This is a genomic window from Undibacterium sp. Di24W (assembly GCF_049340325.1).
Taxonomy (GTDB): domain Bacteria; phylum Pseudomonadota; class Gammaproteobacteria; order Burkholderiales; family Burkholderiaceae_D; genus Undibacterium.
On record NZ_JBMPOP010000006.1, the window covers coordinates 288,358 to 344,374 of the forward strand.

Below are 56,017 nucleotides of genomic sequence, written 5' to 3' on the forward strand. Positions count from 1 at the left end.
AATTGGATTTCGTGGTCGATAAACTCAATGAACTTGGTATCAGTCAAATTACAACGGCGAATAGCGGGAGAGCCGCCTTAGAATGCTTGGACAAAATGTCGCGCAAACCGGATTTGTTGATCTGTGATTTACAAATGCCTGACATGGATGGTTTTGAGGTTATGGCCGCATTGGAGTCGCGCAAATTTTCTGGTGGGGTGATTTTGATGTCGGGTCAGGGCTCTCGTGTCTTGCATTCAGCTTCTCTGGTGGCGCAATTGGCGAGACAAGAGTTTCTAGGAACGATAGAGAAACCAATCACCAAAGAGGGATTGTACGCATACATAAAAAAAATGTGTGATCGATCTTAACAATAAAAAAAGCAATGTTCTATCCAATGTATTGGAGCAAAATCATGAAGGTGTTTATTCGTATTTATTGGGAGTATCTTGTTGCAGCAGCTATCGTGATCGCTGACGTGGTATTTTTAATCTCGCAACCAGCGGTATCCCCAAAGGCCTACTTCTGGGCCGGCCTGATTCCCTTAGTCGGCTTGATAAGCTATCTAGGTTTCGCGCTATTTCGAAGTCGTGCTGAGCTCGAAATATTGAAACAGGAAGTTGCCATAGTGAGAAACGACACTGAAGTCATCGACAAGGTGACCGATTTGCTAGGTGCTGTGCTGCCAGTTTGGAATTCGCATGTGAATTCAGTGAAATCCACTAGTGAAGATGCGGTAGGGCAATTGATCCAGAGTTTTGCGTCGATGGTCAACGAATTTGATCTGGCTGGATTTGGTGGTGTTGGTAATGTAGACCAATCCAAGTCTTCGGATGCGACCATCACGCTTTTACAGTTGTGCAAAAAAGAATTGGCGCCGGTGATTACTTCTTTATCCAAGATGATCGATAGTAAAGATGAGCTATTGGTTTGCATACGCGATATGGCGAAATCAACGGCAGACATGCATACGATGGCCAACGAAGTTCGTCAAATCGCAGCGCAAACAAATCTAGTTGCGCTCAATGCAGCGATTGAAGCAGCGCGGGTTGGAGACGCGGGGCGTGGATTCGCCGTTGTCGCGGAAGAGGTCAGACGTTTGTCGAAATCTTCAGCAGAGACTGGAAAAAATATCACGGAGAGGGTCGCACAAATTAGAGAAGTGGTTAAGCAAGCCTTGTCTGCTGCTGATCGTGCTACGATCAATGACAAGAAGGTTTTGGAAATTTCTGGTGCGGTAGTTGGCGATGTGTTATCCCATGTAGAAACCATGGGTGATGCTGCAACTAAGATGCGAGAACACGGAAATGTAATTCGTAATGATGTTGAGAATTTGCTAGTCAGTCTGCAATTCCAGGATAGGATTAGTCAAGTGCTTCAAGTGGTTAGTGCCGACATCCAAAGGATGCAAGAAACCATAAATCAAATTAGTGGTGGTGCTTTGCCAGACACTGCGTTGTGGATGAGTGAGCTGCAATCTACCTACACCATGACGGATGAATTACGTAGTCATGGAGATCCAAACCTCGCAATCGAGAAAGATAATACAGAAATAACATTCTTCTAATTTTTTATTGTTGGCATGATTAATGTATGTGTAAGCAGTTTCTCGGCATGCTGAATAGTTTTTTTGTAGTCGTTGCGATGACAGGGTCTGATTTTAATTCGACTTAGTCTATTTACTTTGAAAGTACAGTAATGACACCAAAGTCTACACATTACATCACTTCACGCAACCTAAGATTGTCGATGATCTTTATCGCTATTCTGGTGATTTCCTACGGCGTTGTGTTCTCCGTGAACTCATGGAATGAGGAGAAGCACCATCGCATGAGTGAACTGCGGACGATAGTAGAATTAGGTGAAAAGTCGATCGACTCCTTTTTTTTGCAACTAGAGTCCGATCTTCGATTGCTGGGGCGTGATTGGGAGGCTGGTGATGTGAATGTCTCTCCTGCGCAGCATTCAGAGCGGATACAACGATTAAGATACTTTAAACAGCTCCACCCCGAGTTGACCAATGTCGCGATCATCAGTGTCGATGGAAAATTTTTGGACGTCGTAGTTGCGCCAAAAGATAAGCCACTTCCCAGCTTGGCTGGAACTGAGACTTGGAATCTGTTTTTGGAAGAAGTGCGTCCGCAAGCGCAAACCATATTAGGTCGTCCTACGCTTAGCCCGATTACGGGAGAGTGGATACTGCCGATGCGACATATGGTTTATGGTAAGAGGCAGGAGCCCGTTGTGGTCGTGGCAGCGACTTTTAACGTTGAGATGTTACACAAGTTTTGGAAAGGTGCACCGGTCGTTGAAGTGGCAAGCATAGGCTTGCTGCGTGATGACGGTTATTTATATAGCCGTTTTCCTAATCCTAAAACGGTCACCATCGCTGATGTGTACGGAAAACCAAGATCGGGAGCACTGATCAATCATTTGAAAGAAAATGCTTTTCCCAAAGAGGGTGAGCTTGCGGGGGAAAGTAGCTTGAACGGCCCCAGACAATTTATTTCATTTCGTCGACTTAGTCATTTTCCTGTGACGCTATTTGTCAACCTACCTCAAGCCCTCGTGTGGAGTGACTGGTGGAATAGAACAAAATTTTCATTGTTAATTACCCTTCTCTTCTTTTTTATTGGCACCTTGACGTATGTGGTGTCCCAAAAAAGACAGATTCTGTGGCAAGCCGAGCGAGAGCGTTTAGATCGATTGAAATCAGAATTTATTTCGATGGTTAGTCATGAGTTAAGAACGCCGGTGACATCAATACGTGGATCGCTCGGCTTGCTCGATGCTGGCGTGTTAGGTGAATTTCCGCCTCCTGCTGCCAAGCTTGTCAGTGTCGCGCATCGCAATAGTCAACGCTTGGGTATATTGATTAACGATATTCTCGATATGGAAAAATTGATGCTTGGGAATGTGACGCTGAACATTGAATCCCTAGATTTTTCTACGTGTGTACAATCCGCAATCGAGGCGAATATCGGTTATGCCAATAGCTTTTCGGTCAGTTTTGAATTCACACCACCAGACGAAGAAATTCGTGTGCTTGCCGATCCAAACCGGCTAATGCAAGTGCTATCGAACTTGTTGTCGAATGCAGCGAAGTTTTCTCCAGCTGGCGCCAAGGTGGACATTCGTTTGCGCGCTTTACCGCATTTTCCAAGAAGATATAGATTAGAGATTCAAGATGTGGGTAAAGGTATTTCTGAGAGTTTCCGCGAACGAATTTTCTCACCTTTTGCTCAGGAAAATGCTGGCGATACTCGCAGTCAAGGGGGAACAGGTTTGGGTTTGAATATCAGTAAAACCCTGATCGAGAAAATGCAGGGCGAAATTGGCTTTGAAAGTGAAGAGGGACATGGTTCGACTTTTTGGATTGTTTTGAATAAGGCCTAGATGACAAATTGCGATGGCGTGTCAACTGAGAGATGATGCTTTTTTTGATTCACTACGACAAATTTTTCGCTTGAATTTTTTAAAGTAGGGCGGATGAAATGCAGCAATACGGCAAAATCGAAATTGCTTCTTCCTGAAAAAAAGTCGGCGAGATCCAATTTAGAAGCGTGTGCTTAAATCAACTAGCCAGTTCGGCATATGACTTGTCATAAGAGTTTCCAACGATTTGTCAAAACCTGTGATGACTAAAGCGCCTACGAAAATCAAACCCATGCCCATCACTTGCTTGCCGCGATGCCCCATTATTGCCATCGATTTGCGTTTGTTGCCGATTGCTGCACGCGAGCCATAGGCCAGTACGCTCATAGGCAAGGCGGCACCAAGTCCAAACATGAACATAATCATTACGGCATGACCGATATGCTTGCCATTCGCCGCCATCGTGATCGCTACGCCTAAGGTGGGGCCCACGCAAGGTGTCCACACTATGCCCAACATCATGCCAAGTAGGCCCTGCGTTAAAGTGCTGTCCGCTTTGAAATCAGCGAGTTTGTTATTCGCAACGTCGGACAGCGGCGTTATTAATTTCACGAATGCCTGTTGCAGTCCGGGTAGTAAAAACATCGCACCGAAAATGATCATGAGTACCGCACTACCAATTCTCACATACTGGGTATGCTCTATGCTATTGCCAAATATCGCCAGTGCACTGCCGATTACCGTGTAAGACAGTACCACGCCAGAAAGTAGAGCTAGCGGCGCCCAACGCGTTGTTTGTAAGGCGCTGGACATCACGATAGGAACAATCGGCAGTACGCAAGGCGACAAGGTCGATAAGGCGCCAGCCAACATAGCGAATAGCAAAGAGATCATAAGTATTGGTGTCGTTGCGTTGTGATTACAAGGATTTGCGGATGAGTTGGCGGATCTGATCTCTATCGGTGATGCCTGCCGTACGATCAATTTCTAGCGCGCCTTTGGAAGCTATCAGCGTTGATTGATGCTTTACCCCTAGTTGCTCAACGAGGCCTTTGTCGGTATCAAAGTCAATTTTGAAAACGATCACGTTCTTAAATTCCGGTTCTTTCATCAACTCTTCAATCACCACATTTTGTTTAGCGCACACTGGACACCAGCTGGCGTGTACGTGCATGATGATAGGTTTTTTTGCGGTCGCAGCTTGTTTGTAAGCGTCCATATTGGCTGGAATGATTTCACCTGCACTGGCTGTGCCTGCTGTCAGCCCAGCGACTAATAGCGATGCGGATAACAATAAGGTAGTGAAAGTACGACGACGGCTTGAAGCGTGATTGGATTTGAACATGGTGAGTAACTTTCTAAAGAGTTGAAAAATTCCGCCTGACGGTAGAGACAATGAGCGGGTTTGAGATTGACTGTGTACCAGTTGGTGAAAAGTGCACTCTCAACATACAAGAGTCATCAAAACCACAAAAGGGTTCAGCAAGTCGCGCGATTTTTGGAAAATTTTTTGCGTAGTGGTGATTGGCGTTAAGTGACTTGATGGCAATTTGCTTGATGGTCAGCCAATTTTTATCTGCTTATATTTTAAGCCCGCGTTTTCCATTGGCTTTTTAGGTCATGGATGCACTTTTCGAGGCAGTTTTGGCTTGAATGGGGAACTCATGGCAAGCATGTGCGACGAAGAGGGTCAAGGATCAAAGCAAGGTGACTCTTGATGTACTTCTGACGATTGTGGACTGTGACGTCAGCGTTACTACCTGGCGTGGATTAGCTATTGGCAACCGATGTTATTGTGAGCAGAATTTCTTCTACACCTTGTTGTAATGAAGGATTCAGTCAAGGTACCGTTACTTGATGAAGTTTCGCTAAAAGATCTAGCTTTCCCGTACTTTTTAATTGTTCAAAAGTTCCGTCATGGCGTTCACGGAGTTGATCGCAGATGGGCGACTTACAATAGGCCAGATAGCCGTCGATGACAGTAATTTCGGGATTTATGACCTTGATATCCTTGGTAATTCCCAAAGTTTTTGCGAGTGCATCCGTGTTACGGACGTTGCTTGCAAGGTAGTCGACCCGATTGGCTATGAGCATATTTAAGCCATTTGTCAGCGAGTTGGCTAATTCTAATTTGAGTTTGGGACGCATATTCTCGAATTCTGTTCCATAGACCCAACCATTAATGGTGCCGACTTTGGCCTCAAGTAAGCCTGTTAAGTTGCCATTCCAGGTGAAAATAGAATTAGCCCTGACATAAAACGTCATCACATCGCGGTAAAAAGCGCGTTTGGCAAAAGAGAATCGCAATTCACGTTCAGGCGTTTTGTAAGGCCCAATCAAGATGTGAGCCTGACCGTTTTCAACCATCCATTGCGCCCGACTCCATGGATATATTTCGAACTTAACGGTATCGCCATTTTGTTTGGCGAGTTCTTGAATAATGCTGACACCTAGCCCTGAGAAGTTCCCCGTTGCAGAGCGCTCAAATATATTGGCAAACTCAGCTCCAACCACTAGGATTTCGCCAGCGCGGACAATTGAAGGTGTAGCAGTGAAAAGACAAAAAAATAGAGGACAAAGTAAGCCAAGTAACTTCATAAAATTTCCAGTTCAAACCTGTTGAAATCTGTCAATAGAATATGCGTCAATTGAGCCATTATAGAACCATAAAATATTCGAAGGTAGACAAAATTAGTAGATGTTTGCAGTCTCTTAAGCCGTGTAGCCTCGATACGATCGATGTGGCGTTTACTAGCCAAGTGCGCCTTAGCGATGTCGTGTACCCTTTCGGTGGCAAAAGATTGACCTTACCAACACCTCTACCGGATGGCATCCAACTAAGCAGATCCAAATTTCACCGTGATCCTTCGTTGCGAGAAGAATTTTGAATATGTAGAGCTAGCTGTAAGTCGCTTCATAGCGGAGCGATGAAAGTCTTAATGAATTTTGCAAGCGGCTAAGGTGGAAATAACAAATAAAGTTAGACCTACTTTTGAAACTCGTTTAAATTGGGACGACCTTAACAAGCCAAATAGGCCCATTGCGAGGTGAAGTGAGGACAGGTTCTCGGAGTCAAAAACAAACGCAAGCGTAAATGGAAGCTTTGTTGCTAGTTGTTTCTTCTAAACTGAGTACGCTTATTGTCAAAGCAATCGTAGAAATTTATAGCGACAAAATGCAGACAGAACAGACTTTTCGCGACATCAAAATCATCGTTGGGGACATGGATTGTCGCATAGTCAAACACGTGCGCCAAATCGTTTGGCGAGTCCACTCTTGATTGGTGCTTTTGCCTGCGATGCGCTTTGCTTGATTGCACTGGCTGTAAGAGAATGTGGCTACCGTGTAGAATTCGACAGTAAAAAAAGCAGTGCATGCGTTATCACTTAAATCGCTGGCACGTTGGTGGTACGAAGAGAAATTATTAGTTGTTTTTTTTCAGCGACAGATTGATAGGGCACATATTTTATTGCGATCAATGGCGTTAGTTGTTTAAATATGAGGTGAAACTCAGATGCTGACCCTTTTGCTTGGTTTGCTTGGTTTGCTTGGTTTGCTTGTATCGTTGGCTCTACTGTGCCATATTGAGCAAGCTATCCGTCCGGCGCCCTCCTAAGAAAGAACTTAAGGGGCAGCTCATAACAAACAATCTGTTCACCAATGATCGCAGTACCGACTTCCTTCCGCTCCACTTGAGTATGCAATATCACATCTTTCCACCGCACCCCCAGCTGAACAAGTTAATCATGCATTTGATCGCTGTGGAACTATCCGAGTCTGCACCCCGTGCATCCTATTTTCCGGCCAGTCTCTGTCCTTCACTCATGCTATTTCTACGTGGTAGTGCACAGGTAGAGCAGCCTGATGGCAGTTTTTTAACCTTGCCAAGAGTGGTCTTAAACGGCCCCTTTATTCGCCCCACGCATTGGATTTCATCCCCTGATGCTTACTCGATTTCTGTACAGTTTCGGCCTGGCATGTTGCATCAAGCAATAGGGGTGTATCCTGAAACGTTATTGTCTAGCTCGGTTTCTCTCTACGATGTCGTTGATTCCGCACGCATTGACGCTCTGCTCGCTGCCATCGATGCGCAAAGAGATCAGCCTGGTGCGGCTGCAGGTACGGTAAGCGAATATACGGCAATGCTCCAGAACTTTTTGTTGGACATTCTCGATCACAAAAAGAAACAAGGCATGGGCGCTGCTTTTTTGGCTGCCCACCAACAAATGTTTATGCCACTCATCGATTTATCGCTTCACTTTGGTGTCGGTGAACGCCAGCTAGAACGCAGGGTGCGAGAATCTTTCGGCGTCAATTTACGGGACACGCGCAGAATTGTCCGGTTTGGCTGGTCGCTACTGCGTATCATAGGTTCGCCGGTTACCTGGGGTGACTTAACCCAGATCGCGCACGACTCGGATTATTATGATCAGGCGCATATGCATAAAGAGTATCTCGAGTTTACCGGATTTTCTCCCACCAGCTTGCTGCAAAAAATCGCCAGCAATGATCCCGCCTTCTGGATCTATCGTCTTAGCCAAAGCGATACCAAGAAACTGTTTTTGCCAGTGTGATGTCGGATCAGTACAAATTTGACAGATAGGTACAAGTATCGCGTTCTGAAGTGTTTTAGAATCGCTGCCAATTTAACCGATATCAGAGAGATAAACATGAAAAAGCATTGGATAGGTAGTTGGATAATTGGCGTTTCGATTTTGCATACCGCGTTCGCCCTCTTCGTTTTTCGTTCTACCCTTGCCGCTATTTTGCAGCGTGGCGTCTTCAATGTAGTCGGAACCGACCCTATGACGGCCGCCGTGGTTTGGTTCACACTTTTTGGTGCGGCCTTGTTTATCTGCGGCCTGGTGATTCAACAGCTGGAAAAAGCCACCTCAGGTAAGCTTGCTAAATCTATCGGTTGGAGCTTGCTGTTCATGTCTGTGATTGGTGTTATTTTAATGCCGGATTCGGGATTTTGGCTTATTTTTCCACCTGCCATTGTAGTACTAGTGAGGAAGCACTAAGGGCTCATTTCAAATTTTTGTTTTCTGAAACCACGAACAGTGTTGGCATTTCAGAACGCAAAGGCTATAGAAAAAAACCGTTCTAACCATGTCCACTATCATCATTCGCAGCTTAGGCATAGAAGACTCGGGGCCATTATTTAAATTTGAACTCGACAATAAAGTCTGGTTCGAAAGTCACGTGGCGCCGCGCCCACCAGATTTTTACTCCGTTCAGGGAGTCAACGGTCATATTGAGCAACTCTTGTCACGATATGAGGTCGGCACCTTCCATCCCAGCATCATTTTGAATCAAGCTGGAGAGGTACTAGGTCGTGCCAACTTGAAAGACATTGACCAACATCTTGGCGTCGCGGAAATTGGCTACCGTATTACACAACAAAGCATAGGCCAGGGTCTGGCTACCAAAGCTGTGCGCTACCTCATCGAGATCGCCTGCCAACGATGGCAGTTAAAGATGCTCAATGCGGTGGTAGCAGAAAACAATAAAGCTTCAATGCGCGTACTTGAAAAATGCGGGTTTGTCCGAAGTCAGCATGTTCCACAAATTGCCTCGGTGGGTGACCAGGTACTCGATGGCTATACTTTTCAATTGCGTCTCGATGACTTGAGATAAATCCTTAAGATAAATCCATACCGAGTGATAGCCAATACAAACCAGCCTTTGGATCTAAATTGTCGCAACAAAAGAGCACATTTCCGACTCATTCGCATGCCAAAATAGTATGTCAGTAAACCCTAGTAAAAGCGGTCATCGTTTGGCTACTGTTGATCCTTGTTCTGTCTGACGCGAAGGCACAGCTCGCCGATCGTAAAGCGATAAAAATGGCGCTTGAATTTGGAAGCGACACGTTTCAATCAGTCTAGCGTTACCCAAATCACTGTAGGGACTGAGATTCATTTTTAAGCCCTACCGAACACATTTCTTCGAGCAGCCATTGGTGCATATGAAGAAATGTGCAAGTCTTATTCTCGAAAGGATCCGGTGAGTTGCGGACCTATCGAAAAATCCACGACGCATAATCGAGTTCAGTACCGCAATCCGAATAAAAATTCTGCGCTCAAATGTCGGCTCAGTACCAATTTGACAGATGAGTACAATTGCTTCGTCTGCGAAAACTTTAGAATCTGAAGTATTAGTCGATCTCGGTAAAACCTGAGTTTAGTGAGGCACTTTCATGAACAGCTGAAATGTCAAAAATAAACTAAGCACTAGGGGCCAAGCGACACGATTTCTAAAGTCTGGAGAGCATTATGTATCCCGTTGTAATTAAGGGCGGCGGAAAAACCTATCATCTTGATACGGTCACCGTCCCTGCCTTGATCAATATCAATCTCACTATTCGCGCCAACTGTTTCACCGTCATCTCTGGCCCTTCCGGCAGCGGCAAGACCACCTTACTCAATATGATAGGCTGTATCGATAGGCCCGATCAGGGACAAGTCATCGTTGCTGGGCAGGATATCGCCACCATGTCGGATGATGCCTTATCAGATTTTCGCGCCCGGCATCTTGGTTTCATTTTCCAAAATTTTAATCTGCTACCAGTGTTGACGGCCTACGAGAATGTCGAATATCCACTACTGATGACGAAGATACCTGCCGCCCAACGGCGCGAGCGTGTAACCAGCTTACTTGATGCAGTGGGGCTGTCAGATCGTGCCCATAACCGGCCGGGTCAATTGTCTGGCGGCCAACGCCAACGTGTCGCCATCGCGCGGGCTCTTGCTACCTCGCCCAAGATCGTGCTGGCCGATGAACCAACCGCCAACCTCGATAGTCAGACCGGTGCAGCAATCATCAGCTTGATGCGCAAGATGCAGCGCGAACATCAAGTGTCGTTTGTGTTCTCTTCCCATGATCCGCAAGTACAGGCAGCGGCCGACGATACGATTTTTATTTGCGATGGACGTATCACCCACACAAAGACAAATGTGCCTGCAAATGCGCTGCCTGCGCAATCGCAAAACGCCTTCTCAACAAAACACGAAAACACGATGCAAGAGGTGACAGCATGAAAACTCTTTCAATGGCACTACGCAATTTGCTACGCAATCGCCGCCGCTCGCTCACCACACTGCTTGCCATGATCATCGGTCTGATCACCATACTGGTCTTCGGCGGTTATCGCGGCAACACTTTGTACTCCATGCAAACAGGCTATGTACAGTTGCACGGGCACCTACAGATCCAGCATGAAGACTACTTCCTCTACGGTAGTGGCAATCCTGCCGCGTATGGTATTTCTGATTATCAAACGATCATAGACGCCATCAAAAACGACGCCGAGTTAGCCGCCATGGTAACGGTGGTAACGCCAAAATTACAGCTAGGTGGAATTGCCGGCAATTTCGCCGCTGGCGTCTCTCACAATGTGTTTGGTAGCGGCATCGTGGTTGAGGAACAAAATCAAATGCGCTCATGGGACGATTATGACAGCGCAGCTTATAACCCCAAATTTGATCTGGCAGGCACGCCGCAGAACTCTGTGCTGATAGGTAATGGCGTGGCACGCATGTTACAGTTGTGTGCGCCGCTCAAAGTCCGTGATTGTCCGCAACCAAAGATAACAACACACGCTTCTAGTGTATCTAACTCCACCAGCAACGAGCACGACGCACCAAGCGACATTAACGCACTGTCCGATCTGGAACGGCATGCCGAGACCAAGAAAGCTACTACCAGCATAGAAATGCTAGCGGCAAGTTTGCACGGTGCGCCAAATGTCGCCGGTCTCAATGTCGTTAAAGCAGTCAACTGGGGCTTCAAGGAATACGACGACACCGTCGTGGTAATGCACCTCGCGCAGGCGCAAAAGCTCTTATTCGCTGGCGAGAAACCACAAGTGACCGCGATACAGATACAGCTAAAACACACGGCACAAATGCCGGCAGCGACAAAGCGCCTCGCCCACCTGCTCAACACCACATTCAAGGCAAGACCACTACGTGTCATCACATTTCAAGAACTAGCACCAGCCTATCAGCAAACCATAGAATTTTTCGATTCTATGTTTAGTTTCATTGCCACCTTAGTCGGTGTGATCGTGCTGTTCACGGTCGGTAATACTATGAGCATGGCGGTCGTGGAACGCACCACTGAAATCGGTACCTTGCGCGCCATCGGCCAGCGTCGTGGCGGTGTGCGCCAGCTATTTGTCATCGAGGGTGCGCTACTCGGCTTCACCGGCGCATTTCTCGGCGTATTGTGTGCCGTGCTGGTGTCATATCTGGTCAATCATTCTGGTCTGTCCTGGACACCGCCGAACTATGTCTACCCCTATCCCGTTAAGGTGCGCATCTGGGGTGACTTCCCCTTAATTATCTGCAGCGTGATTGGCATTATGTTAGTCGCGATTCTGTCTGCTTGGTGGCCTGCGCGCCGTGCTTCAAAAATGCTGATCGTCGACGCTTTGCGTCACGTCTAACACAGGAGAAAATGATGAACAATTTAGGTTTAACACTTAGATCACTCGGCACAGCGATCATGCTATTTGCTGCGACCGCGCTAGCACAAGCAGTAACACCCGATGCGCAAAGCATACTGGCAGCGAGCGATGCAGTACGCAATCCCGATTTTCCTTTCGGAGCGACCACCACGTTAATTGAATACCGCAATGGCAAACAGACAGACAGCAGCACGTTGGCGATCTATTCTAAGGTGGACGATAAGGGCGGACAATTCCGCAATTTAATCCGCTTTATGGCACCGGCGCGTGATGCCAATAAACTGATGTTAAAAAGCGGCAATGATCTATGGTTTTATGACCCGAGTAACAAGGCAAGCATGCGACTATCTCCCCAACAACGTCTGTTGGGGCAAGCGGCTAACGGCGATGTGGTCACGGTCAATTTTGCGAAAGACTATCAAGCCACATTGGCGGCTGAAGAAGACGTGCAAGATGGCGAACGCCAGATGCGACGCTGTTACAAGCTGAGTTTGGCCGCCATTTCGCCGGACGTAACTTATCACCACATTGAGCTTTGGATAGATACCGGCAATAATCGCCCGATCAAGGCGCGCTACTACACGGAAAGCGCGCGCTTACTCAAAACCGCGTATTTCCGTCACTACCAGAAACAGCTAGGCCAAGATCGCCCGACGGAGACAGTGATTATCGACGGCTTAGATCCAAGTTGGGTGACGGTGCTGCGCATGAGTGATTACGTCAAACGCGACGTACCGGAAGCCTGGCTGCAACGGGACTATTTACCGCGATTTAAGCCGGAGTAAGGTGATGTTTAAAACGGTAAAATCGGCTGTTCTTGTTTGCGCACTGACCGGCATCAATGCGCCTGTATTGGCCCAGCAGCTTGACGATTTGGATGCACTAGCCTTAGCGGATAAAGCACAGCAAAAAGCCGAAAAGGCCAGTGACATCCATTGGTTTGCGGAAGCGGCGGCGGGTCTTTCCTCGCTACGAGGTACTGAAACAAGCTCGCTTGTACAAAGACTGTCTTTCGACTTACATATAGACAAAGTATTCGCACCAGGTTGGCGGGCCGTGTTCGCCGACCGGCTCGATCTGAATCGTCAAAGGCAGCCTGATCAGCCGAACCCGCAGATAGTGCGGCATAATGTCAACACGCTTAGAGAAGCGTATTTGAGCTGGCAGCTAAACGACCATCAACTGATCGATCTGGGTCGTATCAACGCAGCTACTGGCGTCGCCAGCGGCTATAATCCCACCGATTTTTTCCGTGCGGATTCGGTGCGCTCGCTGGTGTCGGTAGATCCCGGCAGTTTGAAAAAGAACCGGCTCGGCAGCGTGATGCTGCGTGCACAACATCTATGGAGTAACGGCTCTGTCATCGCACAATATTCGCCGAAACTGGAGATGAAGGCGACCAGCGCCTCTTCGGCTTCCGACTTTAGTCCCGATTTCGGTGCGACCAATCATCAGGGGCGTTACCTCATCGCGGTGAGCCAGCAGCTCGCAGACGGCATTACGCCACAATGGCTAATTTATGGGCAAGAGCGGCAAGCGCCACAGTTGGGGTGTAATCTGACTACGCTCATCAATGATGCGACCGTGGCTTACTTTGAATGGTCAGGCGGTCGTAGCAGTTCACTGGCATCACAGGCAACAAAGGCAACACAAACAGCACAAACGGCACAGGGATTAAATAGCGGCGAGCACAGGCAATTTCGCAATCACCTCGCGAGCGGCGTCACTTATACCACCACTAACAAACTCAGCTTGAGCTTGGAATACGAGTACAGCGGTACCGGCATGGATGCGGCTAGCTGGACACTTTTCAGACAGGGTTCTGGCACTGCTTCTGCTATTGCGCCTGGTGCCGCATATAGCCGTTATCGGGCATTTCAACAAAGCACTCAGGAATTGGCGACCAAAGAAGAGCTATTCTTTTACGCGAACTGGCAAGATGCGATAGTTAATAACCTTGATTTAAGCGGCATGCGAAAAATCGATCTAGCTGACCATAGCAAGCTGACCTGGTTAGAAGCGCGTTACCGCATGAATAAAGCCGATGTCGCCCTGCAATGGCAGCGCAACAGTGGCGATGCGACTAGCGTCTATGGGGCGTCTTTACAAAAAATGGCTTGGCAGGCATCGTTTCGTTATTACTTTTAGCTCGGTATTTTAGCGACTGCGCTCGCTGCTGGTCGACTTCGATTATGGCTTACTGTTTAGCGCCTTATAAAAAAGCGCAAAACCCGTCGACGTGCCTACCTGAGGCTATCCAACTAAGCAAATCCAATGCAAAGCTAAATCGTTGTTGGCTCGCGGTGGTTTTCCCCTGGCTCTGCCTCCCTGGCGTTACGAATACAGCTTGCCGTCCTTGATCTCGATACAGCGTGCGACATCATTTTTTTTGCGCAGACACCCAATTTATATCTGGCTACACGGCCTACGTCAGCAGTAACACGCTGATAGAAAGATCTGAGATAGAGCAAAGCGGGCCTCTAAAAATCCAAATTTCGCCGTGATGCATCGTTGCGAGAAGAATTTTGAATATTGAGAGCTAGCTGTCAGTCGCTTAATACCGTAGCGATGAGAGTCTTAATGAACTGTGCAAGCGGCTAGGGCGCCAATGACAAATATTGATAGACCAAGTTTTGAAAGTCGTTTTAATTGGGACGACCTTAATAAGCCAAATAGACCGATGAATATCAACACCATGGAAATCAACTCGGCTTGGGTAAAATTCCATCCCAAGAAATGATACGTGCTGTTGATGCGTATTTTTTCTATTAACAAACGCCCAAACCCACTGAGTATTAAATACGCGAAAAAAACAGTTCCCATCGAATAACTAGCAAGTTGTTTGGTCTTTATTAATCGCAAAAATAAGAAGATACCGAAAGCTGTTATTGACTCATAAATGGGTGTTGGATAAACCCCCGGGCTCGGTATCAAGATGCCTGCGATATTGTTGTCGTAGGTTTGCGCCCAAAACCAATGTGGCAACCAATCCGACTTGAGTGCGAGATCGGCAGCACGCCCCCAATCACCATCCCCCGATATCTGGCAGCCAATTCGACCTATGCCATAACCTAAAATCATCGCTGGCGCCAGGGCGTCCAGCATAGGAAGGATGGGGAGCCCACGGCGTTTTAGGTAGATCGCACCAGCGATGACGCCGAATATTAGACCACCATAAATAGATAACCCACCTCGAGAAAAAATCATGCCCATGGGGTCATGCAAAAACTCAGCTGGATATTCTAAGATGTGAAACACCCTCGCACCAAGTACTCCAAATAAGGCTGTAATCACCGTCAAATTGGAAACCATTTGATGTGCCGGAACCAGATTATTACCAGCTGTTCTAGCATTTTTCAGTAAGCCCAATGCTTCAAATCGACGCACCTCTTTTTGCCCAACACTACTAGCAATCACAATAGCTAAGCCAACAAAACTACCAAAAGTCGCGATAGGAATCGTCCATTGCGTGCCGAAAAGATGATTAATAACATCACTTAGATAGGGGAAAGACATGTGCGAACCTTTGTATCTGGGAAGGTTTAGAGAGAGGCTGCCATCATAGCGTTTTAAGGACTAGGTAAAGTAGCTCTCGGTGATTTAATTTGCAGATGAGGAGCTATATTGCATACCGACCAATGCCGCGATGTTGAAACTTGAAATCAACAGCAGGGATGACAATATAGGTTTCTTCAACATAAAAAGTCCAAAATGAAAATTAAATTTTGGTAGCTCTTGAGCTGTTAATGACCAATGAATTTGATCAGGAATCTGAAAAAACCAGATGAATACAAGCAGGTTCCCGCGACTTCAGTCACAGTACTGAGGCGTACTCGTATGACACGATCTAAGAACCCGATGGTGTTTTTTTCTTGTCCTTGGCGCATGGTTTCAAATAGACCGACCAGCCAACACATAGGACAACCACGCAGTAATACAATGGCGCCGACGAAGGCGAGCGCCGCGAATACAAAGCCTATGGCGCCGTAAGAACTGGAATACATAGCACCTATAATTAGGCCTAAAGCGGCTAGGCCGCGTAGCAAATGGATGCTAGTTGAAGTACTACAAAACATGATTAACTCCTTGTGTATTATGAGGTCCAGGCGCATCGTCTTTTAGCCAATAGCCGCTGGACATGAGTTGCTCACGCACCTGCGCTCGTGCGCGGTGCAGTCGACTTTTTACAGCCTCCAAACTCAGCCCTAATTGTGCGGCCACTTCCGGCGCAGTCAATTCATGGACGTCACGTAGAATTAAGACTTCACGATAGGGCGCTGTCAGTCGCTCTAAAGCGCGAGTTAAATCCAATCTCAGATCAATCGGCACACTTGGTTCGCAAGGTATGTCTTGTTCCAGTAACTCATCCAAAGCTTCGTTCGCCTTTTTGCCGCGAAACAGGCGGTAACATTCTCGTTCTACGATACGGAAAAGCCATGTCGTAAAAGTCGCAACCGTGCGCAATGCGCCGATCTTGCGATACAGCTGCCAGAGGGCGATTTGTACGGCATCTTCGGCGTCTTCAGTGGTGGAACAAGTGCGTCGCGCAAACCGCTTCAGATCAGGCTGACAGACAGTTAATAGATCAGAAATGGCGGCCTGATCGCCTTGGCAGGCGGCCTCAATCAGTTGTGGTTTTGTGCGTAGCATATTAGTTATCCTAAAAAACTTAGTTGGATGGGTTCGAGTGTGCGTTTTTCCGCGTTTCTGGCGAGGCGTGACGATGACACAACCTCAAAGTTGCTAGGAGGAACAACGAAGTCCAGAAGCACGGCAAAATGTGCAATCGAATTCGTAGCTATCTCCAAAAAAAAATGATGTACGGAGAATACATGATGAAAGTCAATATTCAAGCGCTGCCTAAGAAGAAATCAAGCGGTCAACTGAGGTTTTTAGGATCTACCAAATAACGACGTCCGACCATGGCGCAAGCCGGGCAAAAGCCAACAAAGGCGGTGAGTACCAAGGTAGCGGCGGTGCCATACGCCATCCACGTCATGATGCCTTGGGTATAACCACTAAGCGCGAGGTAAGTGACTACTATGCCGCTACCTATACGAAGAGCACGTTCCCAATGTGGGAGATTACGCTTTAAATGAAACATGATGAAGTCCTTTTTTTGATTTAGAAAATGCATTCAATTGAATGACACTTACCTAGAGGGGGCAAATTTTCAAAAGGATTCAAGAATTTTTAAAAATATTTAAAAAAGTTTAAAAAGAGCGAAACGGTGCGAAAAAGAGGTCTATTCTTGTCAAAATCGCTTGATAGTTTCCATCAGAAAACGATCGCAAGCATCGTAAGTCTCTGGATTTAGCGGTTCCACCAATAGCTGCATTTGTTTCAGCCGCGCTAATTCCCTATGGATAAAGTCAGAGATAGCGGGTATTTGATCCGCGACTTCAGCTTCACCGCCAGCCATTTTCTTCACTAATAAGGCATCGATCTCAGCACGTAGAAATCCTGTTGGCAAAAGCCGATCGAGCAAACGATGAAATTCTATCGGCGGCATGTCGCCAAATTGCTCTATCCATAGACATGCAAAGATAGGCCGCAAGACGTAGAGATACTTCTTCAAACGCACTTGATCCTTCTGCAAGAATTCACGTGTATTGGTATTCGCCATACTCACATAGTGTTGAAAACAGGCTTGTGGCTTGAAGAATGCTTTCGCCAGATCTTCGTATTGGGTCATGACGAGATCATTGCGACGATAGACCAGCGGTGATTGCAACCACTCCATCAAGGCTGGATTGCTCTTGTGTAGTAGCTGTAAACTTTTTCGTAATTCCCAACCGTTGATATCGAGCTCACCTAAAGGATGTTGTTCTATGCCCGTCTCGATCACATCCCGCCCCGCATGCACTTTGAGGTACCAAGGTTGGCTATGGACGTACACAAAACGTACATCCCAGTCGCTGTCCGGTGAGGCAAAGCCCCAAGCGCGACTGCCGGATTCTATGGCGAGCAAGATCTTGACCTCATGCTTATTCTCTATGCTGGTAAGGCGCTCTTGTATGACTGCGTTAACGGCTTCATCTTTCATCTTATTTTCCTTTTCGCACCTCCACCAAATAGCAGTGTGCGTTTAATTTTTCTATCTTGAAATCGACCTTCAAAAACTTCTGAATAATGTCGCAATTCGTTTTGAAATGCTCGCTAATAATGTTGGTCGTGAACTTTCCACCAACCAGCGCGAGTGGCAGCAAGAGCTGATCGGCAATGTGTTCACCGACAGCGGCGTCACTCGCTAAGTAATGCTTCATCTCGGTACAAGCCAGCTGCGCAACGAATTCACTCGATTTAGATTTGTCGCCATAACTGGTGGCAATTTCTGTATGTTCGGTACTTTGCACATTCAAAATCAAGGCATTACCAACACCATGTGAATTACGTAAACCTTGGTGTACCAAGTCTTCGGCATTCCAATTCAAATAGCGCCTGACTTCAGCTAATTGTTTGTCCGCCACACTTTGATCTAGATTCGAAATCAAGCTCAATCCGTGCTGACTAATGCGCTCGCCACGACTTTGCAAGTCTAGTGCAGTTCGCGTCTGCCATGGCTGAATGAGCGCTTTGAGCTTGCCACCGCCGCCTGGATAAAAGCCGTGCTTGAGTAATTCCAACTGCGACTGCACACCCATTTTTTGAATCGCTGGTAAAAAGCAAAATTCCAAAAACTCAAATGAAGGCGACATAGGTACATGCGTGCCACCTTCAATCGTTACCGAGCTTTCCGTATCGGCAAACAATAGGGGCCACAAAATCGTTTGCAATACCAAAGCGCAGCTACCCGCCGTGCCTATCGCAAAAGCATAGTCACCAGCTTTAACTGGATTTGGTTCAAAACTCAGCTGCGTGCTTCCGAGTGCATCGCCTTCCACCACAGCATCCGAAATAGCCTGCGCCGCACGAACACAGGTTAAATGCTGGCGCATCAAACCAGGTTTGCTACGCTTAGCTCGGATATTTTTTAGTTGTACTGCTTGTTGGGTGATGATGGACAAAGCCAGCGCAGTACGTAGTATTTGACCACCACCTTCACCTTGTGATGCGTCTATTTGTATCATGTTCATTTTCTGTGGGACGCTTAAGTCCTGTTAAATTCACCCTTCTCCCTTCTCTCGCAAGCGGGAGAAGGGGCGGGGATGGGGGAGTGTCAGATTAGTTTGACGATTTTTAAAAATCCAAGCAACGCCATTCTTTCACCACTTCGCCGTATGAAACGGCAGTGCAGTTTCTGAACTACCCTCATCCTAGCCCTCTCCCGCATGCGGGAGAGGGAGGTAGTGCGTCTTCGGGGAAATGTCAGCTTAAATTTCGGTTTGATCGGGCAAGTATGTTCGTCACTTACTCACTCATTTGGTCACTCAACCCTTCACACAAACCACTTGCTTCAAGACATACATTACTTCTACCAAGTCTTTCTGCGCTCGCATGACAGCATCGATGTCCTTGTAAGCCATAGGAATTTCGTCGATGACATCGGCATCTTTACGGCATTCCACACCTTCGGTTGCGCGTTGTTGATCTTCGATGGTGAACAGTTTCTTTGCTTTAGTACGACTCATCACGCGACCGGCACCGTGACTGCATGATTGGAAACTTTCTTCATTCCCTAATCCGCGCACGATGTAGCTACGCGCTCCCATCGATCCTGGAATAATTCCCAGCTCACCTTTTTTCGCGGATACCGCACCTTTACGAGTGACATAGACTTCTTCCCCAAAGTGCGTTTCTTTTTGCACGTAGTTGTGGTGACAGTTCACTGCTTCCAAATGCGTCTCGAAAGGCTTGGTGATGATCTTACGCATGGCGTCAATCACATGTTGCATCATGATTTCACGATTGGTTTTGGCAAATTTTTGCCCCCATCCTACCGCTTTCACATAATCCCCAAAGTACTTGCTACCTTCCTCGAAATAAGCCAAATCTTGGTCAGGAATATTGCACAAATGTTGTTGCATATCCTTCTTGGCTAATTCGATAAACATGGTGCCGATCGCATTGCCCACACCACGTGAACCAGAGTGCAACATGATCCACACAGCGTCTTTTTCATCGAGACAAACTTCGATGAAGTGATTACCCGTTCCTAAAGTTCCCAAATGTTTGTATTGATTGGTGTTCTTCAATTTTGGGTAATCGGCAGTAATTTCTCTAAATGTGCCTTCCAAAGATTTCCAAGCTTCATCAACTAAGGTTGGCGGTTTATCACACCAAGAACCTTTATCACGTCCCCCGCGATTTGGTGTTCTTCCATGTGGTACAGCTTTTTCAATCGCGGCACGTAGTGGCCCAAGATTATCTGGCAAATCTCTCGCATTCAACGTCGTTTTGCATGCGATCATTCCGCAACCGATATCCACGCCAACGGCGGCTGGAATAATTGCTTTATGCGTAGGAATCACGCTACCAATAGTGGAGCCTTTACCCAAATGCACGTCCGGCATGACCGCCAAATGTTTGAAGATAAACGGCATTTTCGCGGTATTGATCAATTGCTGTTTGGCATCGTCTTCAACCGGCACGCCTTCGGTCCACATTTTGATCGGGGCGGCGTTGGCGATTTCTAATAATTCGTAATTTTGTTTGTTCATGATTTTTGTTTTGTTTGTTTTTAAATCTCCTCTCCCGCACGCGGGAGAGGGCTAGGGTGAGGGTGTTTCAGTCACACCGAAGTTTTTCGTTATCAAGCGCCCTCATCCCAACCCTTCTCCCGCTTGCGGGAGAAGGGCTTGTCTTTTCACACATTAATCTTCACCAAGCCATTTAACACCTGATCCAAGCCACCGAACACCGAGATTTTATCGATACGTTCTGCCACTTTTTCCAAAGTCTCCAACTCTTTCAAACGCAAGGCAGTTGGGTTGTTTTCCATCACTCTTGCGGTGTTCAACATTGACCGAGTCGCGTTGGTTTCTTCGCGTCTGCGGATGACATTGGCTTGAGCCGCTTTTTCAGCTTCCACTACTTGCGCCAATAGAAGCTTCATATCACCCGGCAACACAATGTCTTTCACACCCACGCTCAACACCTTCACGCCGAAACCTTGCAACTTCTCTTGTAAATGTTGATCTACCACGGCATCGATGATTTGTTTGTTCTCCAAAAGTTCATCAAGGCTACGGGTTCCCACCGCGGCACGCAAGGCGAATTGTAATTCGCGATAGATGTGCTCGGCTGGTTTTGCCAATCGGCTATACGCTAATTCGGCATCTTCAAATTGCCAATTGGCGTTCAAATTAATCCGCAAGCTGACCTTGTCTTTCGTCAAAATCTCTTGTCCTGCGACCTCTAATGATTGCAAACGAGTGTCAACCAATTCAACTTGAATATCGCGGTTAAAGCGCCAGTAGGCGGTTTTTCCTGCACCCAAAACCTGTACCAATTTACCGTCCACTTTCAATAAACCTATGTGCGATTCTGGTACTTGCACTGGCAAGATATTCTGCAAGCCGGTGATGGTTTTTCCGCGTAAGCTTGGTTGCGCCAAATAGCTCATCAATTTATTCGAGACGGTGTATTGCTCCGCGATATTGATGACTTCAAAAGTTTGTTCAGCACCGAATTTCCAAAATAATTTACGAGTACCAGGCGCCATGATTTCGATTAAGCTCTGATTCTCATAACGCAGTACAACGGTTTCATCTGCCACGTCAACCACGTGAAAGTTCTCTGCAACGATTTCTGGTTCGTGGCGGCGTAAGGATTCTGCAATACCGTGTTCAAAGCGCACATTGTCCATGTCGAACACTTGCGCAGTAAATTCTGTAAAAAATTGGAAGTAACGGTATTCGCCAGGTCCAATGATGGCTTCGAATGCTTTGTCTTTGAATATGATCGCACGTTCATTCTTTTGTACTTTGATTTTCATTTTTATTGTCCTTGTTTTTACTTTGTTAAAAGCAGGATGTTTTGCTCGTCGCGGAAGTTGCTGTTGTCTTCAGTTTTGGTGAGAAGCGTCGTGATCATACTGATAAATGCTGTCTACTTATCACTGATGATGACGATGACTACTAACCGCCTACCTAGAGTTCAACCACTTCGGCGAAGAGCAAAGAAGATTTCGGTTTGCATGCAAATCTCGTCTTCCCACCCTGTACTACTTTCCTTACTTACGAAACACTTTTTGAGAGTGTGTTGGAGCGGGATTCGAACCCGCTACAGATCGATTATTAGTCGATTGCTCTACCAGAATGAGCTATCCATTTTGGTGGCGATGTCAGGAATCGAACCTGAGGACATTCCCCAGAATCATCGCCAATACCTTAATTTCCCTCGTTGCGGCATACCTGGTTTCTATCAATGTTGGAGAAGCTCCTGATTGAGATCCATGTACCGGAAGGGCTTTTTGAACCCTTACCTGTTGCAAACGAATTCGCTTAAGACATCTTCTCTATTGCGATAAGCGTGCCAGTTCTTAAAAGTTGCATTGGGATTATTCTAAGTTGTTGATTTTTAATGGTTAAACTCCACTTGAAAAATTTTTGCCTTAAACGCGACTTTGCGAGATACTTTGGTTTAAGAGAAATTTATAGATGGTTTTATACAAATGGATAAAGTTGTTTTTGGCTTCCTAGGTACTACACTGGATGCGGGATTTAATGCGAGTAGGTGGGAACGCTGGCGCCCAACGGTTTCTTTGTGCCAACAAGAAGACGTGTTAGTTCACAAGCTGGTGTTATTTCACGGTGGCGGTAAAGGCGATTTGTTGAAGTTGGTCACGGCAGATATCAAACGTGTTTCGCCCGATACCATAGTTGAGTCAGCGCTAATGCAAATAGAAGATCCGTGGGATTTTGTCGAGGTGTATTCCGCATTACATGATTTCGTTCGGCGCTACGCATTCGACACCAGCGAATATGAATATCTGGTGCACATCACTACGGGTACGCACGTGGCGCAGATTTGTTTGTTTCTTCTCACTGAAGCACGTTATTTTCCTGCGAAGTTATTGCAAACCTCGCCGCCACGTCGCGGAGGATTTCCTGAAACTGGGGAAGTGGCGGTGGTTGACCTCGATCTCTCGCAATACAATCAACTTGCTACACGCTTTGAAGAAGAGCGACAAGAAGATTTGTCGTTCTTGAAGTTTGGCATTGCGACAAAAAATGCGAGTTTTAATCGCACCATAGAAGAAATCGAGCAAGTCGCCTTGCGTTCGCAAACACCGATTTTGCTAACGGGACCAACGGGCGCGGGAAAATCCTTTTTGGCGCGTCGCATCTACGAATTAAAAAAAGCTAAGCATCAATTGCAAGGTGATTTTATTGATGTCAATTGTGCGACCTTGCGCGGTGACGGTGCAATGTCCTCTTTGTTTGGGCACGTCAAAGGTTCATTTACCGGAGCATTGCAGGCAAGGGCGGGCTATTTGAAAGCGGCCGATGACGGCTTATTGTTCTTGGATGAAATCGGCGAGCTAGGTCTTGATGAGCAAGCGATGTTGCTCAAGGCGATTGAGGAAAAACGTTTCTTCCCTATGGGGGGCGATAGAGAAGTCGAAAGTCATTTTCAATTGATCGCAGGTACGCATCGAGATTTGGCGCAAGATGTCCGCAACGGCCGCTTTCGCGAAGACTTATTCGCTCGCATTAATACTTGGTTATATACGCTGCCGGGTTTGAAAGACAGACGTGAGGATATAGAACCGAACTTGGATTTCGAACTAGATCGTATTGCCAATCAACTTGGTAAGAAAATTCGATTCAATTCCGACGCCAAGAAAATTTACTTGCAATATGCGATGGCGGGAACCACGCTATGGGCAGGTAATTTCCGTCAGCTGTCGGCGAGTCTACTGCGTATGGCTACCTTGGCTGATGGCGGTCGCATTGATGTGCAAGCCGTCGAATTAGAGCTGCAGCGTTTGCAGCAGCGGAATCAACATCATGCCAGCGATAGTAGTCTTGCTGTCGCTGAGCTACAGCATCCGCACTGGCTGGCCTTGAAGGAAAATATTGATTCCTTTGATCAAGTACAGCTCGCCTATGTCATTCAAGTCTGCCTGTCCTCGCATAGTTTATCCGATGCGGGTCGCTCCTTGTTTGAACGTAGTCGCAAGGAAAAGAAGATGTCGAATGATGCTGATCGCTTACGTAAGTATCTTGCGAAATTTGAATTGAATTTTGCGCAGATTAAAGAATGGTAACGCTCAAGTTGATGAGCATTTTGAGGTAAACTGCTTACCTCCTATATTGATCCGAATCGTCATGTCCAAAACTTGGAAGCTAGAAGATGTGTCAGATCGAGCCATTGAGGCACGGTATACTTTTTATCTGCCCTCAGCGGAGTTGATTGCGCAGTTTCAAGTAGGTGACCTGGTTAAACTGATTTTCCAGTGCGAAATTGAGAATGATCAGGGATGTTCAGCTGAGCGCATGTGGGTAGAAATCATTTCTCGTGACAGTGATCAATTTGTTGGGCGACTCGACAATGTGCCTGGTTATATCCCTGACTTGCAAATCAATGATGAGATAACATTTTCATCTTGCCACATCATTCAATCACAAAGAGACGATCCGATCCCGAGTCTGGCTGATCAGTATACTGAACGCTGCTTTGTTACTAGCGCTGTATTAAAGGATCAGCGACCGGTTCATGCTTTGTATCGCGAGGAAGTTGATGCTGAAGGCATACAGCGTCGTTTCAGTGGATGGACTCTGATGGCCGGTGATGAGACGGATGACTATTGTGATGACACAGACAATTGGCATTTCGTTTCATTGGGAGCGGTCTTAAACATCGATGATGGCTTTCGCGCATTGCTTGACTTGCCATTTACGTGCGAAATGGAGTACTTGTGGAATGTGCAGACTAAGCATTTTGACGAGTATCTTGCAGACGATTGAACTCACTTTAAAAACGTATACCTATGCATCCTGATAAAGTGTGTCGCGAGCGCCTGCAAGTTCTGACTGATTTGCCAAATATTGGTAAGGCGGGCGCGGCCGACTTGGTATTGCTCGGGATTTTGCACCCTCAGCAATTGATTGGGCGTGATCCTGTTCAGATGTATCAGGAGTTGTGTGAGCTTACCCAACAAAGGCACGATCCATGTGTCATCGATGTATTTATGTCGATCACGCGATTTATGGCAGGTGAGCCAGCGCAGGCTTGGTGGAGCTTTACTGAAGAGCGCAAGAGCTTATTGGCCGCTTCCTCGTAGCTAAGAATAAATTGGCCTGCAGTAAGCGGATCTTTTTGCAAAATAAAAACCCACTTTGGTTCTATCAGGCGGTACCTTTGGGTTTGCCCAATGAGCCAAAGAAAATAAATCCAGCCTTATTCCAAACTTCACCCAGACTTTGCGGTCTTATTTGCATATGTTTGGGCTTTTTCGTACTTTAAACACAATATAGGCCCTGCATTTATTCGAATTGCTGACTCCAAGTTCATTTATTTTAGCTGAATTTGTGCAGTGCAAAAGAATAAAATATCATAATTTTTTAAATTTGCTGAATTAAATTGGTTAATTATTTGATTTTGTTAAATTTAATTATTTCGTTACATTTTTCATAGCGCTTGAAGGTAACTCAATTTCCCGATCTGGTTTACAATCTGGTCTTTATTATAGAAATTAATCGTCGTGCCCAATTTAGTTGAAATTCGTGATTTGCAGTTTGGCTATGGCAACCGGAAAATTTTGTCCGGTTTGAACATGGATTTTCCGCGCGGTAAAGTGATCGCCGTGATGGGCGGGTCAGGTTCAGGTAAGACTACTATTTTGCGCTTGATTGGAGGTCAAATTGTGCCTCAGTCGGGGCAAGTCAGCGTCAATGGAGAGGTGGTTCATCACCTCAAAACGCCCAGTCTGTATGCCTTGCGTCGCAAGATGGGCATGCTATTTCAGCACGGTGCACTATTTACCGATCTAAGCGTGTTCGATAATGTCGCTTTTCCTTTGCGTGAACATGCAGAGCTGCCCGAAACGATGGTACAAGATTTGGTGATGATGAAGCTGAACGCGGTCGGTTTGCGCAATGCAGCTCAGTTAAAACCGTCGGAAATCTCAGGTGGTATGGCACGTCGTGTTGCCTTAGCTCGTGCGGTAGCGTTGGACCCTCAGCTAATCATGTATGACGAGCCTTTCGCAGGTCTGGATCCGATTTCTATGGGCGTTACTGCGACTTTGATTCGTAATTTGAATAGTGCTTTAGGCTCAACTAGTATTTTGGTTTCGCATGACGTGCACGAAACTTTCACAATTGCGGACTATGTTTATTTCCTATCACAAGGCAAGATCGTCGCTCAAGGTACACCGAAGGAGATGATGGAATCGAGCGACCCTTACGTAAAGCAATTTGTACATGCAGAGAGTGATGGTCCTGTGCCTTTTCACTACCCGGGTAAATCGATGGCGGAACAAATTGGATTAAAGCCAGCTTCTGGAGATCCATCATGATCGTCAATTTGGTCAGTCGCCTCGGTCAGCTTACGCGTGAGACTGTTGAGAGTGTTGGGCACGCGAGCAGGAGTTTTTTCAGTATTGTTGTGAACGCGCCGGGTTTATGGCGTCGTCCGCAATTAATCGCAGATCAAGTGCATTTTATTGGTAACTATTCTCTGGTGATTATTGCGATTTCAGGTTTATTCGTTGGTTTTGTGCTTGGCTACCAAGGTTATTACACCTTGAATCGCTACGGTTCCGAGGAGGCACTCGGACTCTTAGTGGCTTTGTCTCTGGTGCGTGAATTAGGCCCTGTTGTAACCGCTTTGCTATTTGCTGGGCGTGCAGGTACCTCCTTGACTGCTGAGATCGGTTTGATGAAAGCAGGCGAGCAATTGGCTGCAATGGAAATGATGGCGGTTAATCCATTGCAACGAGTGATCGCACCGAGATTTATTGCTGGCGTGATCGCCTTGCCAATATTGACATTGATTTTTAATGCGATGGGTATTATCGGTGGCTACTTAGTTGGCGTTACTTTGATCGGTGTCGATAGTGGTTCATTCTGGTCGCAGATGCAGGCGGGTGTTGATATCTGGAACGATCTCGGTAATGGCGTAATTAAGAGTGTCGTTTTTGGTTTTGCCGCGACTTTCGTGGCGCTTTATCAAGGTTATGAGGCGACACCAACGCCCGAAGGTGTGGCTCGTGCTACGACTAGGACTGTGGTGATTTCATCTTTATTGGTGTTGTGGTTGGACTTCTTGCTAACCGCTTGGATGTTTCAATAGGGTTTGTTTTTTTAGTTCGAATTTTTATAATCGCGTTTGTTGCCCGGAGCGCAAATGGATTTTAGTAAGAGGTAAATGATGGAAAAGAAATCGATCGATTTTTGGGTGGGCATATTTGTGCTATTGGGTGCAGCATCTTTGTTATTTTTGGCACTGAAAGCAGGCAATATGAGCAGTCTGTCCTTTGAACAGACATATGATGTCACCACCAAGTTTGACAATATTGGTGGCTTAAAGCCAAACGCTGCAGTGAAGAGTGCTGGGGTAGTGGTTGGTCGTGTTAGTGCAATTAATTTTGACGATAAGAGTTTTCAAGCGACGGTAGTATTGAAAATGGAAAAACGTTACAGCTTTCCTAAGGATTCTTCTGCAAAAATTTTAACTGCGGGCCTGTTGGGCGAGCAATACATAGGCTTGGAAGCGGGTGGTGACGTGAAAAACTTAGTCGCGGGTGACAAAATCACGATGACACAGTCAGCTGTGGTTTTGGAGAACCTCATCAGTCAATTCTTGTTCAGTAAAGCCGCCGACGGCAAAGAAGAACAAAAATGAGCCTACGTTTTTTAAATATCTCTATCCTGCGTTCTTTCGGTGTGCGTTTACTGATTTTGTGTGCACTTGGTTTGACGATGACGGCATGCAGCACTGTCAGCAAAGTAAAAACCAAAGCGGTAGCGACACTGGAAAAAGTCAGCGAAACGACGAACATCGGCAATAATCCCGATGATCCTTTAGAGGGCTTGAATCGTTCTGTATTTAACTTCAACGAGAGTTTGGATGCTAATTTATTAAAGCCAACAGCTCAGGTATACCAAAGTGTGACGCCAAGCATTGTGCAAACGGCAGTGGGTAACTTCTTTAGTAATGCTGGTGATGTCTGGACCGCCGTGAATAATGTCTTACAAGGTAATCTGGTTGATGGTGTAAATGATTTTATGCGCTTTGCGATTAATACGACCATGGGTATAGGTGGGCTGATTGATGTAGCTAGCGCCGGAGGCATGCCCAAGCATAGAGCTGATTTCGGTCAAACTTTGGGCGTATGGGGAGTGCCCTCTGGGCCTTTTGTCGTGTTGCCAGTCTTGGGGGCCTCAACTTTACGCGATGCACTAGCGACCCCTATCGACTTTAAGGGCGATATCTTATTTTCACAGACCTCGGGTACGGCAAAAATTGCGACCTCAGCATTGAAAGTAATCGATAAACGGGCCAGTGCTTTAGATGCGGTAAGTTTGATCGAAGAAGCTGCGTTGGATAAATATGTGTTTATTCGGGGTGCTTATCTTCAAAGGCGCGAAAGTCAGATTAACGCCGGCAAGCAACAAGAACAGGAATAGTTAGTGCGACGCTAAATTTAGAGTAATGCAAAATAAAAAGTAAAGAAGTCGCGGTGATAGAGTTTGATTCCTAATAATTGGACACAATCACCAAGATGAGTACCGGGAGGAATTTTGCGCCGCGTCAACCCAATGTGTCTATGCAAGGTTTACGTACTTAAAGCAGTAAATAGAAATAATCCCCTAAGTCAGGAAAATATTATGAAAAAAATCAGTCAATTTTTAGTTAGTTTTTGTTTAGGTTTTAGTCTACTCGCTAACGCGCAAGTGCAAGAAGCGCCGGATCAATTGGTAAAGCGCCTAAGTACAGAAATTATTGAAGCGGCAAAAAACGATAAAGATATTCAAGCAGGTAATCGTCAACGCATTAATGATTTAGTTGAGAATAAGGTGCTGCCTTATATCAATTTCGAGCGCATGACGTCTTTAGCCGTGAGTAAGAGTTGGCGCACGGCGACACCTGAACAACAAAAACAATTGATTACGGAATTCCGCACTTTGTTGATTCACACCTATTCAGGCGCGATCACACAAATTCGTGATCAAAAAGTTGAGTTCAAACCATTCCGTTCCTCTCCTGAAGATACTGAGGTGGAAGTAAAGAGTTTGGTTATACAGACACGTGGCGAGCCTTTGCAGTTGAATTATCGTTTAGAAAAAACCGCATCAGGTTGGAAAATTTTTGATATTAACGTTCTTGGTGCTTGGTTAGTGGAAACTTACAAAGGTAGTTTTTCCGCTGAAGTTAGCAAAACCGGCGTGGATGGTTTGATCAAAACTTTAGTAGAAAAAAATAAGAAGCTGGCAGCAGCGACAGCAAAGAAGTAATACATCGAGTAATACACCCAGTAATTTTTTTGGAGTTCAGCATGGTCTTGCAAGATCAAGAATTGAGTTTGCGCAACGCAGTGTCCGTTTCACAAGCGGGTTTGCAGGCGATCCATGCTGGCTCTGAGCAAATTGATATGGCGCCGCTGAAATCTGTGGATTCCGCTGCTGTGGCCGTTATGTTGGCTTGGCAGCGTCAGGCGCAATCATTAAATCGGCATTTGCAATTCATTAGCGTTCCTGCAAGCTTAATCAGTTTGATTTCTCTTTATGGTCTGACAGAATTCTTTGATGTTGTCGAAGTCGCCACAGACGAGCGACATTGATCCTCTCCAATCTAGACCAATTTGTCTATACAAGCGCCACTATAAAGCGTAACCCGTAATCAGACAAAATCCCCTATAATCGAAGGTTTTCACGGCATTTGTCGTGATCTTGTTTTGTATTCTTGTTTCGTCGTGAGCGAGCTCAGAGTTTGTTGGCAAACAAAATGCACAAGTCCAGATTATTTATTAACGAACCCTAAGTTCACAATCAATGCGCTAAAGCGCGAATGCCACATGGCCGCCATACAAATTAGCAATGTACAAAAATCTTATCAGTCTGCAGGCAAACCGCTGCAGGCTTTAGGTGGTGTTTCGCTCTCGATAGAAGAAGGCGAGTTTTTTGGTTTGCTCGGACCGAATGGTGCCGGTAAGACCACGCTTATCTCGATAATTGCGGGTTTAAATCGTGCTGATTCTGGACAAGTTTTAGTGCAGGGACACGATGTTGTGCGCGACTACCGTGCAGCACGTAGCAAGCTCGGCGTGGTACCGCAAGAATTGGTGTTCGATCCCTTCTTTACTGTGCGCGAAACGCTGCGTTTGCAATCCGGTTATTTTGGCATCAAGAACAATGATGCTTGGATTGATGAGGTCATGGAAAACCTCGACCTGACCAATAAAGCCGATGCGAATATGCGCGCTTTGTCCGGTGGTATGAAACGCCGGGTCTTAGTAGCTCAGGCACTCGTTCATAAACCTCCAGTCATTATTTTGGATGAGCCGACTGCAGGTGTCGATGTTGAATTACGTCAGACTTTATGGAAGTTTGTAGCGCGCTTAAATCGTGAGGGGCACACCATCGTTTTGACCACACATTATTTGGAAGAAGCTCAAGCTTTGTGTAATAGGGTTGCAATGCTGAAGGCGGGTAAAGTAGTTGCGCTCGATACCATGTCTGCCCTGATTAAGCGTATTTCAGGCTCACAGATGAAAGTGCAACTTACGCAAGGCGAATTGCCTGCTTCATTACACAACTTGATCATTGCTGCCGATACGCAAGCGGAAGCGAATAGTTTTGCGTTACGTATTACGAACTATGCTGAAGTTGAACCAATTCTGGCGAGTTTACGGAGCGCCGGTTGTGTGATTGAAGATCTGCATTTGCAACAAGCGGATTTGGAAGATGTATTCTTACAAATTATGGGTGGGGGGAATCCGCAATGATAGGCTTCCGCACCTTATTGTATAAAGAAGTTTTGCGTTTCTGGAAGGTCGCAACACAGACAATCACAGCGCCGATCATGACCGCCATGATGTATCTGCTGATTTTTGGCCAGGCCTTGGAAGGTCATGTCAAAGTGCATGGTGTGACTTACATGGCGTTTTTGATTCCTGGCCTGGTGATGATGAGCGTCTTGCAAAATGCGTTTGCGAATGCCTCTTCATCATTGATCCAATCAAAGATTACCGGCAATCTGGTGTTCATCATGTTGCCGCCGCTCTCACATTGGGAAATGTTTTTTGCCTACGTGCTAGCTGCCGTAGTACGCGGCCTTGCAGTCGGCTTAGGTGTGTTTGTGGTGACAGCCTGGTTTGCGCATCTGAGTTTTAGTGCACCTTTGTGGATTGCTTTATTCGCTTTGATGAGTGCATTCGTACTTGGTACTATGGGTCTGATCGTCGGTATTTGGGCAGAGAAATTTGATCAGTTGGCGGGCTTTCAAAATTTTGTGATTGTGCCCGCCACCTTTTTGTCAGGCGTGTTTTATTCGATTAATTCACTGCCGCCGATCTGGCAAACCATTTCGCATTTCAACCCGTTTTTCTACATGATTGACGGGTTTCGATATGGCTTTTCAGGACAATCGGATGTTGATCCTTTGCGTAGTTTGCTGATCGTGACGGCTTTCTTGATCGTGTTGACGGGCGTGGCAATGCAGATGTTGCGTAGTGGTTATAAGTTACGACACTGAATGCGCCATTGATACAATTCACTGACGTGACAAGAATAAATTTTAGAAAATTTTTTAGAAAGATTGATTGTGTTTCCTACACCAGACCAAATTAAAAATTACATCGCTTCCGGCTTGGAATGTACACATCTCGAAGTGGAAGGCGATGGTCAACATTTCACCGCCGTGATCGTTTCCCACGCCTTTGCTGGCAAGCGCTTGATTCAACGTCATCAACTCGTCTACGCCGCTTTAGGCGACCGGATGCGTGAAGAAATTCATGCTTTGTCGATGAAAACTTTAACGCCGGAAGAGTTTAAATAAACATGGATAAGTTACTGATTACAGGCGGCAATCGCTTGAATGGCGACGTCATTATTTCTGGTGCAAAGAATGCTGCGTTGCCGATTTTGTGTGCAGGTTTGCTCAGTGCCGGCGATGTGGTTTTACACAATGTACCTCACTTGCAAGACGTCGCTACGATGTTGAAGTTGCTTAAACAAATGGGCTTGCACGTCACTGAAGAGAATGGCGTCGTCACATTAAGCGGCGCAGCAATTGATAAGCTAGAAGCGCCTTACGATTTGGTAAAAACCATGCGCGCATCGATTCTCGTGCTTGGCCCTTTACTGGCACGTTTTGGCGAAGCGAAGGTATCTTTGCCGGGCGGTTGTGCAATTGGCTCACGTCCCGTTGATCAGCACATCAAAGGCTTGCAAGCTATGGGTGCCGAGATCAATATCGAAGCAGGTTATATCCACGCGAAAGCGAAACGTCTGCGTGGCGCACGCATTGTGACCGATATGATTACCGTTACAGGTACAGAAAACCTGTTGATGGCAGCGACTTTGGCGGAAGGCGAAACGGTTTTGGAAAACGCGGCGCGTGAGCCAGAAGTCACTGACTTGGCGAACTTGTTAGTCGCCATGGGCGCCAAGATTACTGGCATTGGTACTGATCGTTTAGTCATACAAGGCGTCGAAGCCTTGCACGGTGCGACACATACAGTGATTGCTGATCGCATAGAAACGGCAACTTTTCTTTGCGCGGTTGCAGCTACCGGCGGCGACCTGACTGTCAAAAATACGCGTAGTGATATTTTGGATGTGGCTTTAGATAAGTTGCGCGAGGCAGGTGTGATCATCACGACAGGCCCAGATTGGATACGCGCACAGATGAGCGGACGTCCAAAAGCAGTCGGTTTCCGTACGACCGAATATCCGGGCTTTCCAACTGATATGCAGGCGCAATTCATGGCCTTAGATTGCATAGCAAATGGCACCGCGCGCGTCACCGAAACGATTTTTGAAAATCGCTTCATGCATGTGCAAGAAATGAATCGTCTCGGCGCGCATATTGAAATTGATGGACATACGGCGATTGTGAGTGGCGTGGAAAAACTGATAGGCGCGCCAGTGATGGCAACCGATTTGCGGGCTTCTGCGTCTTTGGTCATCGCAGGTTTGGCTGCCCACGGCGAGACGTTGATTGACCGCATTTATCACTTGGATCGCGGCTATGACCGCATGGAAGTCAAGTTGTCTGCGGTAGGTGCGCAGATTCAACGCGTTAAATAAACTAGCAAACGAGCGAAACAATCGATATGAGTTCTCATCAACTAACTTTGGCCTTGTCCAAAGGTCGCATCTTTGAAGAAACCTTGCCGCTTTTGGAAGCTGCTGGCATCCACGTCACCGAAGATCCTGAAAAATCACGTAAGTTGATTTTAGCGACCAATGATCCGGATGTGCGGGTGATCATAGTTCGCGCTTCTGACGTACCGACTTATGTGCAATATGGTGCTGCAGATTTTGGTGTGGCGGGTAAAGATGTGTTGTTCGAACATGGCGGAGCAGGTTTGTATCAGCCTATCGATTTAGGGATTGCAAAATGCCGTATGTCGGTTGCTGTTTCGGTCGGGTTTGATTACGCAACCGCGGTGCGTCACGGTGCGCGCTTGCGTGTGGCAACTAAGTATACAGAAACGGCACGTCAGCATTTCGCCAGCAAAGGCGTACATATCGATTTGATTAAGTTGTATGGATCGATGGAATTAGCCCCATTGGTCGGCTTATCGGATGTGATCGTTGATTTGGTTAGCACTGGTAATACGCTGCGCGCGAATAACTTGGTCGAAGTCGAAGAGATCATGGATATCTCATCGCGTTTGGTGGTGAATCAAGCTGCATTGAAATTGAAACGTGAACGCTTGCAACCTATTTTGCAAGCCTTTGAGCGCGCTTCGGAGGGCAAATAATGTCTTCCTCCATGTCTTTTGCTACAGTGCTCACTCGCTTGGATTCTACACAAGCCGGGTTCGCACAAACCTTGCGCCAATTGTTGGCGTTTGAAGCGAGTGAAGACGCAGCGATTGATCAAAGTGTTGGCCAAATTTTGCAGGCAGTGAAAACCCGCGGTGATGCTGCGGTGCTCGAATATACACAGCGTTTTGATCGCTTAGCGACTGTCAGCGATATGCAAGCGCTGGAAATTCCACAGGCCGATTTGCATGCGGCGCTAGCCAGTATTTCGAGTGAGCGCCGCAGCGCATTAGAAGCTGCAGCGGAGCGTGTGCGTGCTTATCACGAAGTACAAAAGCGTGAGTGTGGTTCGGCTGGTTTTTCTTATACTGAAGCAGATGGCACAGTGCTCGGGCAGAAAGTCACGCCTTTAGATCGCGTCGGCATTTATGTGCCTGGCGGTAAAGCGGCTTATCCATCTTCTGTACTGATGAACGCGATTCCTGCCAAAGTCGCAGGCGTGCGCGAAATCATTATGGTGGTGCCAACTCCTGATGGTGTGCGTAATCCTTTGGTATTAGCCGCAGCAGCAATCGCTGGTGTTGATCGTGTATTCACTATCGGTGGCGCGCAAGCCGTCGCTGCTTTAGCATACGGCACGGACAGCATTCCGCAAGTTGATAAGATCGTTGGCCCAGGTAACGCCTATGTCGCGAATGCCAAGCGTCGTGTATTCGGGATGGTAGGTATCGATATGATAGCTGGGCCATCTGAAATCTTGGTGTTGTGCGATGGTACGACAGACCCGGATTGGGTGGCGATGGATTTGTTTTCGCAAGCAGAACACGATGAACTTGCACAGTCGATTTTATTGTGTCCTGATGCGGCCTACATCGATGCAGTTCATGCGAGTATCGATAAGCTGATTGCAACGATGCCACGTGCGGAAATTATTCGTACCTCATTGAAAGATCGGGGTGCCTTGATTAAGGTGCGTGATATGCAAGAGGCTTGCGATATCGCGAATGATATTGCGGCGGAACATTTGGAAATTTCCGCAGAAAATCCACAGCAATGGGCGGATCAAATTCGTCATGCTGGTGCGATGTTCCTCGGTCGTTTTTCATCCGAGTCTTTGGGCGATTACTGCGCTGGCCCGAATCATGTATTGCCGACTTCGCGTACTGCACGGTTTTCTTCACCGTTGGGTGTTTATGATTTTCAGAAGCGCTCTTCGATGATCCAAGTCAGCGAGCAGGGCGCGCAGACGCTAGGCAAAATCGCAGCGGAACTCGCGAATGGCGAAGGCCTGCCAGCGCACGCGCGTAGTGCTGAATTGCGTTTGAAGTAAGTATAAGAAAACGATGAAAATCAAAACCTATAACCGCAGAGGCGCAGAGAGCGAAGAGGAATGCATGAAGAATATCTCTGCGTTCTCTGCGCCTCTGCGGCTAGGTTGTTCTGTTCGTTCAAGCACATGAGCAGCTTCATCAATCAAATTTTCAATGAAGACGCCATCACCGGTTTGCAACGCATACCTGATGGCAGTATCGATTTGATTTTGACTGATCCACCCTACGGCTTGGGCAAGGATTACGGTAATGATTCGGATAAGCAAGAAGCGGCCGATTATTTGGCATGGACTGAGCGTTGGATAGACGCGGCGCTGCCTAAGCTCAAACCGACTGGATCATTGTATATCTTTTTGACCTGGCGCTATTCGCCGGAAATCTTTGTGATGCTGAAGCAGCGCATGACCATGATTAATGAAATCATTTGGGATAGACGCGTGCCATCGATGGGTGGTAGTACCCGCAGTTTTTCTTCTGTGCATGACACCATAGGATTGTTTGTGAAGTCGAAAAATTATTATTTCGATTTGGATGCAGTACGCATTCCCTATGATGCGGCGACCAAGAAAGCACGTTCGCGTTCTATCTTTGTGGGTGCGAAATGGTTGGAATTAGGTTACAACCCGAAAGACTTATGGAGCGTTTCGCGCCTGCACAAAGAAGATGCAGAGCGGGTTGAGCATCCTACGCAAAAACCTCTAGAAATTATTCAGCGCATGCTGCTAGCATCTTGTCCCGAAAATGGCGTAGTACTTGACCCGTTTATGGGCAGCGGAACCACCGCGATTGCAGCGCGACGTTGTGGTCGGCAATTTGTCGGCTTTGAATTAAATCCAGAATACTGCGCCATCATCGAAGCGCGTCTCCTATCGGCAGAGGCAGAATTACAAATTCTGAATAATCAACCGACCGAACCAGTGCGGGCTAAACCTGTGCTGGCTAAAGCAATGAAGGTAGGCAAGCGCACCAGCAAAACTAAATCTGTGCCTGCTAAGGCAAAAGCCAAAGTAGCGAAAACAACAGGTCGCAAAAAGAGCGCAGTAGCACTTGAAACTTGATTCCGGTTTGAACGAATATCCAAAATTATTCTTGAAAATTATTCACCGATTTTTAAAACGAGCAAAAGCCTCATGTCCTTAGTAGAAAATATTATCCGCGCTGATGTGCGCGCCTTGTCGGCTTATCACGTGCCAGACGCGACGGGTTTTCTGAAGCTCGATGCGATGGAGAACCCCTATACATTGACGCCCGAGCTTCAACAATTTCTTGCCAAACGTTTATCGGAAATTGACCTGAATCGTTATCCGGTGCCAAGTTACGCTGGTATTAAATCAGCGCTCAGCACGCATTTCGGCGTACCTGAGGGCTACGATCTGGTGCTGGGCAATGGCTCAGATGAGTTGATTGCGATGATCAGCATTGCCTGCGCAAAGCCGGGTGCAAAAGTGTTGGCACCTTTGCCCGGTTTTGTGATGTATGCGATGTCAGCCAAATTTGCAGGTATGGAATTTACCGGCGTGCCCCTCAATGCCGATTTCACCTTGGACAAAGCAGCGATGTTGTCAGCGATTGCAGAACATAGACCTGCAGTGACGTATTTGGCCTATCCGAATAATCCTACCGGTACTTTATTTGATGCAGCGGATATGGAGGAGATTATTCGTGCGGTTGGTGATTCAGGTGTGGTGATTGTTGATGAAGCGTATCAGCCATTTGCGCAGACCAGTTTTATGTCGCGTTTGCCAGAATTTTCGAATCTGGTTGTGATGCGCACTGTATCGAAATTAGGCTTGGCGGGAATCCGTTTGGGCTATATGTCAGCATCGGCAGAATTGCTCGAAGAATTCGATAAAGTCAGACCACCATATAACATCAATGTGTTGACCGAAGCAGCGATTACCTGCCTGCTCGAACACGCTGAAATTTTTGAGACGCAAGCAGCGCAGTTACGTGCTGAACGCAGTGAGTTGTCTAGTCAACTTTCAGCCTTGCCAGGAGTAGAAGTTTTCCCGTCAGCGGCGAATTTTTTGCTGATACGCGTGTCAAATAGCGCGAAAAGTGAGACTTATGGCAATGAAGTATTCACAAAATTGTTGGAACAAAAAATTTTAGTGAAAAATGTGGGTAAAATGCATGGTCTGCTGCAGAACTGTTTGCGTATTACCGTCAGCACACCAGAAGAGAACGCCTTATTTTTAAAAGCATTCACCTTAGCTTTAATGGCTTAAACTAAAAGCTAATAATCACCAGCCAAATTCATCATGCAACGTACAGCGCAAGTTACACGCAATACCAACGAAACCAAAATTCGTGTCGCCATCAATCTTGACGGCACAGGCAAGCAATCATTGAAAACCGGTGTGCCGTTTTTAGATCATATGCTGGATCAAATTGCTCGCCATGGTTTAATCGATTTGGATATCGAAGCCGATGGTGATTTGCATATCGATGCGCATCACACGGTGGAAGATGTTGGCATTACTTTGGGTCAGGCGTTTGCCATTGCAATCGGCGACAAAAAAGGGATACGTCGCTATGGCCACGCCTATGTGCCACTCGATGAAGCTCTTTCTCGAGTAGTGATTGATTTCTCTGGTCGTCCAGGCCTTGAATACCATGTTGACTTTAAGCGTTCTATGATAGGTTCATTCGATGTCGATTTGACCCATGAATTTTTTCAGGGTTTCGTCAATCATGCTTTGGTCTCTCTGCATATTGACAATCTGCGCGGCGAAAATGCGCATCATCAATGTGAAACTATTTTCAAAGCCTTTGGTCGCGCGCTGCGTATGGCGGCAGAATTAGACCAGCGCGCCTTGGGTACTATTCCATCCACTAAAGGTAGTCTATAAAAGAGCTTAAGTGCGATAGCAATGAATATGTCGCTGCGCACCTACAACACTTCACTATGTCTACTCTCTCACTGTTATGAATAAGATAGTTGTTGTCGATTACGGCATGGGCAACGTGCGTTCCGTCGCTCAGGCCTTTCGCGCAGTTGCACCCGAAGCGCAGATCTTGATCTCAGGTGATATCGCCGATATCCGATCTGCCGACAGGCTTGTTTTGCCAGGTCAAGGTGCTATGCCTGATTGCATGGGCTGTTTGCAGGAATCAGGTTTGCAAGACGCTATTTTGCAAGCCGCACGTGAAAAGCCTCTATTTGGTGTCTGTGTCGGTGAACAGATGTTATTTGACGTTAGTGCCGAAGGCAATACGCCTTGTTTAGGTTTGTTGCCAGGCAAGGTCGTGCGCTTTGATTTAAGCGGGCAATTGCAAGAAGATGGTTCCCGATATAAAGTGCCACAAATGGGTTGGAATCGCGTGCACCAATCGCAAGCACATCCGCTTTGGAATGGCATTGCTGATGACAGTTATTTTTATTTTGTGCATAGCTACTATGTTCAGCCAGAACAAGCACAAGATGTAGTCGGTACCACTGAATATGGTCAGGTATTTACTTCAGCGGTAGCGCGCGAGAATATTTTTGCAACGCAGTTTCACCCAGAAAAAAGCGCTGCTGCCGGACTGCAACTGTATAAAAATTTCGTACACTGGAATCCCTAGACCTTGATTTGTTGAACATACTGTCAAACTTATTGTCTGTCGTTTTACTCTATTTTTTATTTTTAATTACCCTATAAATTCATCATGCTGCTCATTCCTGCTATCGACCTGAAAGATGGTCACTGCGTACGTCTTAAACAAGGCGATATGGATCAAGCCACTGTATTCTCTGAAGAGCCCGCCGATATGGCGCGTCACTGGCTAGAACAAGGCGCACGTCGTCTGCATCTGGTGGATTTGAACGGCGCGTTCGCTGGCAAACCAAAAAATGAAGCAGCGATTAAAGCGATCATAAAAACCGTGCGCGAGTACGCAGAAGAAACCGATACCGAAGAAGTTCCAGTCCAATTGGGTGGTGGTATTCGTGATCTCGATACGATCGAGCGCTATTTGAATGCAGGTATTTCTTACATCATTATCGGTACTGCAGCAGTCAAGAGTCCAGGCTTCTTGGCAGATGCTTGTAGCGCTTTTCCAGGCCAAATTATCGTGGGCATCGATGCTAAGGATGGCAAAGTCGCTACTGATGGTTGGAGCAAAATGTCCGGTCACGATGTGATCGACCTGGCGCAGAAATTTGAAGGTTATGGCGTGGAAGCAATCATCTATACTGATATCGGTCGTGACGGTATGATGGGTGGTGTTAATATCGACGCTACAGTGAAATTGGCGCAGGCTGTCACAGTGCCAGTGATTGCTTCAGGAGGTGTGCACGTATTAGCCGATGTCGAAGCATTATGTGCAGTGCAAGATGAGGGTGTTGAGGGTGTGATTTGTGGTCGTTCAATTTACGAAGGCACTTTGGATTTGGCCAGTGCACAAGAGCGTGCCGATGAACTCAGTGGTGATCTCATCTACGAAGAAGACGAAGAATGACTTTAGCAAAACGGATTATTCCTTGCCTGGATGTGAATGCCGGGCGGGTAGTCAAAGGCGTCAATTTTTTAGAGTTGCGCGATGCTGGTGATCCGGTGGAAGTGGCGCGTCGTTACGATTTGCAAGGTGCGGATGAAATTACTTTCTTAGATATCACCGCGTCCTCTGATGACCGAGATTTGATTTTGCCTGTGATAGAAGCTGTTGCGTCACAAGTGTTTATTCCCTTAACCGTCGGTGGCGGTGTCCGGACTGTGGCTGATGTGCGGCGTTTGTTGAATGCGGGTGCGGATAAGGTTGGTATGAATACTTCTGCCGTCACGAATCCGCAATTAGTCGCAGATGCCGCGCATAAATATGGTTCGCAATGTATTGTGGTCGCGATTGATGCCAAAGCCGTAGCGCCTGGTAAGTGGGAAGTGTATACGCACGGTGGGCGCAATGCGACGGGCTTAGACGCAGTCGAATGGGCACGCAAAATGGCGCAATTGGGGGCTGGAGAAATTCTGCTGACGAGTATGGACAAAGATGGTACCCGTTCCGGTTTTGATCTGGCCTTAACCCGTGCGGTGTCGGATTCGATTGATATTCCAGTCATCGCATCGGGTGGTGTCGGTGGTCTACAGGATTTAGCCGATGGCATCAAGCTTGGTGGTGCCGATGCAGTGTTAGCAGCAAGTATTTTTCATTTTGGACAGCACACAGTGCAGGAAGCAAAACAGTTTATGGCGGCACAACATATACCAATGAGGTTAGCATGAGTTTTCGTTGGTTAAATAAAGTGAAATGGGATGAAGTCGGTCTGGTTCCGGTCATTGCGCAAGAAGTAGGCAGCAATGATGTGGTGATGTTCGCTTGGATGAATCGTGAAGCCCTGAGCCGCACAGTAGAAACTGGCGAAGCGGTGTACTGGAGTCGTTCGCGCAAAAAATTGTGGCACAAAGGCGAAGAATCGGGTCACGTACAAAAAGTGAAAGAAATCCGTTTAGATTGCGATGAAGATGTCATTCTTCTGAAAATTGAACAAGTGGAGGGCATCGCTTGTCATACGGGACGGCATTCTTGTTTCTTCCAAAAGTTCGAAGGCAATGTGGATGAAGGTGAATGGGTAACAGTCGATCCTGTGCTGAAAGATCCTGAAGCCATTTATAAGTAAGCAGCAGATAAATATGACTCAAGAATCGATATTGAATCAGTTGGCTGCCGTGATCGAAAGTCGTAAAGCGATCAATGGTGGCAATCCCGAAACTTCTTACGTCGCCAAATTGTTTCATAAAGGTGACGACGCGATCTTAAAAAAACTCGGCGAAGAAGCCACCGAAACTGTGATGGCGGCGAAAGATGCACGTGTTTCTGGCGATACTTCTGATTTGCTGTATGAATGCGCCGATCTCTGGTTTCATTCGCTTGTCATGTTGGCGCAGTATAATTTGCGCCCGCAGCAAGTTCTCGATGAATTAGCAAGGCGTGAAGGTATTTCTGGCATAGAAGAAAAAGCTTCTCGCAAAGATAATTAGTCTGACTTTTGCACTGTTTTTTGTAACAATTATTGAGTGGACTGTATGGATAACTGTATTTTTTGTAAAATCGTTGCCAAGCAAATTCCGGCTACTGTTTTGTATGAAGATGATGAATTGATGGCATTTAATGATATCAATCCTGCCGCACCTGTCCATTTTCTAATTATTCCCAAGAAGCATTTGTCGAGTTTGGCCGACGCAAAATCCGAAGATGCCGCATTGTTGGGTAAAATGCTTGAATTAGCACCTAAACTGGCGGCACAACAAGGCTGTGCGTATATTGAGCATGCGGATGGATCAAAGTCGGGCGGTTTTAAGACTGTTATCAATACAGGTCCAAATGGCGGTCAAATTGTTTATCACATGCATATGCATGTGATTGGTGGCGCCAAGTTGTAATTATTTTTTGCGATCATTCGCTTTATTTTTTATAGATTGATTTTTTGGCTCAGGCCTTGAAGGAAGTATGATGGGTTCATTTAGTATTTGGCATTGGTTGATCGTGTTGGTCGTTGTGGTTTTGGTGTTCGGCACTAAGAAGCTCGGCAATGTTGGTAGCGATTTGGGCAAGGCAGTCAAAGGTTTTAAAGACGGTATCAAAGGTGAAGAGGAAAAAACACCAAAAGCTGAAGAGCAAAAAACCATTGATGTCGAGGCAAAGGATAAGTCGACGCACTAATCTTAGGATAGTGCTAGAGTAGATTTATGATAGACCTCGGACTGACCAAACTCGCTTTAATTGGCGCAGTGGCTTTGATTGTGATTGGCCCCAAAGATTTACCCAAAGTTGCGCGCATGGCGGGCACCTTATTTGGTCGCGCGCAACGCTATATAAGCCAGGTGAAATCGGAAGTCAGTCGTGAAATCGAAATGGAAGAATTGCGCAAGATGCAGAAAGAAGTTGAATCGGCGGCGCAAAATTTCGAACAGGATATTAATAAAGAAGTTTCCGAGGCGCAGCAGGAGTTGAATGAGCTGGTGCAGCCAGAGTCGCATTCTAATTATTCTCCTTACGACTATTACACGGCACCCTCTAGTGATGCCATGATGGCTAAAGCGAAAAATTTCCGTCGCAGGAAAGTTGCAAAAACCTCGAATATTCCAAGCTGGTACAAAAGCCGTCATGGCCAGCGTAGCCAAGTCATTTCTGGTGCTGCCCGCATGGCGAAACATCGAGTCAATCGCAGTCCTTCATCGAGTTTTTTCTAAATGCTCTCAATAATTCATTTAAGGGCATGTCATGAGTGATAATAATTTCATGGGTATGCAAGAGTCTTTCATTTCGCACTTGGTCGAGTTGCGTGATCGACTGGTGAAAGCCTGTGCTGGCATTGCGCTAGTTTGTGCTGCCTTGTTCGCTTGGCCTGGACCCTCAGCTGTGTACGATATTTTGGCGCAGCCTATGGTGGCGGCTTTGCCAGCGGGTGCTAAGATGATTGCCACCGGGGTGATTTCTCCATTCTTGGTACCAATGAAGGTGACTTTATTGCTTGCATTTTTGATCGCTCTACCTTGGGTTTTGTACCAAGCTTGGGCCTTTATTGCTCCAGGATTGTATGCGCATGAGAAGCGCTTGGTAGCACCGCTGGTTATTTCATCCTCATTTTTGTTTGCTGCAGGCGTAGCCTTCTGCTACTTCTTTGTATTCGGGCGGGTCTTTAAATTTATTTCTGAATTCGCCCCAACTTCCATCACAGTCTCACCCGATATAGAAAACTATCTCGATTTTGTGATGTCAATGTGTTTGGCATTTGGATTGACCTTTGAAGTACCTATTGTGGTTGTCGTATTGGTGCGCACTGGTTTGTTAACTGTCGAGAAATTGAAAGCTATTCGTTCTTATGTCATCGTCGGTGCTTTTGTAATTGCGGCTGTCGTTACACCGCCTGACGTCGTAAGTCAGCTAGCGCTGGCTGTGCCGATGTGGATGTTGTTTGAATTGGGTTTGTTCGTGGCACCGATCTTTGTCAAAGCGACTCAGGCGCCACCAGAAGAATAAAACTGTCTAGCTGAATCTGGCTGCCCGTAACCAAGTGACTAAGGGCAGCGCCGATTTAAAGCCACTGACCAGCTGTTTGTGTACATCCTCGTACAACATGCCGTCTAGCTGGCATTCAGCCCACACCATCATGCTCTTTAATTTCAAATATTCGATTAGTGGATGCTCTGGGTTGTAACCCTTGGGTGGACGTATCAATTTGCCTTCTTCTTGTAAGTCGCCAAAACAAGTTTTTAAGGCTTTGTTCTTGATGACTTTATTAAATCCAGCGTCATCTTCAAGAATATGCTGACGGATGTTCTTCAAGCGATCTGACGGTGGCATGTACTCACCGACTGCAAACAATAAACGATTGTCTTGGCCTATTTGGAAATAATACGCAGGTCCACCGCCCTCGCTAGGCTTCTTGCGACCACTCGGCAATATTGAGGCAGAAAAATACGTTTTATACGGTGATTTATCTTTACCAAAGCGCACATCCCGGTTGATTCTGAATAAAGCTTTTTTGGGATCGCATTGTGCGATGGCGGGGTCTATTTTGCTGAGCTCTTGAATTAAGCGCGTCACCATCACTAAAAATTCCGCACGTAAAATATCGTAGCGTGGTTTGTTCATCACAAACCATGCACGGTTATTATTCTCGGATAATTCAAATAAGAAACGACTTAATTCTTGAACGTGCATGCGACTTCCCGTTTTGTGAGTTTTTTATTCTTCGAGTTTAAATGGTGGACGTTTACCGACATTGATGTCAAAGGAAATTTCATTGGATTGACGCAAGATTTTCAACTTCGCTTTTGAATTTGGCTTTAATGCCGCGATTTGATTCATCATCTCGCGGCTATTTTGAAATGGCTTACCATCAATCGCGATACAAATATCGCCAGGTTTCACGCCTGCCTGATCGGCTGGTCCACCACGCACGACCGCTGCAACGATAGAGCCTTTGGTTTGTTTGATATTGAAGCTTTCTGCCATTTCGGTAGTGATGTCTTCCGGACTAATGCCGAGGTAGCCACGTACCACCTGGCCGTCAGTAATAATCGCTTCCATCACCATTTTGATGGTTGATACTGGAATGGCAAAGCCGATACCAAGCGAACCACCGTTCTGAGAGTAAATCGCCGAATTAATGCCGAGTAAGTTGCCATTAGCATCGACCAGTGCGCCACCAGAATTGCCGGGGTTGACCGCGGCATCTGTTTGTATGAAATTTTCATAGGTGTTGATCCCTACGCTATTGCGTCCCAATGCTGACACTATGCCCATGGTGACGGTTTGCCCCACGCCAAAGGGATTGCCTATCGCCAGTACTACGTCGCCCACATTCGATTCTTCGGAGTGCCCTAAGGTGATCGTCGGCAAATCTTTTAAATCAATTTGCAATACTGCGAGATCAGTATCAGGATCAGTGCCTATCACTTTGGCAGTCGCTAGGCGACCATCAGCGAGTGCGACTTCAATTGCGCTGGCGCCTTGTATCACATGGTTATTTGTCAGAATATGTCCTTGCGGGCTCATAATCACGCCGGAGCCACTGCTGGAAGGGCGCTCTGATTTAGGACGAGCCTGCTCACCGAAAAAACGTTTAAAGAATGGATCGCTTAGTAAGGGATTATTGTTATTTGAATTACGGGTGGCACTGATATTGACTACAGAGGGCATGGCACGTTTTGCCGCTAAATGGTAAGAGCCAGCCGTCGCAATTTTGCTGCTGGGTGCTTCAATCAAAGTAGCGGAGGAAGTCAGACTGACATTCTTGTTGACGGAAAAACCTTGTTGTAACCAATTTGGCTTCAAGCTGGTTACAATAAACCACAATGCCAAACCGACAGTCACGGTTTGAGCAAATAATAGCCATAAACGACGCATGATGAGGACGGTATGTTAAGAAAGTCAGTAGAGAGGAATGTGCTTGCACAATTTCTGGTAAACGAATTGCAAGTTGCACGCTTCCGTGATTATTGCCCAAATGGGCTTCAGGTGGAAGGGCGACGTGAAATTAAGCGCATTATTAGCGGTGTGACTGCTTGTCAGGCGCTGCTGGATGAGGCAGTTCGTTTGCAGGCCGATGCGATCTTGGTGCATCACGGTTACTTTTGGCGCGGTGAAGATATGCGGGTTGTTGGGCAAAAGTTTCAACGACTGAAAACCTTGATCACAAATGATATCTCCTTGTTCGCATACCATTTGCCTCTAGATTCACATCCCATTATGGGGAATAACGCACAATTGGCGAAGTTATTTGGATTTGAAGTGACTGGGCGTTTTGGCGAAGATGATTTGGGATGGTTGGGGACGTGGACTGCAATGGCTACTGCGTCCGCCGCTGATGTGGCTGCCCATATTTCAAATAGACTAGGACGAGAGGCAATACTGATAGGCGATATCGATCAAGCAGTAACTACGATAGCCTGGTGCTCAGGTGCTGCACAGAATATGTTGAATGCTGCGATTGAAGCGGGAGCTAGTATCTTTGTGAGCGGTGAAATCTCAGAGCCTACCGTGCATCTGGCTCGAGAATCTAAAGTTGCTTATTTGGCCTGTGGGCACCATGCCAGCGAGCGTTATGGTGTCCAAGCCTTGGGGCAGTTTATTGCAGAGCAATTTGGAATAGAACATCAATTTGTCGATATTGCGAACCCTGTTTGAATTGATGAAAAAATGCCACCGGATTGGTGGCATTTTTGACTTGGTCCTGAATGCATTACGAAAGCATTTCGACACAAATTATTTTTTCAATGCATCACGAATTTCACGTAGCAACACCACATCTTCTGGTGTCGGTGCTGGCTCTGCTGGCACCGCAGCCGCGACAGCAGCATCTTTTTTCTTCATCAAATTAACTAAGCGTACCATTTGGAAAATAATGAAGGCGAGGATGATGAAATTCAACGAAATTGTCAAAAAATTACCGTATGCTAAAACCGCACCGGCTTTTTTTGCTTCCACTAGTGTCATACTGCTGGCTTGCCCATTGAGTGGCAGATAATAGTTGGCGAAATCTAAGCCGCCAAAAATCTTACCAATTACAGGCATTACGATGTCGCCCACTAATGAATCAACGATTTTACCGAAAGCAGCGCCGATAATCACACCCACTGCCAGATCAATTACATTGCCTTGTGCTGCAAAGCTCTTAAATTCTTGCATCATGCCCATAAAATTCCCCTAAATTGTCTAAATGGCTCAAATAGCTTAATTTTGCTGATTGAGTTGATAGTTGTAATTAATTTCTCGCCAATAAAATATGGTAAAACGGCAATATAGTAATCTGCAAATTCATAGATGTCTGCCAAATTATTGTCAAATCTTGTCAAGTGCAGGTTGATTTGTTGTTGTTAAGGTTTAATTTTTTAGAAGATTAAACAGATTTTCTAATATTTTCGGTTCAGTTTTGTGAAATTGTGAGGAAAAAAGCTGTAAATCGTCCTGCAGAGCATCTTTTTCTTTAAATCACCACTCAGCTCCTTTATAATTTAAGGTTGTAAGAAGTGTAGGGTCAATAGACTCTGGTGCTTCGTCAAGTTTTGATTTTTGATAGATTGGGGTTTGTATGAGTATCGAAAAGCAGGTCGATTCAGGCCGTCGCGGTCTACTCGTTGCAACATGTGCGGCAGGTGGCGCAGCAGGTTTGGCAACAGCAGGTGCGCTAGTGAGTACTTTTCAACCATCCGAGCGCGCAAAAGCGGCGGGTGCACCGGTGGAAGTGGATATTTCCAATTTAAAACCTGGTGAAATGAGTACGACAGAGTGGCGCGGCAAGCCAGTCTGGATTTTGAAGCGTACGCCAGAAATGATGGACAGTCTGAAAAAGACAGAAGATAAAGTCGCAGATCCAAAATCTGAAAAGCCATACACGATGGCAATGCCAGAGTATTGCGATAAACAAACACGTTCACGCAAAGAGCACAGCGATATCTTGGTGACGGTTGGTATTTGCTCTCACTTGGGTTGCTCACCAAGTTCGAAGTTCGCAGCAGGCGCTCAGCCTTCTTTGCCAGATGATTGGCAAGGTGGTTTCCTGTGTCCATGCCATGGTTCCACATTCGATCTGGCTGGTCGTGTATACAAAAACAAACCAGCACCACAAAATTTGGATGTGCCACCTCATATGTTTTTATCAGATACCAAAATCATCATCGGTAAAGATGAGAAAGGCGAGGCTTAATCATGGCATTTGTTGAGAAAAAACTCCCAGACGACGCACCAGTTCTGGACAAGGCCTTGAATTGGGTCGATTCCCGTTTTCCACTGACCAAATTGTGGAACGATCAATGGGGTCAATACTACGCACCGAAGAACTTTAACTTTTGGTACATCTTCGGCTCTTTGGCGATGTTGGTATTAGTTATTCAGATTGTTACCGGTATCTTCTTGGTGATGCATTACAAACCAGATGCGAATCTTGCGTTTGCTTCGGTAGAGTACATCATGCGTGAAGTGCCATCCGGTTGGTTAGTGCGTTATATGCACTCGACCGGCGCATCTGCCTTCTTTATCATCGTCTACTTGCACATGACCCGTGCGCTGCTCTACGGTTCATATCGTAAGCCACGTGAATTGATCTGGTTGTTCGGTTTTGCAATCTTCTTGTGCTTGATGGCTGAAGCTTTCTTCGGTTACCTCTTGCCATGGGGCCAAATGTCCTATTGGGGCGCACAGGTTATCGTTAACTTGTTCGGCGCTATCCCATTCATCGGCCCAGATTTGTCTTTGTGGATTCGTGGTGACTATGTGGTGTCAGATGCGACATTGAATCGCTTCTTCTCATTCCACGTTATCGCTATCCCTTTGGTATTGTTGGGCTTGGTTGTTGCTCACTTGATCGCTTTGCATGAAGTCGGTTCTAACAATCCAGACGGTATCGAAATCAAAGAAAACTTAGATGCAGATGGCCACCCGGTTGACGGCGTACCTTCACATCCTTACTACACTTTCCACGATATCTTCGGTGTAACGGTGTTCTTGACGATTTTCAGCGCGGTTGTATTCTTTGCTCCAGAAATGGGCGGCTACTTCCTCGAGTACAACAACTTTATTCCTGCGGATTCTTTGAAGACGCCACCGCATATTGCTCCAACGTGGTATTTCACGCCCTTCTACTCGATCTTGCGTGCAACAACGTCTGAGTTCTTGTATGTGGTTCAAGCCGGTGTGGCAGCTTATGTTGCATTGATTTGGTTGAAATCAAAACTGAACTTCATGGTCAAAGCGAGTATCGCAGTAGTTGCTTTATTGGCGATTATTGGCATGATGCCATTTGGTTTAGATGCAAAATTCTGGGGTGTTGTGCTGTTCGGCGGTTCTGTGGTGATCTTGGCGTTCTTACCTTGGTTGGATGTCTCCCCAGTAAAGTCGATTCGTTATCGTCCAGATTGGCACAAGTATGTGTATATCGTTTTCGGTATTTCGTTCGTAATCTTGGGTTACCTTGGCGTGCAAGCACCTTCTCCAGCGGGTGAGCGCGTGTCTCAGGTTTGTGCATTGATCTACTACGGCTTCTTCTTATTGATGCCATGGTGGAGCGCAATGGGTACGTTCAAACCAGTGCCAAAACGCGTGACGTTTGCTGCGCATTGATCAGATTAAGCGAGGAAGAATTAGCATGAAATTACTTAAAAAACTGATCGTTACTTTGGCATTCGCACCGGCGTTCGCTTTGGCTAACAGTGGTGGATATCCATTAGATCGCGCTCCAGATCGTTCAACGGATTTACCAGCGTTGCAAAACGGCGCCAAGCTGTTTGTTAACTATTGCTTGAATTGTCACTCTGCGGTTTCTATGCGTTACAACCGCTTACGTGATTTAGGTTTAACTGAAGATCAGATCAAGAGCAATTTGTTGTTCACGGGTGAAAAAGTCGGTGAATTGATGAAGACTAGTCTGAGCGCGAAAGACGCAAAAGAATGGTTTGGCGCAGTTCCACCAGATTTATCTGTAATCGCGAGGGCTAAAGCGTCGGCTGATGGCTCTGGTGCTGACTGGTTGTACACGTATTTGCGTACTTACTACAAAGATGATAGTCGTCCAACTGGCTGGAACAATATGTTGTTCCCAAATGTTGGTATGCCACACGCTTTGTGGGAATTGCAAGGTGTCCGGGCAGCTAAATTCGAAACAGTGGCAGATGCGCATGATAAGTCAAAAACAGAGCATAAATTTGCCGGTTTCGAAACAGTCACCGCAGGTAAATTGAGTGCAGTTGAATATGACAATGCGGTGGGCGACTTGGTCGCTTACTTGCAATGGATGGGCGAGCCAGCACAAAACAACCGTAAGCGCCTGGGTGTTTGGGTTGTGATGTTTATGGCATTGCTGGCGACATTGGCATGGCGCTTGAACGCTTCTTACTGGAAAGAAGTGAAGTAATAAGAACTTAGTAAAATCGTCGTCCATGTTATAAACATGGATGTGTTATTCCAGGGTGAGGTAGGCTAGGAAAAGCTACCTCGCCCTCATCGTTTTAAGGAACGCCAACAATGATGGTTCTCTATTCGGGTACTACTTGCCCATTCTCACAACGTTGCCGTTTGGTTTTGTTCGAAAAAGGCATGGACTTTGAAATCCGCGATGTCGATTTGTTCAATAAACCAGAAGATATCTCCACCATGAATCCTTATGGTCAGGTACCGATTTTGGTGGAACGTGAATTGATTCTGTATGAATCCAATATCATCAACGAATATATTGATGAGCGTTTTCCGCACCCACAATTGATGCCTGCAGATCCTTTGCAACGTGCTCGCGCGCGATTGATGCTGTTCAATTTTGAAAAAGAGTTATTTGTTCATGTTCACACTTTGGAAAATGAAAAGAATAGCTCTTCAGCCAAAGTATTGGACAAAGCGCGCGCAGAAATTCGTGATCGTTTGACGCAATTAGCGCCATTGTTTGTGAAGAACAAATACATGTTAGGTGAAGAGTTTTCGATGCTTGACGTGGCAGTTGCTCCATTGTTATGGCGCCTTGATCATTATGGTATTGATTTATCTAAAACAGCCGCGCCTTTGTTGAAATATGCAGAACGTATTTTCTCTCGCCCTGCATATATAGAAGCATTGACACCGTCTGAGAAAGTAATGCGCCGCTAATATGTCGCCTTATCCAACATGATTTTCCTTGGTGTCCATCATGTTGGATAGTTGAACTGAATTTTTACTTGAAAGTACGACCTGCTCATGTCAGAGATCTCGACAAAACCTTATTTGCTACGCGCTATTTATGAATGGTGCACGGATAACGGCTTTACGCCCTATATCTCGGTCAAGGTTAACGCTGCTGTGCAAGTTCCCATGGAATTTGTGCGCAAAGGAGAGATCGTACTAAACATTGCGTTTACTGCGACCAGCGGTTTGACAATGGATAATGATGCAGTGAAGTTCAAGGCGCGCTTTGGTGGTGTTTCGCGTGAGATCTACGTGCCTGTTGCGAACGTACAAGCCATCTTTGCCAGTGAGAATGGGCAGGGCATGGTGTTTGATCAGGTTGAAGTCGATGACGAACCGTTGCCGCAGCCAAACATAGAGCCTGCGAAGCCTGCTTTAGGATTAGCTTCCGTTTCAATACGTGAAGCAGATGCACTTGCAGATGCCGAAAAAAATCAGCTTCAAGAAAAAAATCAAAAAAAATCAGAAAAACCTTCCCTAAAAATCATAAAGTAGTCTATAATTTTGTTCTTCAAGATTCGTTGCAAAACAAAACGGATTGTAAAAAATCTTGATACGATTTTCGCCGGTTTAGCTCACTTGGTAGAGCAGTTGACTTGTAATCATCAGGTAGCCAGTTCGATTCCGGCAACCGGCACCAGTAGTACTAAGGGCTCACAGAGATGTGAGCCCTTTTTTATTGCCATGAAAATTAATTGCATACCGAATTTGGATACCAAACTTCGTGCTATTCATTATCTATGCAATGCCGACTTTCGCTCGCATTCAAACTGGCCTTTCCACCCTCACAGCAAACAAATCACAACACGGTTGACCTTAAGGCTTGCTGATCGCGAAATCATCAGCTACGCTCAATCAAGTAACTCTTCGAAAGTAAAAGTTCTACCCAGCATCAATGGCGAATAATAATGATTCAACATAAAGAATCACGACATCCAAGGGATATTATCGATGTTATCGGACTTTGCTTACGTTTCATCTTTTCAATGGACTTATTATGTTGTACACATTATTGGTTTTAATGATTTTCCAGTGTCTTGGTGAGGCGGCAGTGTTTTTATTAAGGTGGAATATCCCTGGGGCAGTGATGGGGATGCTGTTGTTATTTTTTGCCTTGCTCGCATCGCCACGACTGATGAAGAAAATAGAGGAATCTAGTCATCATTTGCTGAAACACATGTCACTCTTTTTTATTCCTGCTGGAGTGGGCATTATGGTTTCCGCAAGCAGTATTGCGCAGCATTGGCTGGCTTTGTTGCTTGCAATCGTGGTTAGTACTTTGCTGACTTTAGCGGTGACTGCTGCGAGTATGCGGGTATTGATGGGACATAAAGGAGATCATGACGGTCCTGTGCAAGACCCAGTTGACCAAGCTACGCCACCCAAACCGGACAGTTAACATGCATGATATCGCCGAACTGAACTTCGTCTGGGGCTATGTCGTGCACTCTCCATTGCTGGGGGTAGCGTTGACCTTAACCGCCTATTTGTGCGGGATGTGGCTATCAGCTCGATTTAATTTCTCTCCCTTAGCTAACCCAGTGGTGATTGCTGTTACGATCGTGATTTTAGTCCTGAGCACAACAGGTGTTTCCTATGCAGATTATTTTTCTGCCGTACAGCCGATTCACCTAATGCTAGGCCCTGTCACGGTCGCATTAGCCATTCCTCTTGCACGTCAATTGCCGCGCTTGCGGCGCAATGTACTTCCATTGAGTGTTGGTCTGATCTTAGGTTCAGTCACCGCGATCGCATCGGCTGTTCTGATAATCATTTGGCTGCACGGTTCCTATGAACTAGCCCTCTCGATCGGGCCAAAATCGGCGACCACACCAATCGCTATGAGTATCGCTGAAAAAATTGGTGGCATCCCCTCGGTCGCTGCTGCAATAGTTATTTTAACTGGGGCGTTCGGCGCTTTAGTTGCGCGTTATTTGTTTAACTGGATGCGCATTAGCTCCCCCGAAATCCGTGGTTTTGCATTGGGGCTGGCGGCACATGGAATTGGTACCGCAAGAGCATTTCAAGTCAGCAAAGAGATTGGCACCTTCGCAGGTTTGGGTATGGGCTTGAACGGTATCCTGACTGCGGTAATTGCACCCACCTTGGTGCCACTAATCGTGAATTACTTCTTTCGTTAAGCGAAGCTATTGTTCGCTTAGTAAGAAAGGTGTGTAGCCTGCCTCGCGAATAGCATCTCCTAACGTTGCAGCATCTTGGATTGACGTTATCGTCAGCAAATGTAGACTCAAGTCGATGGAGATATCTGCTCCCGCATCAACTTCTTTGATAGCGTTGATAACATTTGCTTCACAATGTTTGCAGGTCATGTCTTGAACTTGGAATTGTGGCATGAATAGGCCCTGTATATGTTAAAGCAGGAATTTTAGTACTTTTTTAGCCTAAGAACTGCAAACGATCGTAAGTGCCTTGCGCTCGCACATAAAAATGCCAAATTTTCTTGACCTTCCCGGGATGGGAAGCTGTATCGTGATGCTGACGAGCTTTTCAGTCAGTACCTAACATCTATCAGACAGAGATAAGATCGAGAGAAATATGGATACAAAATTTAGTTTGAAAATAGAAGGAATGACTTGTGCGACTTGTGCAGTGCGTGTGGAAAAAGCGTTGCTAGGTGCGTCCGGTGTAAAAAAAGCGACGGTAAATTTGGCAACTGAAAAAGCGAGTATCGAAACTGTAGTTGGTATTGGTGTAGACACTTTGATCGCCGCTGTGGAGAAAGCCGGCTATCAGGTACCAACGAAAAGCGTGGTGCTCAGCGTTGGGGAGATGAGTTGTGCTTCATGCGTTGGACGTGTTGAAAAGGCCTTAAAGGCAGTGCCCGGTGTTATCGCTGCCAGCGTCAATCTGGCAACTGAAAAAGCGCAGGTAAAAATGCTGATAGATGCGGATGTCGAGCGTCTTTTGGACGCCAGTAAGAAAGCTGGCTATTTGGCGCATGTGGTGAACGATGGCTCTGGCACTTCGCAAACTAAATCAATTCAGGGAAGCGCTCAGGGTTGGAAGCTTGCATGTGCAGTAGCATTGAGTGCGCCCTTATTGGCTCCTATGTTGCTGGCACTCTTTGGAATCGATTTGACTATTCCTGGCTGGTTGCAAATGGTGCTGGCAACGCCCGTACAGTTTTGGTTAGGGGCACGCTTTTATCGTGCCGCCTGGAACGCGGTGCGAGCTGGTAGTGGCAATATGGATCTGCTAGTGGCGATGGGTACTAGTTCAGCTTATGGTTTGTCGGTGTATTTACTGTTGGCACAAAGCGTCCACGTTGCGCACGGCATGAGTCATTTGTACTTTGAGTCTTCTGCCGTGGTTATTACGTTGGTGTTACTAGGTAAGTATTTGGAAGCACGTGCCAAGAATCAGACTGTACAAGCTTTACGCGCTTTAGAATCTTTACGTCCGACGACAGCCTTGGTGCGACGTGCTGGTATCGATATTGAAGTGTCAGTGGTTGAAGTCCGGATGGGCGATATCGTCATCGTGCGTCCAAGCGATCGAGTCGCCGTTGATGCAGAGATTTTAGAAGGCAGTAGTTATCTTGATGAGTCATTGCTCACAGGAGAAAGTCTGCCTGTGAGTAAGCAAGTTGGTGATGTGGTGATCGCGGGCTCAGTGAATGCTGACGGACTATTGCTGGTGAAAGCAAGTGCTATCGGTGGTGCCACCATGCTCTCACAAATTATTCAAATGGTGGAAGATGCGCAAGCGGTTAAAGCGCCGATACAAGCTTTGGTCGATAAAGTCAGTGCTATATTTGTGCCTGTGGTGTTAGTTATTTCCGTGTTGACGTTTGTCGCGTGGGGGGTGTTCACAGGTGACTGGCAGGCTGCTTTGCTTAATGCGGTCGCGGTACAGGTGATCGCCTGTCCATGTGCATTGGGTTTAGCAACGCCTACGGCGATTATGGTTGGTACTGGTGTGGCAGCGAAGTATGGCATTTTGATCAAGGACGCGCAGGCACTAGAGGTCGCCCATCGACTCACAGCGATTGCTTTTGATAAAACCGGAACCTTGACAGAAGGTAAGCCCGCGCTGGCTGAGGTGATTAGCCTTGACTATACAGAAACACAAATGCTTGAATGGGCAGCTGCTGTGCAGCAGTACAGCGAGCATCCTTTAGCGTTAGCGGTGCTGCAGAAAGCGAGGCAAGGTGGTGTGACTTGGTCGCAAGTGAGCGACACCAAAGCCATGCCAGGGCGTGGTGTGCAAGCGAAGCTAAATGATGTCACGATTTATCTAGGTAATTTGCGCTGGATGCAAGAGTTGGGCATCAATACTGCCAATTTAGATGTCGCTGTGCAGCAGCAACAGCAAGCAGGGCGCTCAGTTTCTTGTCTGGCTTTACATCACGATGGACGAAATGAACAAACGCAATTAGCAGGCGTGCTTAGTTTTGGTGACAGTGTGAAAGCAAATGCCCATGCGGCAGTAGTGCGTTTGCAAGCGATGGGTGTTAAAGCGATTATGTTGAGCGGGGATAATTATGGAAGCGCCAATGCAGTTGCTCAGACAGTTGGCATTACCGATGTCAGAGCCGAAGTACTGCCTGCGGATAAAGCAAACGTGGTACGTGAATTGCAGCAAGCAGGCTATCGTGTTGGTATGGTCGGAGATGGTATCAATGATGCACCGGCATTGGCCGCAGCGGATGTAGGTATTGCCATGTCTACGGGCACCGATGTCGCTATGCATACAGCAGGGATCACTTTGATGCGCGGCGATCCTGTTTTGGTGGCGGATGCGATTTCGATTTCACAAAGAACTTATCACAAAATTCGTCAAAATCTAGGTTGGGCTTTTATCTACAATATCATCGGCATACCTCTCGCGGCGCTGGGCTATTTGAATCCCATGATCGCTGGTGCGGCAATGGCTTTTTCTAGTGTGAGTGTGGTGTCAAATGCACTGCTGTTACGTAACTGGAAACCTTGGCACGCGAAGGAGGGTTCGCAGTGAGTGTTGGTGACGTCCTCCGTGTTTCGAGTGTTAGCGCCATGCTGATGCTTTGTTAGGAAAGCATAGGTGTGAATATTTTAAGTATTTCTTTCTTTGAAAGATAAATTTCTACGGGAAGAAAATGCTTTCCTCTATCGATAGCTTAAAGGTAGAAATAGTGTTGCAGATAGGCACAAGGAATGACAAATTTGCGCATTTGTTTTCGTCCTATATGTGCTCAAGCGTAAGATAACCAAGACATCTAACAGATAATGTTTTTAAAACGCTATCCGAATTGCCCTCAATTGCACGACTGGTATCATTATTCTTGTTGTCGAGTTTTCTTATTGCATGTGCCCGCTTGATTTAAGTGGGACTCGCCTTGCATTCTAAATGTAGCCTACTTCGGGGAAAAAGCCATGCTAAAAAATACGATGATTAAGTCAAGGCTCATATTTGTCATTGGTTTTTTGTCCTTGCTCATGATATCAATCGGCGCTTTAGGTCTGTCCAGCTTGGCTACGGTTAATGAGGCCCTGCGAACGGTGTATGAAGACAGGTTAGTTGCAGTTGGTCAGTTAGACAGCGTGATTCGCGGTATTAATCGTAATGAGTTGAGTATTGCAAAAGCGATCTCTGCTGAGCCTGCGCAGATTGCTAAGTTAATGGACGAAATTGATCAAACAAAAAACGAGGTGAATAAGACTTGGGATGAATACTTAGCGACTTATTTGACAGCAGATGAGAAACAACTTGCAGCAAAATTTGTAGCGGCGCGTAAGGTCTTTGTCGAGCAAGGCCTCAATAAGGCACAGGAAGCCTTGCGCTCCCAAGATATTCCCAAGGCGACCGAACTCTTGCATGGAAAAATGGAGCAGCTATACCAAGATGTGCTTGCGCAGATGGCTGAGCTCATTAAATTACAGCTTAGCGTTGGAAAGCAA

At 46.4% G+C, this 56,017-nt stretch carries 62 protein-coding genes and 2 tRNA genes (2 of these 64 running past the window's edge); 48 read left to right on the top strand and 16 right to left on the bottom strand.

The window, feature by feature from the left end; translation table 11 throughout:
* From ACO0KZ_RS14730 to ACO0KZ_RS14740, 3 genes are all read left to right on the top strand, one after another.
* Positions 1–350, top strand: the 3' portion of a protein-coding gene (locus ACO0KZ_RS14730) for a response regulator (RefSeq protein WP_422996487.1). It extends 73 nt beyond the left edge of the window; the window shows 350 of its 423 coding nt (coding positions 74–423); the start codon falls outside the window, past its left edge; the stop codon is at positions 348–350.
* A 44-nt stretch (positions 351–394) separates the two neighbouring features.
* Positions 395–1,546 (top strand): methyl-accepting chemotaxis protein, encoded by a 1,152-nt coding sequence (locus ACO0KZ_RS14735; protein ID WP_422996489.1) that lies wholly within the window; start codon positions 395–397, stop codon positions 1,544–1,546.
* Positions 1,547–1,677: 131 nt separating this feature from the next.
* Complete coding sequence (locus ACO0KZ_RS14740) at positions 1,678–3,375, top strand: ATP-binding protein (RefSeq protein ID WP_422996491.1); 1,698 nt, start codon at positions 1,678–1,680, stop codon at positions 3,373–3,375.
* A gap of 159 nt (positions 3,376–3,534) precedes the next feature.
* Here the strand turns inward: ACO0KZ_RS14740 and ACO0KZ_RS14745 are convergent, their stop codons facing one another.
* From ACO0KZ_RS14745 to ACO0KZ_RS14755, 3 genes are all read right to left on the bottom strand, one after another.
* A complete protein-coding gene (locus tag ACO0KZ_RS14745; protein ID WP_422996493.1) occupies positions 3,535–4,248 on the bottom strand; it encodes a cytochrome c biogenesis CcdA family protein in 714 nt (237 codons plus the stop codon).
* 25 nt (positions 4,249–4,273) lie between these two features.
* Entirely contained in the window at positions 4,274–4,699 is a 426-nt protein-coding gene (locus ACO0KZ_RS14750; protein ID WP_422996495.1) for a thioredoxin family protein, read from the bottom strand.
* Positions 4,700–5,193: 494 nt separating this feature from the next.
* Positions 5,194–5,952 carry a substrate-binding periplasmic protein gene (locus ACO0KZ_RS14755; protein ID WP_422996497.1) on the bottom strand — a complete coding sequence of 253 codons (759 nt, stop codon included), beginning with the start codon at positions 5,950–5,952 and terminating at the stop codon, positions 5,194–5,196.
* Between the two features lie 1,148 nt (positions 5,953–7,100).
* Between ACO0KZ_RS14755 and ACO0KZ_RS14760 the strand changes: the two genes are divergently transcribed.
* The 7 genes from ACO0KZ_RS14760 (at position 7,101) to ACO0KZ_RS14790 (ending at position 13,975) form a co-directional block, all read left to right on the top strand.
* A complete protein-coding gene (locus tag ACO0KZ_RS14760) occupies positions 7,101–7,928 on the top strand; it encodes a helix-turn-helix domain-containing protein (protein ID WP_422996499.1) in 828 nt (275 codons plus the stop codon).
* A 96-nt stretch (positions 7,929–8,024) separates the two neighbouring features.
* Entirely contained in the window at positions 8,025–8,378 is a 354-nt protein-coding gene (locus ACO0KZ_RS14765) for a DUF6463 family protein (RefSeq protein ID WP_422996501.1), read from the top strand.
* A gap of 88 nt (positions 8,379–8,466) precedes the next feature.
* Positions 8,467–8,994 (top strand): GNAT family N-acetyltransferase, encoded by a 528-nt coding sequence (locus ACO0KZ_RS14770; RefSeq protein ID WP_422996503.1) that lies wholly within the window; start codon positions 8,467–8,469, stop codon positions 8,992–8,994.
* A gap of 638 nt (positions 8,995–9,632) precedes the next feature.
* Positions 9,633–10,397 carry an ABC transporter ATP-binding protein gene (locus ACO0KZ_RS14775; protein WP_422996505.1) on the top strand — a complete coding sequence of 255 codons (765 nt, stop codon included), beginning with the start codon at positions 9,633–9,635 and terminating at the stop codon, positions 10,395–10,397.
* Entirely contained in the window at positions 10,394–11,806 is a 1,413-nt protein-coding gene (locus ACO0KZ_RS14780; protein ID WP_422996507.1) for an ABC transporter permease, read from the top strand. Before ACO0KZ_RS14775 ends, ACO0KZ_RS14780 begins: the two co-directional genes overlap by 4 nt.
* Before the next feature lie 59 nt (positions 11,807–11,865).
* A complete protein-coding gene (locus ACO0KZ_RS14785; RefSeq protein ID WP_422996656.1) occupies positions 11,866–12,612 on the top strand; it encodes an outer membrane lipoprotein-sorting protein in 747 nt (248 codons plus the stop codon).
* A gap of 4 nt (positions 12,613–12,616) precedes the next feature.
* Positions 12,617–13,975, top strand: a complete 1,359-nt coding sequence (locus tag ACO0KZ_RS14790) for a hypothetical protein (RefSeq protein WP_422996509.1) — start codon at positions 12,617–12,619, stop codon at positions 13,973–13,975.
* A 429-nt stretch (positions 13,976–14,404) separates the two neighbouring features.
* Here ACO0KZ_RS14790 and ACO0KZ_RS14795 read toward each other — a convergent pair whose 3' ends face one another.
* The 9 genes from ACO0KZ_RS14795 to ACO0KZ_RS14835 all read right to left on the bottom strand — a co-directional run bounded on the left by ACO0KZ_RS14795 (position 14,405) and on the right by ACO0KZ_RS14835 (position 22,041).
* Positions 14,405–15,343 (bottom strand): prolipoprotein diacylglyceryl transferase, encoded by a 939-nt coding sequence (locus ACO0KZ_RS14795; protein WP_422996511.1) that lies wholly within the window; start codon positions 15,341–15,343, stop codon positions 14,405–14,407.
* Positions 15,344–15,570: 227 nt separating this feature from the next.
* On the bottom strand, positions 15,571–15,903 hold the full coding sequence (locus ACO0KZ_RS14800) for a hypothetical protein (RefSeq protein WP_422996513.1): 333 nt from the start codon (positions 15,901–15,903) through the stop codon (positions 15,571–15,573).
* Entirely contained in the window at positions 15,893–16,477 is a 585-nt protein-coding gene (locus tag ACO0KZ_RS14805; RefSeq protein WP_422996515.1) for an RNA polymerase sigma factor, read from the bottom strand. The genes ACO0KZ_RS14800 and ACO0KZ_RS14805 overlap by 11 nt, the downstream gene beginning before the upstream one ends.
* A 229-nt stretch (positions 16,478–16,706) precedes the next feature.
* Positions 16,707–16,931 (bottom strand): YgaP family membrane protein, encoded by a 225-nt coding sequence (locus ACO0KZ_RS14810; RefSeq protein ID WP_422996517.1) that lies wholly within the window; start codon positions 16,929–16,931, stop codon positions 16,707–16,709.
* 150 nt (positions 16,932–17,081) lie between these two features.
* Positions 17,082–17,873 (bottom strand): nucleotidyltransferase domain-containing protein, encoded by a 792-nt coding sequence (locus ACO0KZ_RS14815; RefSeq protein WP_422996519.1) that lies wholly within the window; start codon positions 17,871–17,873, stop codon positions 17,082–17,084.
* A 1-nt stretch (position 17,874) separates the two neighbouring features.
* Positions 17,875–18,897 (bottom strand): RNA 3'-terminal phosphate cyclase, encoded by a 1,023-nt coding sequence (gene rtcA, locus ACO0KZ_RS14820; protein WP_422996521.1) that lies wholly within the window; start codon positions 18,895–18,897, stop codon positions 17,875–17,877.
* Positions 18,898–19,197: 300 nt separating this feature from the next.
* A complete protein-coding gene (locus ACO0KZ_RS14825) occupies positions 19,198–20,427 on the bottom strand; it encodes an RtcB family protein (RefSeq protein WP_422996523.1) in 1,230 nt (409 codons plus the stop codon).
* Between the two features lie 146 nt (positions 20,428–20,573).
* On the bottom strand, positions 20,574–21,704 hold the full coding sequence (locus ACO0KZ_RS14830) for a slipin family protein (protein WP_422996525.1): 1,131 nt from the start codon (positions 21,702–21,704) through the stop codon (positions 20,574–20,576).
* A gap of 267 nt (positions 21,705–21,971) precedes the next feature.
* Positions 21,972–22,041, bottom strand: a tRNA-Ile gene (locus ACO0KZ_RS14835).
* Positions 22,042–22,382: 341 nt separating this feature from the next.
* Here ACO0KZ_RS14835 and rtcR point away from each other — a divergent pair.
* The 27 genes from rtcR (at position 22,383) to tatC (ending at position 42,947) form a co-directional block, all read left to right on the top strand.
* Positions 22,383–23,981 (top strand): RNA repair transcriptional activator RtcR, encoded by a 1,599-nt coding sequence (gene rtcR / locus ACO0KZ_RS14840; RefSeq protein WP_422996527.1) that lies wholly within the window; start codon positions 22,383–22,385, stop codon positions 23,979–23,981.
* A 61-nt stretch (positions 23,982–24,042) separates the two neighbouring features.
* Positions 24,043–24,681 carry an immunity protein Imm33 domain-containing protein gene (locus ACO0KZ_RS14845; RefSeq protein ID WP_422996529.1) on the top strand — a complete coding sequence of 213 codons (639 nt, stop codon included), beginning with the start codon at positions 24,043–24,045 and terminating at the stop codon, positions 24,679–24,681.
* 23 nt (positions 24,682–24,704) lie between these two features.
* Positions 24,705–24,998, top strand: coding sequence for a helix-hairpin-helix domain-containing protein (locus ACO0KZ_RS14850; RefSeq protein ID WP_422996531.1), 294 nt, complete (start codon positions 24,705–24,707; stop codon positions 24,996–24,998).
* A 420-nt stretch (positions 24,999–25,418) separates the two neighbouring features.
* Positions 25,419–26,234, top strand: coding sequence for an ABC transporter ATP-binding protein (locus tag ACO0KZ_RS14855; RefSeq protein WP_422996533.1), 816 nt, complete (start codon positions 25,419–25,421; stop codon positions 26,232–26,234).
* Positions 26,231–27,010 carry a lipid asymmetry maintenance ABC transporter permease subunit MlaE gene (gene mlaE, locus ACO0KZ_RS14860; protein ID WP_422996535.1) on the top strand — a complete coding sequence of 260 codons (780 nt, stop codon included), beginning with the start codon at positions 26,231–26,233 and terminating at the stop codon, positions 27,008–27,010. Before ACO0KZ_RS14855 ends, mlaE begins: the two co-directional genes overlap by 4 nt.
* A 78-nt stretch (positions 27,011–27,088) precedes the next feature.
* Positions 27,089–27,562: an outer membrane lipid asymmetry maintenance protein MlaD gene (gene mlaD / locus ACO0KZ_RS14865; protein WP_422996658.1), complete on the top strand. Its 474-nt coding sequence runs from the start codon at positions 27,089–27,091 to the stop codon at positions 27,560–27,562.
* The gene (locus ACO0KZ_RS14870; RefSeq protein WP_422996537.1) at positions 27,559–28,347 is read left to right on the top strand and encodes an MlaA family lipoprotein; all 789 of its coding nucleotides are present in this window, start codon (positions 27,559–27,561) and stop codon (positions 28,345–28,347) included. The genes mlaD and ACO0KZ_RS14870 overlap by 4 nt, the downstream gene beginning before the upstream one ends.
* A 201-nt stretch (positions 28,348–28,548) precedes the next feature.
* Positions 28,549–29,175: an MlaC/ttg2D family ABC transporter substrate-binding protein gene (locus ACO0KZ_RS14875; RefSeq protein WP_422996539.1), complete on the top strand. Its 627-nt coding sequence runs from the start codon at positions 28,549–28,551 to the stop codon at positions 29,173–29,175.
* A 41-nt stretch (positions 29,176–29,216) separates the two neighbouring features.
* On the top strand, positions 29,217–29,501 hold the full coding sequence (locus ACO0KZ_RS14880) for an STAS domain-containing protein (protein WP_422996541.1): 285 nt from the start codon (positions 29,217–29,219) through the stop codon (positions 29,499–29,501).
* A 234-nt stretch (positions 29,502–29,735) separates the two neighbouring features.
* On the top strand, positions 29,736–30,665 hold the full coding sequence (locus ACO0KZ_RS14885) for an ABC transporter ATP-binding protein (RefSeq protein ID WP_422996543.1): 930 nt from the start codon (positions 29,736–29,738) through the stop codon (positions 30,663–30,665).
* Positions 30,662–31,414, top strand: coding sequence for an ABC transporter permease (locus ACO0KZ_RS14890; RefSeq protein WP_422996545.1), 753 nt, complete (start codon positions 30,662–30,664; stop codon positions 31,412–31,414). Before ACO0KZ_RS14885 ends, ACO0KZ_RS14890 begins: the two co-directional genes overlap by 4 nt.
* A gap of 69 nt (positions 31,415–31,483) precedes the next feature.
* Positions 31,484–31,717 (top strand): BolA family protein, encoded by a 234-nt coding sequence (locus ACO0KZ_RS14895; RefSeq protein WP_395009281.1) that lies wholly within the window; start codon positions 31,484–31,486, stop codon positions 31,715–31,717.
* A 2-nt stretch (positions 31,718–31,719) separates the two neighbouring features.
* Positions 31,720–32,970, top strand: a complete 1,251-nt coding sequence (gene murA, locus ACO0KZ_RS14900) for a UDP-N-acetylglucosamine 1-carboxyvinyltransferase (RefSeq protein WP_422996547.1) — start codon at positions 31,720–31,722, stop codon at positions 32,968–32,970.
* Positions 32,971–32,996: 26 nt separating this feature from the next.
* On the top strand, positions 32,997–33,650 hold the full coding sequence (gene hisG, locus ACO0KZ_RS14905; RefSeq protein ID WP_422996549.1) for an ATP phosphoribosyltransferase: 654 nt from the start codon (positions 32,997–32,999) through the stop codon (positions 33,648–33,650).
* Positions 33,650–34,984, top strand: coding sequence for a histidinol dehydrogenase (gene hisD, locus ACO0KZ_RS14910; protein ID WP_422996551.1), 1,335 nt, complete (start codon positions 33,650–33,652; stop codon positions 34,982–34,984). The genes hisG and hisD overlap by 1 nt, the downstream gene beginning before the upstream one ends.
* 126 nt (positions 34,985–35,110) lie before the next feature.
* Positions 35,111–36,043, top strand: coding sequence for a DNA-methyltransferase (locus ACO0KZ_RS14915; protein ID WP_422996553.1), 933 nt, complete (start codon positions 35,111–35,113; stop codon positions 36,041–36,043).
* 72 nt (positions 36,044–36,115) lie between these two features.
* Positions 36,116–37,213, top strand: coding sequence for a histidinol-phosphate transaminase (hisC, locus tag ACO0KZ_RS14920; protein ID WP_422996555.1), 1,098 nt, complete (start codon positions 36,116–36,118; stop codon positions 37,211–37,213).
* A 33-nt stretch (positions 37,214–37,246) separates the two neighbouring features.
* Positions 37,247–37,837: an imidazoleglycerol-phosphate dehydratase HisB gene (gene hisB / locus ACO0KZ_RS14925; RefSeq protein WP_186891067.1), complete on the top strand. Its 591-nt coding sequence runs from the start codon at positions 37,247–37,249 to the stop codon at positions 37,835–37,837.
* 76 nt (positions 37,838–37,913) lie between these two features.
* The gene (hisH, locus tag ACO0KZ_RS14930) at positions 37,914–38,552 is read left to right on the top strand and encodes an imidazole glycerol phosphate synthase subunit HisH (RefSeq protein WP_422996557.1); all 639 of its coding nucleotides are present in this window, start codon (positions 37,914–37,916) and stop codon (positions 38,550–38,552) included.
* Between the two features lie 84 nt (positions 38,553–38,636).
* On the top strand, positions 38,637–39,428 hold the full coding sequence (gene hisA / locus ACO0KZ_RS14935) for a 1-(5-phosphoribosyl)-5-[(5-phosphoribosylamino)methylideneamino]imidazole-4-carboxamide isomerase (protein ID WP_315468117.1): 792 nt from the start codon (positions 38,637–38,639) through the stop codon (positions 39,426–39,428).
* Positions 39,425–40,189 carry an imidazole glycerol phosphate synthase subunit HisF gene (hisF, locus tag ACO0KZ_RS14940; RefSeq protein WP_422996560.1) on the top strand — a complete coding sequence of 255 codons (765 nt, stop codon included), beginning with the start codon at positions 39,425–39,427 and terminating at the stop codon, positions 40,187–40,189. Before hisA ends, hisF begins: the two co-directional genes overlap by 4 nt.
* Positions 40,186–40,584, top strand: coding sequence for a phosphoribosyl-AMP cyclohydrolase (hisI, locus tag ACO0KZ_RS14945; RefSeq protein WP_186940603.1), 399 nt, complete (start codon positions 40,186–40,188; stop codon positions 40,582–40,584). The genes hisF and hisI overlap by 4 nt, the downstream gene beginning before the upstream one ends.
* Positions 40,585–40,597: 13 nt before the next feature.
* The gene (locus tag ACO0KZ_RS14950; RefSeq protein ID WP_422996562.1) at positions 40,598–40,945 is read left to right on the top strand and encodes a phosphoribosyl-ATP diphosphatase; all 348 of its coding nucleotides are present in this window, start codon (positions 40,598–40,600) and stop codon (positions 40,943–40,945) included.
* Between the two features lie 45 nt (positions 40,946–40,990).
* Entirely contained in the window at positions 40,991–41,347 is a 357-nt protein-coding gene (locus ACO0KZ_RS14955) for a histidine triad nucleotide-binding protein (RefSeq protein ID WP_422996564.1), read from the top strand.
* A 70-nt stretch (positions 41,348–41,417) separates the two neighbouring features.
* Positions 41,418–41,627 (top strand): Sec-independent protein translocase subunit TatA, encoded by a 210-nt coding sequence (tatA, locus tag ACO0KZ_RS14960; RefSeq protein ID WP_422996660.1) that lies wholly within the window; start codon positions 41,418–41,420, stop codon positions 41,625–41,627.
* Positions 41,628–41,653: 26 nt separating this feature from the next.
* Positions 41,654–42,157 (top strand): Sec-independent protein translocase protein TatB, encoded by a 504-nt coding sequence (gene tatB / locus ACO0KZ_RS14965; protein WP_422996566.1) that lies wholly within the window; start codon positions 41,654–41,656, stop codon positions 42,155–42,157.
* A 31-nt stretch (positions 42,158–42,188) separates the two neighbouring features.
* Positions 42,189–42,947 (top strand): twin-arginine translocase subunit TatC, encoded by a 759-nt coding sequence (gene tatC, locus ACO0KZ_RS14970; RefSeq protein WP_422996568.1) that lies wholly within the window; start codon positions 42,189–42,191, stop codon positions 42,945–42,947.
* Between the two features lie 6 nt (positions 42,948–42,953).
* Here the strand turns inward: tatC and ACO0KZ_RS14975 are convergent, their stop codons facing one another.
* Complete coding sequence (locus ACO0KZ_RS14975; RefSeq protein ID WP_422996570.1) at positions 42,954–43,631, bottom strand: DUF2461 domain-containing protein; 678 nt, start codon at positions 43,629–43,631, stop codon at positions 42,954–42,956.
* A 24-nt stretch (positions 43,632–43,655) separates the two neighbouring features.
* A complete protein-coding gene (locus ACO0KZ_RS14980; protein WP_422996572.1) occupies positions 43,656–44,819 on the bottom strand; it encodes a S1C family serine protease in 1,164 nt (387 codons plus the stop codon).
* 12 nt (positions 44,820–44,831) lie between these two features.
* On the opposite strand from ACO0KZ_RS14980, the gene ACO0KZ_RS14985 reads away from it, so the two are divergent.
* Positions 44,832–45,599, top strand: coding sequence for a Nif3-like dinuclear metal center hexameric protein (locus ACO0KZ_RS14985; RefSeq protein WP_422996574.1), 768 nt, complete (start codon positions 44,832–44,834; stop codon positions 45,597–45,599).
* Positions 45,600–45,677: 78 nt separating this feature from the next.
* Here the strand turns inward: ACO0KZ_RS14985 and mscL are convergent, their stop codons facing one another.
* A complete protein-coding gene (gene mscL, locus ACO0KZ_RS14990; protein WP_422996576.1) occupies positions 45,678–46,109 on the bottom strand; it encodes a large conductance mechanosensitive channel protein MscL in 432 nt (143 codons plus the stop codon).
* Positions 46,110–46,503: 394 nt separating this feature from the next.
* Between mscL and petA the strand changes: the two genes are divergently transcribed.
* The 8 genes from petA to ACO0KZ_RS15030 all read left to right on the top strand — a co-directional run bounded on the left by petA (position 46,504) and on the right by ACO0KZ_RS15030 (position 52,258).
* Positions 46,504–47,118: a ubiquinol-cytochrome c reductase iron-sulfur subunit gene (gene petA / locus ACO0KZ_RS14995; protein WP_422996578.1), complete on the top strand. Its 615-nt coding sequence runs from the start codon at positions 46,504–46,506 to the stop codon at positions 47,116–47,118.
* Complete coding sequence (locus ACO0KZ_RS15000; RefSeq protein ID WP_422996662.1) at positions 47,118–48,530, top strand: cytochrome b; 1,413 nt, start codon at positions 47,118–47,120, stop codon at positions 48,528–48,530. Before petA ends, ACO0KZ_RS15000 begins: the two co-directional genes overlap by 1 nt.
* Before the next feature lie 25 nt (positions 48,531–48,555).
* Positions 48,556–49,320, top strand: coding sequence for a cytochrome c1 (locus ACO0KZ_RS15005; protein WP_422996580.1), 765 nt, complete (start codon positions 48,556–48,558; stop codon positions 49,318–49,320).
* 110 nt (positions 49,321–49,430) lie between these two features.
* Positions 49,431–50,042 (top strand): glutathione S-transferase N-terminal domain-containing protein, encoded by a 612-nt coding sequence (locus ACO0KZ_RS15010; protein ID WP_422996582.1) that lies wholly within the window; start codon positions 49,431–49,433, stop codon positions 50,040–50,042.
* Between the two features lie 87 nt (positions 50,043–50,129).
* Positions 50,130–50,612, top strand: a complete 483-nt coding sequence (locus ACO0KZ_RS15015; RefSeq protein ID WP_422996584.1) for a ClpXP protease specificity-enhancing factor — start codon at positions 50,130–50,132, stop codon at positions 50,610–50,612.
* A gap of 69 nt (positions 50,613–50,681) precedes the next feature.
* Positions 50,682–50,757, top strand: a tRNA-Thr gene (locus tag ACO0KZ_RS15020).
* A 357-nt stretch (positions 50,758–51,114) separates the two neighbouring features.
* On the top strand, positions 51,115–51,516 hold the full coding sequence (locus tag ACO0KZ_RS15025) for a CidA/LrgA family protein (RefSeq protein ID WP_422996586.1): 402 nt from the start codon (positions 51,115–51,117) through the stop codon (positions 51,514–51,516).
* A 1-nt stretch (position 51,517) separates the two neighbouring features.
* Positions 51,518–52,258, top strand: coding sequence for an LrgB family protein (locus tag ACO0KZ_RS15030; protein WP_422996588.1), 741 nt, complete (start codon positions 51,518–51,520; stop codon positions 52,256–52,258).
* 6 nt (positions 52,259–52,264) lie between these two features.
* Here ACO0KZ_RS15030 and ACO0KZ_RS15035 read toward each other — a convergent pair whose 3' ends face one another.
* Positions 52,265–52,471 (bottom strand): heavy-metal-associated domain-containing protein, encoded by a 207-nt coding sequence (locus ACO0KZ_RS15035; RefSeq protein ID WP_422996590.1) that lies wholly within the window; start codon positions 52,469–52,471, stop codon positions 52,265–52,267.
* Between the two features lie 202 nt (positions 52,472–52,673).
* Between ACO0KZ_RS15035 and ACO0KZ_RS15040 the strand changes: the two genes are divergently transcribed.
* Positions 52,674–55,094, top strand: a complete 2,421-nt coding sequence (locus tag ACO0KZ_RS15040) for a heavy metal translocating P-type ATPase (RefSeq protein WP_422996592.1) — start codon at positions 52,674–52,676, stop codon at positions 55,092–55,094.
* 398 nt (positions 55,095–55,492) lie between these two features.
* Positions 55,493–56,017, top strand: partial view of a methyl-accepting chemotaxis protein gene (locus tag ACO0KZ_RS15045; protein WP_422996594.1) — the beginning only. It continues 1,086 nt past the right edge of the window; the window shows 525 of its 1,611 coding nt (coding positions 1–525); it begins with the start codon at positions 55,493–55,495; the stop codon falls past the right edge of the window.

Excerpts from the sequence above, each read along its gene's own strand:
- ACO0KZ_RS14735 (WP_422996489.1), top strand. The coding sequence starts at position 395 with ATGAAGGTGTTTATTCGTATTTATTGGGAGTATCTTGTTGCAGCAGCT.
- ACO0KZ_RS14740 (WP_422996491.1), top strand. The coding sequence starts at position 1,678 with ATGACACCAAAGTCTACACATTACATCACTTCACGCAACCTAAGATTG.
- ACO0KZ_RS14745 (WP_422996493.1), bottom strand. The coding sequence starts at position 4,248 with ATGATCTCTTTGCTATTCGCTATGTTGGCTGGCGCCTTATCGACCTTG.
- ACO0KZ_RS14750 (WP_422996495.1), bottom strand. The coding sequence starts at position 4,699 with ATGTTCAAATCCAATCACGCTTCAAGCCGTCGTCGTACTTTCACTACC.
- ACO0KZ_RS14755 (WP_422996497.1), bottom strand. The coding sequence starts at position 5,952 with ATGAAGTTACTTGGCTTACTTTGTCCTCTATTTTTTTGTCTTTTCACT.
- ACO0KZ_RS14760 (WP_422996499.1), top strand. The coding sequence starts at position 7,101 with ATGCATTTGATCGCTGTGGAACTATCCGAGTCTGCACCCCGTGCATCC.
- ACO0KZ_RS14765 (WP_422996501.1), top strand. The coding sequence starts at position 8,025 with ATGAAAAAGCATTGGATAGGTAGTTGGATAATTGGCGTTTCGATTTTG.
- ACO0KZ_RS14770 (WP_422996503.1), top strand. The coding sequence starts at position 8,467 with ATGTCCACTATCATCATTCGCAGCTTAGGCATAGAAGACTCGGGGCCA.
- ACO0KZ_RS14775 (WP_422996505.1), top strand. The coding sequence starts at position 9,633 with ATGTATCCCGTTGTAATTAAGGGCGGCGGAAAAACCTATCATCTTGAT.
- ACO0KZ_RS14780 (WP_422996507.1), top strand. The coding sequence starts at position 10,394 with ATGAAAACTCTTTCAATGGCACTACGCAATTTGCTACGCAATCGCCGC.
- ACO0KZ_RS14785 (WP_422996656.1), top strand. The coding sequence starts at position 11,866 with ATGCTATTTGCTGCGACCGCGCTAGCACAAGCAGTAACACCCGATGCG.
- ACO0KZ_RS14790 (WP_422996509.1), top strand. The coding sequence starts at position 12,617 with ATGTTTAAAACGGTAAAATCGGCTGTTCTTGTTTGCGCACTGACCGGC.
- ACO0KZ_RS14795 (WP_422996511.1), bottom strand. The coding sequence starts at position 15,343 with ATGTCTTTCCCCTATCTAAGTGATGTTATTAATCATCTTTTCGGCACG.
- ACO0KZ_RS14800 (WP_422996513.1), bottom strand. The coding sequence starts at position 15,903 with ATGTTTTGTAGTACTTCAACTAGCATCCATTTGCTACGCGGCCTAGCC.
- ACO0KZ_RS14805 (WP_422996515.1), bottom strand. The coding sequence starts at position 16,477 with ATGCTACGCACAAAACCACAACTGATTGAGGCCGCCTGCCAAGGCGAT.
- ACO0KZ_RS14810 (WP_422996517.1), bottom strand. The coding sequence starts at position 16,931 with ATGTTTCATTTAAAGCGTAATCTCCCACATTGGGAACGTGCTCTTCGT.
- ACO0KZ_RS14815 (WP_422996519.1), bottom strand. The coding sequence starts at position 17,873 with ATGAAAGATGAAGCCGTTAACGCAGTCATACAAGAGCGCCTTACCAGC.
- rtcA (WP_422996521.1), bottom strand. The coding sequence starts at position 18,897 with ATGATACAAATAGACGCATCACAAGGTGAAGGTGGTGGTCAAATACTA.
- ACO0KZ_RS14825 (WP_422996523.1), bottom strand. The coding sequence starts at position 20,427 with ATGAACAAACAAAATTACGAATTATTAGAAATCGCCAACGCCGCCCCG.
- ACO0KZ_RS14830 (WP_422996525.1), bottom strand. The coding sequence starts at position 21,704 with ATGAAAATCAAAGTACAAAAGAATGAACGTGCGATCATATTCAAAGAC.
- rtcR (WP_422996527.1), top strand. The coding sequence starts at position 22,383 with ATGGATAAAGTTGTTTTTGGCTTCCTAGGTACTACACTGGATGCGGGA.
- ACO0KZ_RS14845 (WP_422996529.1), top strand. The coding sequence starts at position 24,043 with ATGTCCAAAACTTGGAAGCTAGAAGATGTGTCAGATCGAGCCATTGAG.
- ACO0KZ_RS14850 (WP_422996531.1), top strand. The coding sequence starts at position 24,705 with ATGCATCCTGATAAAGTGTGTCGCGAGCGCCTGCAAGTTCTGACTGAT.
- mlaE (WP_422996535.1), top strand. The coding sequence starts at position 26,231 with ATGATCGTCAATTTGGTCAGTCGCCTCGGTCAGCTTACGCGTGAGACT.
- mlaD (WP_422996658.1), top strand. The coding sequence starts at position 27,089 with ATGGAAAAGAAATCGATCGATTTTTGGGTGGGCATATTTGTGCTATTG.
- ACO0KZ_RS14870 (WP_422996537.1), top strand. The coding sequence starts at position 27,559 with ATGAGCCTACGTTTTTTAAATATCTCTATCCTGCGTTCTTTCGGTGTG.
- ACO0KZ_RS14875 (WP_422996539.1), top strand. The coding sequence starts at position 28,549 with ATGAAAAAAATCAGTCAATTTTTAGTTAGTTTTTGTTTAGGTTTTAGT.
- ACO0KZ_RS14880 (WP_422996541.1), top strand. The coding sequence starts at position 29,217 with ATGGTCTTGCAAGATCAAGAATTGAGTTTGCGCAACGCAGTGTCCGTT.
- ACO0KZ_RS14885 (WP_422996543.1), top strand. The coding sequence starts at position 29,736 with ATGGCCGCCATACAAATTAGCAATGTACAAAAATCTTATCAGTCTGCA.
- ACO0KZ_RS14890 (WP_422996545.1), top strand. The coding sequence starts at position 30,662 with ATGATAGGCTTCCGCACCTTATTGTATAAAGAAGTTTTGCGTTTCTGG.
- murA (WP_422996547.1), top strand. The coding sequence starts at position 31,720 with ATGGATAAGTTACTGATTACAGGCGGCAATCGCTTGAATGGCGACGTC.
- hisG (WP_422996549.1), top strand. The coding sequence starts at position 32,997 with ATGAGTTCTCATCAACTAACTTTGGCCTTGTCCAAAGGTCGCATCTTT.
- hisD (WP_422996551.1), top strand. The coding sequence starts at position 33,650 with ATGTCTTCCTCCATGTCTTTTGCTACAGTGCTCACTCGCTTGGATTCT.
- ACO0KZ_RS14915 (WP_422996553.1), top strand. The coding sequence starts at position 35,111 with ATGAGCAGCTTCATCAATCAAATTTTCAATGAAGACGCCATCACCGGT.
- hisC (WP_422996555.1), top strand. The coding sequence starts at position 36,116 with ATGTCCTTAGTAGAAAATATTATCCGCGCTGATGTGCGCGCCTTGTCG.
- hisB (WP_186891067.1), top strand. The coding sequence starts at position 37,247 with ATGCAACGTACAGCGCAAGTTACACGCAATACCAACGAAACCAAAATT.
- hisH (WP_422996557.1), top strand. The coding sequence starts at position 37,914 with ATGAATAAGATAGTTGTTGTCGATTACGGCATGGGCAACGTGCGTTCC.
- hisA (WP_315468117.1), top strand. The coding sequence starts at position 38,637 with ATGCTGCTCATTCCTGCTATCGACCTGAAAGATGGTCACTGCGTACGT.
- hisF (WP_422996560.1), top strand. The coding sequence starts at position 39,425 with ATGACTTTAGCAAAACGGATTATTCCTTGCCTGGATGTGAATGCCGGG.
- hisI (WP_186940603.1), top strand. The coding sequence starts at position 40,186 with ATGAGTTTTCGTTGGTTAAATAAAGTGAAATGGGATGAAGTCGGTCTG.
- ACO0KZ_RS14950 (WP_422996562.1), top strand. The coding sequence starts at position 40,598 with ATGACTCAAGAATCGATATTGAATCAGTTGGCTGCCGTGATCGAAAGT.
- ACO0KZ_RS14955 (WP_422996564.1), top strand. The coding sequence starts at position 40,991 with ATGGATAACTGTATTTTTTGTAAAATCGTTGCCAAGCAAATTCCGGCT.
- tatA (WP_422996660.1), top strand. The coding sequence starts at position 41,418 with ATGGGTTCATTTAGTATTTGGCATTGGTTGATCGTGTTGGTCGTTGTG.
- tatB (WP_422996566.1), top strand. The coding sequence starts at position 41,654 with ATGATAGACCTCGGACTGACCAAACTCGCTTTAATTGGCGCAGTGGCT.
- tatC (WP_422996568.1), top strand. The coding sequence starts at position 42,189 with ATGAGTGATAATAATTTCATGGGTATGCAAGAGTCTTTCATTTCGCAC.
- ACO0KZ_RS14975 (WP_422996570.1), bottom strand. The coding sequence starts at position 43,631 with ATGCACGTTCAAGAATTAAGTCGTTTCTTATTTGAATTATCCGAGAAT.
- ACO0KZ_RS14980 (WP_422996572.1), bottom strand. The coding sequence starts at position 44,819 with ATGCGTCGTTTATGGCTATTATTTGCTCAAACCGTGACTGTCGGTTTG.
- ACO0KZ_RS14985 (WP_422996574.1), top strand. The coding sequence starts at position 44,832 with ATGTTAAGAAAGTCAGTAGAGAGGAATGTGCTTGCACAATTTCTGGTA.
- mscL (WP_422996576.1), bottom strand. The coding sequence starts at position 46,109 with ATGGGCATGATGCAAGAATTTAAGAGCTTTGCAGCACAAGGCAATGTA.
- petA (WP_422996578.1), top strand. The coding sequence starts at position 46,504 with ATGAGTATCGAAAAGCAGGTCGATTCAGGCCGTCGCGGTCTACTCGTT.
- ACO0KZ_RS15005 (WP_422996580.1), top strand. The coding sequence starts at position 48,556 with ATGAAATTACTTAAAAAACTGATCGTTACTTTGGCATTCGCACCGGCG.
- ACO0KZ_RS15010 (WP_422996582.1), top strand. The coding sequence starts at position 49,431 with ATGATGGTTCTCTATTCGGGTACTACTTGCCCATTCTCACAACGTTGC.
- ACO0KZ_RS15015 (WP_422996584.1), top strand. The coding sequence starts at position 50,130 with ATGTCAGAGATCTCGACAAAACCTTATTTGCTACGCGCTATTTATGAA.
- ACO0KZ_RS15025 (WP_422996586.1), top strand. The coding sequence starts at position 51,115 with ATGTTGTACACATTATTGGTTTTAATGATTTTCCAGTGTCTTGGTGAG.
- ACO0KZ_RS15030 (WP_422996588.1), top strand. The coding sequence starts at position 51,518 with ATGCATGATATCGCCGAACTGAACTTCGTCTGGGGCTATGTCGTGCAC.
- ACO0KZ_RS15035 (WP_422996590.1), bottom strand. The coding sequence starts at position 52,471 with ATGCCACAATTCCAAGTTCAAGACATGACCTGCAAACATTGTGAAGCA.
- ACO0KZ_RS15040 (WP_422996592.1), top strand. The coding sequence starts at position 52,674 with ATGGATACAAAATTTAGTTTGAAAATAGAAGGAATGACTTGTGCGACT.